The organism is uncultured Polaribacter sp. (assembly GCF_947503855.1).
GTDB lineage: Bacteria > Bacteroidota > Bacteroidia > Flavobacteriales > Flavobacteriaceae > Polaribacter.
Genome location: NZ_CANNFF010000002.1, coordinates 1 through 57,671 on the forward strand (window position 1 = coordinate 1; position 57,671 = coordinate 57,671).

General features: G+C 31.2%; 53 protein-coding genes and 1 riboswitch (1 of these 54 running past the window's edge). Of the genes, 10 read left to right on the forward strand and 43 right to left on the reverse strand.

All coding sequences use genetic code 11. From position 1 onward, the window contains the following. Positions 1–134 precede the first annotated feature (134 nt). Entirely contained in the window at positions 135–950 is an 816-nt protein-coding gene (sul2, locus tag Q0662_RS01415; protein WP_001043260.1) for a sulfonamide-resistant dihydropteroate synthase Sul2, read from the forward strand. A 34-nt stretch (positions 951–984) separates the two neighbouring features. Here the strand turns inward: sul2 and Q0662_RS01420 are convergent, their stop codons facing one another. The 18 genes from Q0662_RS01420 to mnmE form a co-directional block, all read right to left on the reverse strand. Next, the gene (locus Q0662_RS01420; RefSeq protein ID WP_298946408.1) at positions 985–1,335 is read right to left on the reverse strand and encodes a helix-turn-helix domain-containing protein; all 351 of its coding nucleotides are present in this window, start codon (positions 1,333–1,335) and stop codon (positions 985–987) included. 773 nt (positions 1,336–2,108) lie between these two features. Beyond that, positions 2,109–4,064, reverse strand: a complete 1,956-nt coding sequence (locus Q0662_RS01425) for a heavy metal translocating P-type ATPase (protein ID WP_298946411.1) — start codon at positions 4,062–4,064, stop codon at positions 2,109–2,111. An 11-nt stretch (positions 4,065–4,075) separates the two neighbouring features. Next, a complete protein-coding gene (locus tag Q0662_RS01430; RefSeq protein ID WP_084176750.1) occupies positions 4,076–4,282 on the reverse strand; it encodes a GDCCVxC domain-containing (seleno)protein in 207 nt (68 codons plus the stop codon). Continuing rightward, on the reverse strand, positions 4,282–4,875 hold the full coding sequence (gene merTP / locus Q0662_RS01435) for a mercuric transport protein MerTP (RefSeq protein ID WP_036122966.1): 594 nt from the start codon (positions 4,873–4,875) through the stop codon (positions 4,282–4,284). Before merTP ends, Q0662_RS01430 begins: the two co-directional genes overlap by 1 nt. Before the next feature lie 58 nt (positions 4,876–4,933). Beyond that, on the reverse strand, positions 4,934–5,350 hold the full coding sequence (locus tag Q0662_RS01440) for a Fur family transcriptional regulator (RefSeq protein ID WP_278004080.1): 417 nt from the start codon (positions 5,348–5,350) through the stop codon (positions 4,934–4,936). Positions 5,351–5,352: 2 nt separating this feature from the next. Beyond that, complete coding sequence (locus tag Q0662_RS01445; RefSeq protein ID WP_278004079.1) at positions 5,353–6,558, reverse strand: efflux RND transporter periplasmic adaptor subunit; 1,206 nt, start codon at positions 6,556–6,558, stop codon at positions 5,353–5,355. 4 nt (positions 6,559–6,562) lie between these two features. Next, the gene (locus tag Q0662_RS01450; RefSeq protein ID WP_298946431.1) at positions 6,563–10,903 is read right to left on the reverse strand and encodes a CusA/CzcA family heavy metal efflux RND transporter; all 4,341 of its coding nucleotides are present in this window, start codon (positions 10,901–10,903) and stop codon (positions 6,563–6,565) included. A gap of 122 nt (positions 10,904–11,025) precedes the next feature. Continuing rightward, entirely contained in the window at positions 11,026–11,421 is a 396-nt protein-coding gene (locus tag Q0662_RS01455; protein WP_233586820.1) for a hypothetical protein, read from the reverse strand. Between the two features lie 63 nt (positions 11,422–11,484). Beyond that, positions 11,485–13,548 carry a Piwi domain-containing protein gene (locus Q0662_RS01460; protein WP_298946439.1) on the reverse strand — a complete coding sequence of 688 codons (2,064 nt, stop codon included), beginning with the start codon at positions 13,546–13,548 and terminating at the stop codon, positions 11,485–11,487. Between the two features lie 20 nt (positions 13,549–13,568). Beyond that, the gene (locus tag Q0662_RS01465) at positions 13,569–13,862 is read right to left on the reverse strand and encodes a helix-turn-helix transcriptional regulator (RefSeq protein WP_113966042.1); all 294 of its coding nucleotides are present in this window, start codon (positions 13,860–13,862) and stop codon (positions 13,569–13,571) included. Positions 13,863–14,025: 163 nt separating this feature from the next. Continuing rightward, positions 14,026–15,765 carry a DUF3987 domain-containing protein gene (locus Q0662_RS01470; RefSeq protein ID WP_298946449.1) on the reverse strand — a complete coding sequence of 580 codons (1,740 nt, stop codon included), beginning with the start codon at positions 15,763–15,765 and terminating at the stop codon, positions 14,026–14,028. Then, positions 15,762–16,670 carry a BT4734/BF3469 family protein gene (locus Q0662_RS01475; RefSeq protein ID WP_298946454.1) on the reverse strand — a complete coding sequence of 303 codons (909 nt, stop codon included), beginning with the start codon at positions 16,668–16,670 and terminating at the stop codon, positions 15,762–15,764. The genes Q0662_RS01470 and Q0662_RS01475 overlap by 4 nt, the downstream gene beginning before the upstream one ends. Then, a complete protein-coding gene (locus Q0662_RS01480; RefSeq protein ID WP_120202853.1) occupies positions 16,657–16,953 on the reverse strand; it encodes a helix-turn-helix domain-containing protein in 297 nt (98 codons plus the stop codon). Before Q0662_RS01480 ends, Q0662_RS01475 begins: the two co-directional genes overlap by 14 nt. Before the next feature lie 2 nt (positions 16,954–16,955). Then, positions 16,956–17,252, reverse strand: coding sequence for a helix-turn-helix domain-containing protein (locus Q0662_RS01485; protein WP_093026613.1), 297 nt, complete (start codon positions 17,250–17,252; stop codon positions 16,956–16,958). 211 nt (positions 17,253–17,463) lie between these two features. After that, positions 17,464–18,468, reverse strand: a complete 1,005-nt coding sequence (locus Q0662_RS01490) for a DUF6617 family protein (protein WP_298946473.1) — start codon at positions 18,466–18,468, stop codon at positions 17,464–17,466. Further along, positions 18,468–19,562, reverse strand: a complete 1,095-nt coding sequence (locus tag Q0662_RS01495) for a site-specific integrase (protein WP_298946475.1) — start codon at positions 19,560–19,562, stop codon at positions 18,468–18,470. Before Q0662_RS01495 ends, Q0662_RS01490 begins: the two co-directional genes overlap by 1 nt. A 6-nt stretch (positions 19,563–19,568) precedes the next feature. Continuing rightward, entirely contained in the window at positions 19,569–19,988 is a 420-nt protein-coding gene (locus Q0662_RS01500) for a helix-turn-helix domain-containing protein (RefSeq protein WP_223825816.1), read from the reverse strand. Positions 19,989–20,141: 153 nt separating this feature from the next. Continuing rightward, positions 20,142–21,536 (reverse strand): tRNA uridine-5-carboxymethylaminomethyl(34) synthesis GTPase MnmE, encoded by a 1,395-nt coding sequence (mnmE, locus tag Q0662_RS01505; RefSeq protein ID WP_298946482.1) that lies wholly within the window; start codon positions 21,534–21,536, stop codon positions 20,142–20,144. 239 nt (positions 21,537–21,775) lie between these two features. Here mnmE and Q0662_RS01510 point away from each other — a divergent pair, with 239 nt between their 5' ends. Continuing rightward, positions 21,776–22,114, forward strand: coding sequence for a DUF4870 domain-containing protein (locus Q0662_RS01510; RefSeq protein ID WP_298946484.1), 339 nt, complete (start codon positions 21,776–21,778; stop codon positions 22,112–22,114). Between the two features lie 182 nt (positions 22,115–22,296). Here the strand turns inward: Q0662_RS01510 and Q0662_RS01515 are convergent, their stop codons facing one another. From Q0662_RS01515 to Q0662_RS01525, 3 genes are read right to left on the reverse strand one after another with little or no spacing between them, the layout of a single operon-like run. Then, positions 22,297–22,728, reverse strand: coding sequence for a DUF4268 domain-containing protein (locus Q0662_RS01515; RefSeq protein ID WP_298946487.1), 432 nt, complete (start codon positions 22,726–22,728; stop codon positions 22,297–22,299). An 8-nt stretch (positions 22,729–22,736) separates the two neighbouring features. Further along, entirely contained in the window at positions 22,737–22,982 is a 246-nt protein-coding gene (locus Q0662_RS01520) for a hypothetical protein (RefSeq protein WP_298946489.1), read from the reverse strand. Positions 22,983–23,036: 54 nt separating this feature from the next. After that, positions 23,037–23,618: a tRNA-(ms[2]io[6]A)-hydroxylase gene (locus tag Q0662_RS01525; RefSeq protein ID WP_298946491.1), complete on the reverse strand. Its 582-nt coding sequence runs from the start codon at positions 23,616–23,618 to the stop codon at positions 23,037–23,039. A 98-nt stretch (positions 23,619–23,716) separates the two neighbouring features. Here Q0662_RS01525 and Q0662_RS01530 point away from each other — a divergent pair, with 98 nt between their 5' ends. Further along, the gene (locus Q0662_RS01530) at positions 23,717–25,561 is read left to right on the forward strand and encodes a sodium:proton antiporter (protein WP_298946493.1); all 1,845 of its coding nucleotides are present in this window, start codon (positions 23,717–23,719) and stop codon (positions 25,559–25,561) included. A 47-nt stretch (positions 25,562–25,608) separates the two neighbouring features. On the opposite strand, the gene Q0662_RS01535 is transcribed toward Q0662_RS01530, so the two are convergent. Continuing rightward, the gene (locus Q0662_RS01535) at positions 25,609–27,327 is read right to left on the reverse strand and encodes a DNA polymerase III subunit gamma/tau (RefSeq protein ID WP_298946495.1); all 1,719 of its coding nucleotides are present in this window, start codon (positions 27,325–27,327) and stop codon (positions 25,609–25,611) included. Between the two features lie 300 nt (positions 27,328–27,627). On the opposite strand from Q0662_RS01535, the gene msrA reads away from it, so the two are divergent. Beyond that, on the forward strand, positions 27,628–28,284 hold the full coding sequence (msrA, locus tag Q0662_RS01540) for a peptide-methionine (S)-S-oxide reductase MsrA (RefSeq protein ID WP_298946497.1): 657 nt from the start codon (positions 27,628–27,630) through the stop codon (positions 28,282–28,284). 21 nt (positions 28,285–28,305) lie between these two features. Here the strand turns inward: msrA and Q0662_RS01545 are convergent, their stop codons facing one another. Next, a complete protein-coding gene (locus Q0662_RS01545; protein WP_298946499.1) occupies positions 28,306–30,510 on the reverse strand; it encodes a DNA mismatch repair protein MutS in 2,205 nt (734 codons plus the stop codon). Positions 30,511–30,594: 84 nt separating this feature from the next. On the opposite strand from Q0662_RS01545, the gene Q0662_RS01550 reads away from it, so the two are divergent. Beyond that, entirely contained in the window at positions 30,595–31,260 is a 666-nt protein-coding gene (locus tag Q0662_RS01550) for a uracil-DNA glycosylase (protein ID WP_298946500.1), read from the forward strand. A 155-nt stretch (positions 31,261–31,415) separates the two neighbouring features. On the opposite strand, the gene Q0662_RS01555 is transcribed toward Q0662_RS01550, so the two are convergent. The 15 genes from Q0662_RS01555 to lysA all read right to left on the reverse strand — a co-directional run bounded on the left by Q0662_RS01555 (position 31,416) and on the right by lysA (position 45,723). Continuing rightward, complete coding sequence (locus Q0662_RS01555) at positions 31,416–31,556, reverse strand: hypothetical protein (protein ID WP_298946501.1); 141 nt, start codon at positions 31,554–31,556, stop codon at positions 31,416–31,418. Positions 31,557–32,059: 503 nt separating this feature from the next. Then, entirely contained in the window at positions 32,060–32,929 is an 870-nt protein-coding gene (locus Q0662_RS01560; protein ID WP_298946503.1) for a nucleoside phosphorylase, read from the reverse strand. Positions 32,930–32,932: 3 nt separating this feature from the next. After that, positions 32,933–33,877 carry a DUF1835 domain-containing protein gene (locus Q0662_RS01565; protein ID WP_298946505.1) on the reverse strand — a complete coding sequence of 315 codons (945 nt, stop codon included), beginning with the start codon at positions 33,875–33,877 and terminating at the stop codon, positions 32,933–32,935. A 52-nt stretch (positions 33,878–33,929) separates the two neighbouring features. Next, a complete protein-coding gene (locus Q0662_RS01570) occupies positions 33,930–34,253 on the reverse strand; it encodes a translation initiation factor (RefSeq protein ID WP_298946507.1) in 324 nt (107 codons plus the stop codon). A gap of 65 nt (positions 34,254–34,318) precedes the next feature. Continuing rightward, complete coding sequence (locus Q0662_RS01575; RefSeq protein ID WP_298946509.1) at positions 34,319–35,266, reverse strand: 2-oxoglutarate and iron-dependent oxygenase domain-containing protein; 948 nt, start codon at positions 35,264–35,266, stop codon at positions 34,319–34,321. A gap of 65 nt (positions 35,267–35,331) precedes the next feature. Then, positions 35,332–36,054 (reverse strand): DUF6048 family protein, encoded by a 723-nt coding sequence (locus Q0662_RS01580; RefSeq protein ID WP_298946511.1) that lies wholly within the window; start codon positions 36,052–36,054, stop codon positions 35,332–35,334. Continuing rightward, the gene (locus Q0662_RS01585; protein ID WP_298946513.1) at positions 36,035–36,502 is read right to left on the reverse strand and encodes a DUF6452 family protein; all 468 of its coding nucleotides are present in this window, start codon (positions 36,500–36,502) and stop codon (positions 36,035–36,037) included. Before Q0662_RS01585 ends, Q0662_RS01580 begins: the two co-directional genes overlap by 20 nt. Before the next feature lie 36 nt (positions 36,503–36,538). Continuing rightward, positions 36,539–36,832: a 4a-hydroxytetrahydrobiopterin dehydratase gene (locus Q0662_RS01590; protein WP_298946515.1), complete on the reverse strand. Its 294-nt coding sequence runs from the start codon at positions 36,830–36,832 to the stop codon at positions 36,539–36,541. A 17-nt stretch (positions 36,833–36,849) separates the two neighbouring features. Beyond that, positions 36,850–37,152 (reverse strand): type II toxin-antitoxin system RelE/ParE family toxin, encoded by a 303-nt coding sequence (locus Q0662_RS01595; protein WP_298946517.1) that lies wholly within the window; start codon positions 37,150–37,152, stop codon positions 36,850–36,852. 4 nt (positions 37,153–37,156) lie between these two features. Beyond that, positions 37,157–37,378 (reverse strand): type II toxin-antitoxin system ParD family antitoxin, encoded by a 222-nt coding sequence (locus Q0662_RS01600; RefSeq protein WP_298946519.1) that lies wholly within the window; start codon positions 37,376–37,378, stop codon positions 37,157–37,159. An 80-nt stretch (positions 37,379–37,458) separates the two neighbouring features. Further along, on the reverse strand, positions 37,459–38,910 hold the full coding sequence (rlmD, locus tag Q0662_RS01605; protein WP_298946521.1) for a 23S rRNA (uracil(1939)-C(5))-methyltransferase RlmD: 1,452 nt from the start codon (positions 38,908–38,910) through the stop codon (positions 37,459–37,461). Between the two features lie 102 nt (positions 38,911–39,012). After that, on the reverse strand, positions 39,013–41,337 hold the full coding sequence (locus tag Q0662_RS01610) for a type IA DNA topoisomerase (RefSeq protein ID WP_298946523.1): 2,325 nt from the start codon (positions 41,335–41,337) through the stop codon (positions 39,013–39,015). A gap of 252 nt (positions 41,338–41,589) precedes the next feature. Then, positions 41,590–43,713, reverse strand: a complete 2,124-nt coding sequence (locus Q0662_RS01615) for a Tex family protein (protein ID WP_298946525.1) — start codon at positions 43,711–43,713, stop codon at positions 41,590–41,592. 116 nt (positions 43,714–43,829) lie between these two features. Continuing rightward, positions 43,830–44,345 (reverse strand): GNAT family N-acetyltransferase, encoded by a 516-nt coding sequence (locus tag Q0662_RS01620; RefSeq protein WP_298946527.1) that lies wholly within the window; start codon positions 44,343–44,345, stop codon positions 43,830–43,832. A gap of 94 nt (positions 44,346–44,439) precedes the next feature. Continuing rightward, complete coding sequence (lysA, locus tag Q0662_RS01625; protein ID WP_298947022.1) at positions 44,440–45,723, reverse strand: diaminopimelate decarboxylase; 1,284 nt, start codon at positions 45,721–45,723, stop codon at positions 44,440–44,442. Between the two features lie 220 nt (positions 45,724–45,943). Between lysA and Q0662_RS01630 the strand changes: the two genes are divergently transcribed. The 3 genes from Q0662_RS01630 (at position 45,944) to Q0662_RS01640 (ending at position 51,330) form a co-directional block, all read left to right on the forward strand. Then, on the forward strand, positions 45,944–47,797 hold the full coding sequence (locus tag Q0662_RS01630) for a DNA topoisomerase IV subunit B (RefSeq protein ID WP_298946529.1): 1,854 nt from the start codon (positions 45,944–45,946) through the stop codon (positions 47,795–47,797). Between the two features lie 85 nt (positions 47,798–47,882). Then, positions 47,883–48,431, forward strand: coding sequence for an ORF6N domain-containing protein (locus Q0662_RS01635; protein WP_298946531.1), 549 nt, complete (start codon positions 47,883–47,885; stop codon positions 48,429–48,431). A 169-nt stretch (positions 48,432–48,600) separates the two neighbouring features. After that, complete coding sequence (locus Q0662_RS01640) at positions 48,601–51,330, forward strand: DNA gyrase/topoisomerase IV subunit A (RefSeq protein WP_298946532.1); 2,730 nt, start codon at positions 48,601–48,603, stop codon at positions 51,328–51,330. Between the two features lie 23 nt (positions 51,331–51,353). On the opposite strand, the gene Q0662_RS01645 is transcribed toward Q0662_RS01640, so the two are convergent. Both Q0662_RS01645 and Q0662_RS01650 read right to left on the reverse strand, forming a co-directional pair. Next, complete coding sequence (locus Q0662_RS01645) at positions 51,354–52,490, reverse strand: ABC transporter substrate-binding protein (RefSeq protein WP_298946534.1); 1,137 nt, start codon at positions 52,488–52,490, stop codon at positions 51,354–51,356. Positions 52,491–52,706: 216 nt separating this feature from the next. After that, a complete protein-coding gene (locus tag Q0662_RS01650; protein ID WP_298946536.1) occupies positions 52,707–52,910 on the reverse strand; it encodes a hypothetical protein in 204 nt (67 codons plus the stop codon). Between the two features lie 77 nt (positions 52,911–52,987). After that, positions 52,988–53,246: riboswitch (cobalamin riboswitch) on the forward strand. Positions 53,247–53,333: 87 nt separating this feature from the next. Here Q0662_RS01650 and Q0662_RS01655 point away from each other — a divergent pair. Continuing rightward, entirely contained in the window at positions 53,334–55,277 is a 1,944-nt protein-coding gene (locus tag Q0662_RS01655) for a TonB-dependent siderophore receptor (RefSeq protein WP_298946538.1), read from the forward strand. A gap of 98 nt (positions 55,278–55,375) precedes the next feature. On the opposite strand, the gene Q0662_RS01660 is transcribed toward Q0662_RS01655, so the two are convergent. Genes Q0662_RS01660 through Q0662_RS01670 form a run of 3 tightly spaced genes read right to left on the reverse strand, consistent with a single transcriptional unit; the run spans position 55,376 to position 57,225 of the window. After that, positions 55,376–55,888: a hypothetical protein gene (locus Q0662_RS01660; protein WP_298946540.1), complete on the reverse strand. Its 513-nt coding sequence runs from the start codon at positions 55,886–55,888 to the stop codon at positions 55,376–55,378. Between the two features lie 3 nt (positions 55,889–55,891). Next, the gene (locus Q0662_RS01665) at positions 55,892–56,611 is read right to left on the reverse strand and encodes a DUF3307 domain-containing protein (protein WP_298946542.1); all 720 of its coding nucleotides are present in this window, start codon (positions 56,609–56,611) and stop codon (positions 55,892–55,894) included. After that, a complete protein-coding gene (locus Q0662_RS01670; protein WP_298946544.1) occupies positions 56,596–57,225 on the reverse strand; it encodes a SatD family protein in 630 nt (209 codons plus the stop codon). Before Q0662_RS01670 ends, Q0662_RS01665 begins: the two co-directional genes overlap by 16 nt. A gap of 224 nt (positions 57,226–57,449) precedes the next feature. Here Q0662_RS01670 and Q0662_RS01675 point away from each other — a divergent pair, with 224 nt between their 5' ends. Continuing rightward, positions 57,450–57,671 carry the 5' portion of an ATP-dependent helicase gene (locus tag Q0662_RS01675; RefSeq protein WP_298946546.1) on the forward strand. The gene runs 2,100 nt beyond the window's last position, so only the first 222 of its 2,322 coding nucleotides appear in the window; it begins with the start codon at positions 57,450–57,452; the stop codon falls past the right edge of the window.

A 57,671-nucleotide genomic window follows, 5' to 3' on the forward strand; every position in this document is an offset into this window, starting at 1 on the left:
AGACGGTATTTTGGAGACAAACTCTTTGACAGACTAGTAATTGCGAATATAACAGGTGCATAAACGGATAATCAGAATCTTTAAACATCCTAATTAACTACCTGCGGATTTTAGGTATTATTATAGAAGCCCCCATGAATAAATCGCTCATCATTTTCGGCATCGTCAACATAACCTCGGACAGTTTCTCCGATGGAGGCCGGTATCTGGCGCCAGACGCAGCCATTGCGCAGGCGCGTAAGCTGATGGCCGAGGGGGCAGATGTGATCGACCTCGGTCCGGCATCCAGCAATCCCGACGCCGCGCCTGTTTCGTCCGACACAGAAATCGCGCGTATCGCGCCGGTGCTGGACGCGCTCAAGGCAGATGGCATTCCCGTCTCGCTCGACAGTTATCAACCCGCGACGCAAGCCTATGCCTTGTCGCGTGGTGTGGCCTATCTCAATGATATTCGCGGTTTTCCAGACGCTGCGTTCTATCCGCAATTGGCGAAATCATCTGCCAAACTCGTCGTTATGCATTCGGTGCAAGACGGGCAGGCAGATCGGCGCGAGGCACCCGCTGGCGACATCATGGATCACATTGCGGCGTTCTTTGACGCGCGCATCGCGGCGCTGACGGGTGCCGGTATCAAACGCAACCGCCTTGTCCTTGATCCCGGCATGGGGTTTTTTCTGGGGGCTGCTCCCGAAACCTCGCTCTCGGTGCTGGCGCGGTTCGATGAATTGCGGCTGCGCTTCGATTTGCCGGTGCTTCTGTCTGTTTCGCGCAAATCCTTTCTGCGCGCGCTCACAGGCCGTGGTCCGGGGGATGTCGGGGCCGCGACACTCGCTGCAGAGCTTGCCGCCGCCGCAGGTGGAGCTGACTTCATCCGCACACACGAGCCGCGCCCCTTGCGCGACGGGCTGGCGGTATTGGCGGCGCTGAAAGAAACCGCAAGAATTCGTTAACTGCACATTCGGGATATTTCTCTATATTCGCGGTTCAGCAGGCATGTCCCCTTTGAGGGCGACCCGACGACAGGATAATCGACCTTATGGTGCGCAAATATACTAAAAATATTAGGTGTGTTTGCGGAGAATCAGCTTCTTTTTTATAAAAAATTCTGTTGCCCATACGAATTGGATTTAAAATGCCGTGTTTATTCCAGGAATGTATTGTTACTAAACTTATCTTTAAATAATCGGATACTTCTTGTCTTGTTAGGATTTCATCATTTTGTTTTTTAGATAATTCTTTAAGGTAGTTTTCAATTTTAAACATTAGTTTATCTGCTACCGCATCTGCTAATTCATCTATTGTAACCTCTGTGATTTGGATTGTTTTTGTAATCATCTTGTTTTCTTTTTAGTTAATTGATTTCCACTTTTTGGGGCATAAACTCTTAAAAAAATAGGTTACAATACGTATTTGAGCATTGGATGAAGCGGTTGTATGGGTAGCGTTTTAAATAGTTGTTTGATAAAACAGCATTTAAACAAGCTACTTATACAGGATTTATAGGCAATAGCTTTTTGTTTTTTTGAGGTACGAGAAAAAGCAATATGCTATGGCTTATTACTACATTTTATGAACCTATTTTTTTATAACCGCTGACTTGGGTGGTGGGGAAAAGTGGTCTTTTATATTTGTTAACGAAATGAAACAAACAAAGACTTGAGGTAAGGAATACTTGGACTTAACGATGGTTTTGTGCAGCTTGAATGAGATAACGAATATGCTTCATTTTAATCTAAAATTTCAAATGGTTATTGTTTCAATTTAGTTCGGATTTTTATTAAAAGTTCGGATGTGAGCGTGGGAAAAGCGGCTATTTTACATAATGGCGTTATAACTACAGCTTTGGTGATGCGGTGGGTGTAGCGGCTGCTATTATAACTACCCGTTATGTAAACATAGCTTGGGGTGGTTTTTGGTGTGCGCGTTGGGAACAGCTCTTTGCTTTTTTATTGTACCACTTTTTAAAATATACCCGCAAATAAAATAAGCAATGTGCTGTGTGAGGGTTGGCAACCAAAAACTACAAGTGCGGTGGATAGCGGAACAAAACAAAAGACAGAGGATTTTGAGGTACGAAAAAACTGGGTTTTGTTTTGTGGGGACAATTATCAACTCATTCGTTGTAATCTAACTGCATTTAAAATTGCTAATAATGCTACTCCTACATCTGCAAAAACTGCTTCCCACATTGTAGCTAAACCACCTGCTCCTAAAATTAAGACAATGACTTTAACACCAAAAGCTAAAATGATATTCTGCCAAACAATTTTTCGTGTGGAACGACTTATTTTAATGGCTCTAACTACTTTTGAAGGTTGGTCGGTTTGAATGATAACGTCTGCTGTTTCAATAGCTACATCACTACCCAAACCACCCATTGCAATTCCAACGTTACTTGCTGCTAAAACAGGAGCATCGTTTATACCATCCCCTATAAATGCTACTTTATTTTCAGGATTCTTTTTTAATATTTCAACTTCGTTTAACTTATCTTCTGGAAGTAAATCACCTTTTGCATTTTCGATGTTCAACTCTTTAGCGACTTGTTGAGTAATGGAATCTTTGTCACCGGAAAGCATCATAATATTTTTGATACCAACTTTTTGTAATTTGACAATTGTTTCTTTGGCATCTTCTTTTAATTCGTCTGCTATTACCACATAACCAGCAAACTTGTTATCTATTGCAACTAATACAATAGATTCTACAATATTTTCCGTTTCCGCTGGGACTTCTATATTATTAGTAATCATTAATGCTTTATTACCTACTAAAACTGTTTTACTATTTACAATTCCTTTTAATCCTTTACCTGCAATTTCAGAAACGTCTTGAGCTTCAAAATCTTCTCCTTCTGATTTATACTCTAAAATTGCTTTAGCAATTGGATGCGTGGATTGTTCTTCCATCGCCATTAAATATTGCATAAATTCGGTTTCTTTCCAATCAATTGCTTTTACTTCTTTGATTTTAAAAACACCTTTAGTTACGGTTCCTGTTTTGTCCATTACCAAAGTATTTATCTTGGTCATTGCATCTAAAAATGAAGCACCTTTAAATAATATTCCATTTTTTGAAGCTGCTCCCAATCCACCGAAATATCCTAATGGAATTGAAATCACTAACGCACAAGGACAAGATATTACCAAGAATATTAATGCTCTGTATAACCAATCTCTAAATATATAATCATCTACAAAAAAGTAAGGTATAAAAGTAACACCAATAGCCAAGAACACTACAATTGGTGTATAGATACGAGCAAACTGTCTGATGAATAATTCTGTTTTAGACTTACGAGCTGTAGCATTTTGAACCAAGTCTAATATTCTCGCAATAGAACTATCTTCAAACTTGTTGGTTACCTCAACTTCAATAACACTTTCTAAATTGATACTACCTGCGTAAACCTTTGCTTCTTTTTGAATGGAATCTGGTTTGCTTTCTCCTGTTAACGCAGCTGTATTTAAAGATGCTTTTTCGGATAATAAAATGCCATCCAATGGAATTTTTTCACCTACACGAATTTGAATTTTCTCTCCAATATTGACAACTTCAGGCGAAACACTTTTATAATCTCCCTCACGAAATACATTGGCTTCTTTAGGTCTAACATCTAATAATGCTTTTATATTTCCTTTTGCACGATTTACAGCAGCACTTTGAAATAATTCGCCTACTGCATAAAATAGCATAACCGCAACGCCTTCGGGATATTCACCTATTATAAATGCCCCAATAGTTGCTATAGACATTAAAAAGAACTCGGTAAAAACATCGCCTTTTATAAGATTTTTCCATCCTTCTTTTACCACAGGAAAACCAACAGGAATATAGGCTACCACATACCAAAGAATACGAATCCATCCAGAAAAATGAGGAAATGCTTCAAAATAATCTACAGCAATACCAACTATTAACATTACGAAACTGAAAATAGCTGGTAAATAGGTGTTTAAATTTGAAACACTTTTAGGATTGCTATGATTGTGACCATCATCGTGAGAATGTTGTTCTTCTGAATTTGGTTTTAAATCTCTTAAATTGACTTTCTTTTTTTTCATTTAGTTTTGTTTTAGCAACAACTTTTGTTTTGTTGAATTGGTGGACAAGGAACTGTACCATAAGAACAATACACACAACAATCACCTTCGTTTGGTTTTAGTACCGTTTTACAATTCTCGCACTCGTAAAAGAATTGACAAGCATTTGTTGGCATATCTTCTTCTTTTTTATGTCCGCAGTTAGGGCAAGTGATTTCCGATTTTAATATGGTTTTCATTAATTTTCTTTTTTATCAGTTACTTTATAACCTGTTGCGTTAATTGCTTTCTCAATTTCCGCTTCATTTGTTTTAGTTTTATCATACTCAATGATTGCGTTACCATTTTCGTATGATGTTTTTGAGTTTACAATTCCGTTAAGTTTATTTACTTCGTGGTTTACGTGAGCTTCACAACTGGCACAAGTCATTCCACTTATTTTATACTCTGTTGTTTTTATATTTGATTTATCAACGACAACAATTTGTTTCTCTGAATTGGGATAAAACATACTTGAGTAGTATGGGAAAGCCAACAACACTATTGCGAATACTGTTACAACACCTAAAAAGGTTTTTGACTGCATAAATTTTGGTTTTTCATCCGTTTCACATTCACAGTCTATTTCTTTTTCTGGTTTTAGTTTTTGATACCAAGCAAATAGAAGAACTACTATTGTTAGCCCTATTAAGTAAGGTCTAAATGGTTCTATCCAAGAAAAAGTTGAAGCAAATCCACTTGTTCCCGCGATTAGAGCCAAAACTGGGGCTATACAACATAATGAAGCTGTAATTGCTGTAAGCAAACTTGTTATCGCTAATTTACTTTTCATAATTACTTAATTCTTTGATTTCAAAAATGCAATTAAAAACAGTGCAATGGAAGTGCAATTATTGTCCACTACATTTATCACAAATACCTTTTACTACCAAGTTTACATTTTCGGAAATAAAACCTTCAGGAACCTTGATTTGAGGTATTTTGTGGTCTGTTAAACAAACTGTTTCACCACAATTAGTACAATGAAAGTGTAAGTGTAAATCTGTTTTAATATCGCAACTACAACCTTGCTCACACAACGCATATTTGGTGATGCCCGTACCATCGTCTATTTGGTGCACGATGCCTTTTTCTTCAAAAGTCTTTACGGTTCTGTACAAGGTTGTCCTGTCTGCTTTTTCAAAAGCATTTTCAATATCACTTAACGTTACAGCAATTTCTTTTTCTGCAAGAAATTTATAAATAAGCAACCGCATTGCCGTAACGCGAATATCTTTTGAATCTAATAATTGTTCTATTCTTTCCATAATTAATGAGTGTGTTCTGCATCTCCTTTTTTCATTTCTGCTATAAGGTAATAGGCATTATTGTATGCAAACTTGGTATTTACAGGTGTTTCTTGTGAAAAAGCAACTGCTATCCAACCTCCATCTTTCTCTCCAGTTATCACTTCTATAGGCTTAAATGCCCAATTTTCCCCTTCTTTTTCTACTATAAAAACAAAGAATCTATCGCCATCTTTTACAATGGCACTTTCAGGCAATGCCTTTGTTAAAGCATTATCGGTTTGTATTCTTCCTTGAATGTACATACCAGGAATGAGATTACCTGATTTATTTTCTATTTCGGCGTGCACGTGAACCGCTTTAGGGTTGTCTTCAAAGGTTTTGCTTACCGAGTAAATCTCGGCCGTAAGTTCTGCATCTGGTATGGATTGAACACTAAAAGTTACTTTCTGCCCTTGTTTTACTTTATAGACATCTTTTTCAAACACCATTAAATCTGCGTGCACGTGATGTGTGTTTACAATCTCGAACAATTCAGTTTGTGGTTCTACATATTGTCCTGTCTTAACCTCGACTTTTTGCACAAAACCTTCAATGGGGCTTCGCAATGCTATGCGCTGTGCAATTGTTCCATTGCGAACTGATATAGTGTTAACGTTGAGTATTCTTAATTGCGCTTCTAAACCATTAACCATTGCTTTTGATGCTTGATATTCTGCTTCTGCTTTCTGGAAATTAGCACCAGAACCAACACCAGCATCGTATAATTTTTGTTGACGTTCATAATTTTTCTTTGCAAGCTCGCTATTGCTATAAGCGTTTAAATAATCCGTTTGCGCTTGTATGATATTTGGGTGCGATAGATAAGCCACAACTTGACCTTTATTAACCTTATCACCTTCAATCACTTCAATTGAAACGACATTTGCACCAACAACAGTAGTAATAGCTGCTTCGTTTTGTGGTGGTACTTCTAACGTTCCGTTTGCTTCTACATAGCCGCTCATATTACGTAATGCCAACGTATCTATTTTCATTTTTAAAGCATCGAATTGCTGTTGTGATAGCATTACTTCTTCGCTTTCATTATGTTCTTCATTAACTTCTGTTTTTTCTTCCTCATCGTGGGAATGACCATCATTCTCGTTATGATTTTCTTTATTTCCGCAAGCTGAAACAAAAATGGTTAACACCATTACGGTAAGAATTTTATATATTTTATTTTTCATTGTCTTATTGATTAAAATATTGTAATTGAAATGTGCTTTCTAAATAGTTTACTAATGCAGTCTGTGCTTCAAGTTCCGATTGAATTGCTTCTTTTATCAACTGCGTAAATGCAGTATAATCAATTTCGCCTTCTCTATATGCCAGTAATGCACCTGTTTTTTGCTCTTTTGTTAATGGTAAAACTTGGTCTTTGTAAAACTCCCAAGATGTTTTCCATTTCATATAATTTTCTTTAGCCTGAACAAACCTTGATTGTACTTCCTGTTTTTTGAACGCTACATTGGTTTCCGCTATTTCTTTATCAATTCTGGCACTTCTAACTTGTGCTTTGCTAGAACCTGATAAAAACGGAATTGAAATTCCTGCTTGATAGGTGTAAAATCCTGAATTGCCATTTACTTTTTGTAAACCACCTTGAAGATTGAACTTTGGCAAATTATCTGCTTTTGCAGCTTTATATTTGGCTTCTGCTTCATCTACAATGTTCTGCGACATACTGTACAATGGATGACTTTCAATACTGAACGTTTCCATATCACTATCTATCGCTACCTCAAATTCATCTGAAACTGTAAAAATTTCTTCTGATACCAACCATAAATTGAATTGTTGTAAGGCAATAAGATAATTACTATAGGCTTGCGCTTTTTTATTCTGAATTTGAAACGCTTGATTTTTTGCTGCCGAATATTCTAATTTAGAAATAGCTTCGACTTCATAATTTAAAGCTACTGCTTGTTCAAATTTGGAATAAATGGAATCCAGTTCTTTATACAAGTTATAGTTCCGTTTCATTTGATAGCATTTTGACCACGCCTTTTTGACTTCTAATTCCAATTCCAATTCCAATTCGGAAAGTTGAAAGGCTTTTTGTGCTAACTGAATGCGTTGTTCTTGTAACTTCCTTTTTGAACCAATACCAAACACATCAATATTAGATTGACCAATACCTATGGTTGTATAAATACCATTGCCACTATTAACTTCTTCTCCACCTGTAAAAATTTGAGTCGTTCCGAAATCATAGGCAGTCGCTTTTAATTGTTCTTGTTTTGTAATTTCCAACTGCTTTTGCTTCAATAATGGATAATTACTTTTTGCGAGTTTAACAGCTTCCTGTAATGAAATTTCGGGAATTGTATCATTCAACTCTTGTGCATTACTTTGTGGTGAAAAGCCAAATAGTAATAATACAACTGCTGTTGCTGTTACTAACTTTTTATTTGGCTTAAACGTAAAAGATTTGTTTTCTACCCAATGATATAAAATTGGTAAAACAAATAAGGTAAGCAAAGTTGAAGTTAATAATCCACCAATAACTACCGTTGCCAAAGGACGTTGTACTTCTGCACCAGCTGATGATGAAATAGCCATTGGTAGAAAGCCTAATACATCTGTAAAAGCAGTTAGCATAATAGGTCTGATTCTTCGTTTAGTACCTTCAACTATTCTATCCTTTAGATTGGTTACACCTTCTTCTTTTAATTCGTTGAGTCCGCTTATCATTACCAATCCATTTAATACCGCAACACCAAACAACACAATAAAACCAACACCTGCCGAAATACTAAATGGCATATCACGCAACCATAAGGCTACTACACCACCAATAGTTGCCATTGGGATGGCTATATAAATCATTAAGGTTTGAGGTAGTGATTTTAATGCAAAGTATATTAGTATAAATATGAGTAATAAGGCGATAGGAACAACGGTTTGTAATCGGTTACTGGCACGTTCTAAATTTTCAAAAGCACCGCCATAGCGTACAAAATAACCCGATGGTAGTTCCAATTGTGCATCTAATTTGGTTTTAATTTCTTCTACCAACGATTTTACATCACGTCCTCTCACATTGATACCTACATAGGTTCTTCTGTTGGTATTGTCCCTACTTATTTGCATAGGTCCCGCTTTATAAGATATATCAGCTACTTCACGAAGTGGAATTTGTGCACCTGAAGGTAAATTGATGTACAGGTTTTGAACATCTGTTATATCCTTTCGGTTTTGAGAACTTAAACGCACCACTAAATCGAAGCGTTTTTCACCTTCAAAAATCACACCTGCTGTACCACCTGCAAATGCAGATTGTACGGTTTGATTGAGCGTATTTATTTGAAGTCCGTATTGTGCTAATTTATTCCGGTTGTAATTGATGGTCATTTGTGGTAAACCCGTTGTGGCTTCCGCTTTCATATCTCCAATACCTTCAGTACCTGCAATAATTTTAGATATTTCTTCAGCTTTTTGGGATAGTATGTCAATGTCTTCACCATAGAGTTTAATGGCAATATCTTCACGCACACCTTCAAGCAACTCATTAAAACGCATTTCGATAGGTTGAGTAAATTCATAATTAACACCAGGAACGATTTCAACCGCTTCTTTCATTTTCTCAATCAATTCATCTTTTGTCTCTGCTGTTGTCCATTCGCTTTTAGGTTTCAGAATAACAAAAACATCAGCTAAATCCATTGGCATTGGGTCGGTTGGTATTTCAGCAACACCAATACGACTCACAATTTTTTCGACTTCTGGAAATTTGGCTTTTACTATTTGTTCTATTTTGGTCGTAGTTTCAATAGTTTCTGTAAGTGAGCTACCTGGTTTTAATATTGCGTGAAATGCAATATCACCTTCATCGAGTTGCGGGATAAATTCACCACCCATTCTTGAAAACATAAAAACGGTTATCCCAAACAACACAACTGCAATACCAATTACCCATTTACCTTTTCGCAAGGCTCTAACCAATAATGGTTGGTATTTGTCTTCAACCCAATGCACAAATCTATCTCCATAAGATTTTTTATCATTTTTTGGTGCTCTTAACACTAAAGCAGACATCATTGGCACATAGGTTAAACACAGTACCATTGCACCAATCATAGCAAAAATAAAGGTCAATGCCATTGGTTTAAACATCTTTCCTTCAATACCTTGTAAGGCTAAAATGGGTAGAAAAACGATAAGGATAATCAACTGACCGAAAAACGCAGCGTTCATCATCTTTTTTGAAGCATTAGACGCCACTTTATCTCGCTCTTTGGATGTAAGCTGTTTCTTTTTTAGTACTTGTGATGCAATGAGAAATACTGTACTTTCTACAATAATTACAGCGCCATCAACTATAATACCGAAATCTATTGCTCCCAAACTCATTAAGTTTACCCAAACATCGAACACGTTCATTAAAATAAAAGCGAATAATAAGGATAATGGTATTGTTGAAGCAACGATTAAACCACCTCGCCAATTACCCAATAAGAAGATAAGCACAAAAATAACTATCAATGCACCTTCAATAAGATTTGTGGTTACAGTAGAAGTTGTTTCTCCAATTAATTTACTTCGGTCTAATAAGGGTTCAATAATTACACCTTCAGGTAATGACTTTTCAATTTGAGCCATTCGCTCTTTTACATTGGCAATAACATCATTGGAATTTGCACCTTTTAGCATCATCACCAATCCACCTACAACTTCACCTTCACCATCTTGGGTTAATGCACCGTAACGTATGGCAGAACCGAATTGCACAGTTGCAATATCATTAATAGTTACAGGAATATTATTAACGGTTTTTACCGTAATTTTTTTAATGTCTTCTAAACTCCGTACCAAGCCTTCTCCACGAATAAAATTAGCCTGATGGTTCTTTTCAATATATGCACCACCTGTATTTTGATTATTGGCTTCAAGTGCATTAAAGACATCTGTAATGGTCAATCCAATTGCGTTTAAATCGTTTGGGTCAACCGCGACTTCGTATTGTTTAATTTTACCGCCTATGGCGTTAACCTCAACCACACCTTCTACCATTGCCATTTGACGTTGTACAATCCAATCCTGCATTGAGCGTAAATCTGCAATGTCGTATTTGTCTTTATACTCTGGTGCTACTTTTAAGGTGTATTGATAAATTTCCCCTAATCCTGTGGAAATAGGTCCCATAGTAGGTTCTCCAAAACCAGCTGGAATTTGTTCTTTGACTTCGTTTAGTTTTTCGGCTACTAATTGACGAGGTAGATAGGTTCCCATATCATCGTCGAATACGATGGTAACAACCGATAAGCCAAAACGAGAGATTGACCTAATTTCCTGTACATCGGGAAGGTTGCTCATTGCCACCTCAATAGGATAGGTTACAAATTGTTCAATATCTTCTGTACCTAAATTGGGTGCTTGTGTAATAACCTGTACTTGGTTATTGGTAATGTCTGGAACAGCATCTATTGGTACTTTTGTCATACTCCAAATACCTGCTCCAATTATGGTAAGCGTAAGCAAACCAATAATGAATTTGTTATTGATTGAAAAATCAATGATTTTATTAATCATAGTAAAATTTTAATTCAGTTAAACTATTCGAAATAATTCTGATATAAGAAAATAGAATTACACGAAATGAAATGAACCCTTTAGGCTCAAAATTGGATATAGCTATCCATTAAAAAACTGAACTATACTTTAGGTGGCTGGAAAAGTGATTCCAAATATCTGGAAGTGAAGTTTACTTTATGTAAATTATATTGTTTTTTCTCTTCAAACTTTAGTCGATTGGTTAAAGCCAAATTATTGTTAGCAATAATTAAAACTAAAGGGTGACAGCATTGATTATGGGAATGGACTGGTGTATTCTCCTTATCTGGGTTGTGATGATGCTCTTCATTTTTTGCATCGCTGTCAATGTAATCTTCAACTACATAATCAAGGAAAGAGTCTCCATAAACTTTATGGTCTTGATAATGGGTAATAAGGTTTGAAATTTCTTTAATTGGACCACAAAAGTCCATATCTATGCTTATCCCTTGAAAAAAGAATAAAATAGACATTGATATGGAAACAAATATTTTCATATAACTTATACAAATATACAAATTATTGAATGCAATGGTTGTGCAAAGAAAAAAGGCTTCGGATTATAAAAACCATAAGGTTTCTTGACCAAAAGGTGGTATTTCCTTGCTTTCAAAACGAGGTGCTATTTCTGCAACCATTTCAGGATATTTAATTGTTATTGGTACGTTTTGTTGACGTAAGGATTTCCAATATAGCCTACTAAATTGATACACTTGCTCTATTAGCTTTCTAATCATTTTACTATCATTTAAAGCCTCTGGTGTAGGACTTGATATTTTAAGTTTTATTGGAAATGAATAACTTGAATGACTTGGGTATTTTACAGTATTGTTATACCTCAAATTATTAAAGAGTAAATATTTATATTCTCCTTTAGGGCCAATATTTATATATGTGCCACTCATTGGAATTAACTCACCATTCCAATTTTGGTCAAAAGCAATAATATCTTGTGATTTAGTTTTATTAATATTAAGAACAAAAAGAGGACAAGGCAATTGAAGTTTATCCATCATTTCTAAAACAGGTTGTATTTCTTCATCCTTCATATCCTTATAAAAGTGAATCACTATTTTTTCGGGTGACTTATTCGTTGGAACATATTGCCAAATAGCATCACTTAATGCACCCCCTAACTGTTTAACATCAGATTTACTGAAATAATGAAATTCATTAAACCTTCCATTATTTTTAAAACTGAATGCACTTGCTACATATCGAATGTTTTCTTCGGTATTTTTAAATGCACCCACACCAATAACTAATTCATTTTTAGGTTTGACATTTAGTTGCCAAGGTGTACCATGTAATTTTGCTAATAAGGCTAATGAAATGTTTGTTAAATCGTATATGAACTTATGTTGATTTCTTCTAAATCTATCAAACTCTATTACTTGAGATATAATTCTTTTATATAAAAGCTGTTCTTTAACCTTGTAATACACTAACTTTTTTTCAAGATTGGGTTCGTGCTTGTTAAAAGGGCTTAAATAAATAGCAACGTAATTAATGTTAGGGTCTGATTTAAAGTCTTTTATACCTTGTGAAATTTGAGGTAATGGATTTTCTAAATCATCAAATACTATATTGACATCATTATCGAAATGTGCTAAAACACCTGCATAAATGTTTAAACCTTTATACCAACTTGTACCATCTTCCAATAATTTTTGCAATGCTTCTACTTCTTTAGCATAACTTGTATGATGTATAAAGAAGAAATGCACATTATCTAACTGACAAGGATTTAAAGGTTTTAAGTTCTTAAAATCTATTTTGGGATTTCTACCAACACCATTTTGGAACAATAAATCATTACTTTCATCAGTTACTTCACCAATGCGATTTATTTCTACTGGCAGGTAATCATCATTATTTACAGGGATAACTTTCTTAAATTCATCACTTAAAATGAAATGTTGAATAAACTTATCAATTTTGTGTTTATAACCAATATATTTATTGGAATCATCTTTGGGTTCTGGTTTAATTTTAAACGCATTACGTAAATCGTTATTCAAAATGGCAAAAGCCTTTGTGTTATCATCAATAAATTCCTTTTCCTTATGATATTTTAATAACCTCATTTTATATACAACTTTATTAAGATTTGTTGTTGAGGTATGTTTTATAATTTCAGAAATAGGTTTTTTAAACACTTTAGCCATACCATCATAAGAAATAACTAACTCACCATATTCACTAACTTCTTTAATTTGTACTTTGACCGTAAACTTATAATACTGCGCGAAACTTTTATTTTGATATGATCTATTACCTATCCAAATTTGATTATCATTCACAAAGTTTTGACCAACAAGTTTTTTAATGCTATTAAAGAATTTTTTGATACGCCAATTATAATAGTGTTTAATTAAGTTGGTTGGTTGTTCCTTTAGATTGAGTGATAAGGGATGATAGCCTTCTTTTTCGTAAATAAACGATGTGTATATGAAATCAGGGTTTTCTTCTTTTATACCAGGAAACAATTCTTCAATATTGGTTGGAAACTTTGTTTTATAGAGCTTTTGAGCATTACCAATTTTCTCTTTACTTAAATAAAAAGTTATTGGTTTGTCTGGTAAATCAAACGTTATGATATTGAAATAAAGTTCCTGACTCATAATACTTGGGTTTATTAATTCTACTTCTTGCTCAATCTATTAATTTTTTGTTCTACAATTTTGAGGATTTCCGTACTGTTCTTTTCATCTTTTAACATAAAGACAATTTTATCTGCCATCCAGAATTGAAGCAATTCATTTTTATTTTGTTTTAATACTTTGGCTAATGCTTCAGCTTGCTCTTTACGAGCCATACGAGTACCACGTTCAATTTTACTTAAAAGTGCCGTATCAATATTCATTTGAGAAGCAACTTCTCTTAATAATAATTGCTTTTCTTCTCGTATTTCTCTGATGTATTCTCCAAACGTCATTTTGGGGATATTTTGACTTGTCAATATTTGTCTAATGTAAGAAAAAGAAAATAAGAACTAACAAAAAGATATTAACAATTATAAACAGGAAATGAGGAAGTTAAGGATTTGAGGATATAAAGTATTTTTATAAATCCTCGTTTCCTTAAAATCCTCAAAATCCTTATTGTGCTTTTGTGGGATTTGTATAATTGTTATGTGCTTCCCTATGTATTAGACCAGCATCAACAAATTTAGTAATATAGCCTTCTGCTGTTTTATGAGGAATCTTGTTTTTGTCGGCTATATTTAGGTAATCTTGTCTTGAAAATTGATAAGGTAGTGCTTCTAAAAAACGTTCTTTACGATTGGCTCTTTTTACTTCTTTTTGTTCGATAGGTAAATCGTTAAACACCTTACTACTGTGCTTTACTAATACGCTTATCATTTCCAACGCATTTTCGAAATCTATATCCTCACAATACCTTACTTGGTTTACATCACCATCTTCCATAATGCGAAATACAGAAAACAACATTATAATTCTGAATGCTATTAACCCCAAACGTCTAACGGTTGCTATATAGTCATCGGGTTGAAGATTGAGGTATTTGGTTTGAAGCTTCTCAAAAAACACATTAAACTTTTGTTGTTGCTCTATTGATAGCCTTACTTCAATATCAGGATTGTTTTTTAGAGTTTTGTATAACCCAAAAAAATCTTTTCCTAATTGGTCGTAATATTCATCTAAACCATTGGTTGTATCGGTTTGAAAAACGTTCTTCCAAGTAGGTTTGATATTCATATAATAAAACATAAATCTACTGAATAAGCCATTTTCAGCACTTGGAACCAATGCTTGAATCTGTTTTGGTGTACCAGATAACACCGTTGACAAACAAGGTCTTTCAATATCTACATATTCTCTATCGGTTCTACGATAGTAACTAATGGTTTCGTGGTGGAATGCCTTACGAAAACCATCGGAATAATTACCGTAATCACTTTTAAAGGCTTGTGCTAATGTATCTCCTTCTGTTTCAAAAATTAACCCTCTGCCTTCATTATCGGATATTAATTGATATACACCTGTTACACTATTGTTAGCCGGAATAAACAACATTCTTTCAGGTGGTTTACTCGGTTTTTCCATAGTTTCACTTTTACCTTTATTCATATTATAGGTGGCCATTTCAACTTGATGTTGTTGTTTCAGGGTTTTGGATTGTTCGCGTTTTTGTTTGTGAACAGGATTTACCAAATTTTTAATTTGGTTTAATCTTCCTTTACCTGCTGAAGCTGGTGCTGTAACAAATAAATACAAGTTGCTAAACACTTTACGTTGGTCGTACACACCAAACAATTTAGGAAAACAAGCACTAAACGCTGTTAATGCTCCCAACAACAAAATATCACGTTCTTCATTACTGCTTGATGGTTGTACCACTTGTTGCAAAAATGTTGGAATATTGTTGTAAACCGTTGTTGGTATTGTTGGCAACGGTTGTTTTACTTCCTCTGGCTGTTGCAACACTTCAACAACTTGTTGTTGCTGTTTTGGTTTAATACCTGCTTGATGCAAATAGTGGTATAAGGTTGCTATGCTTATACCGTGCCCTTTTGCTTGTAAACACTTGTTATATTGTTCGTCACATTCTTTATGGTCGTAACCTGAATAATTTTTGCTAATTCTATGATAGTAATCACGTCCAGCTTCTCCGTATTCCTCTGAAATAGCAAAACCAATATCACGCCACTTTTCATAAGTATCAGTAATATCGATACTTGATTGTTCTAAAGCGTTGATATATGTTTCAATATCATTTGCAACAACCGTTGTTGGGTTGTTGTTGATTGGTTTTTTAGGTACTTCTTTTTGCTCTGGAACAGCTAACCAATCTTTCGGGTTGAATATTTTTGTCATATCTTTTGATGTCTTTTATGTAGGTATGCCAATGGATCGTGGGATAAAAAACACGCTCTGGAAATGTCTTTACCCGATTGGTCAACCTCAATATTATATGTTTGTTTTATGTAATTGGCCACCGCAATAAAATATTCGCTGTGTGACACTTTTGATATATCGATTCTAATTATCCATTTTAAACCTTCTCCTGAAGGTGATGTAAACAACAATTCGGTATCAAAATATTCATCGTTTAATAATTGTTGTTTTAGTTCTTCAAGATTCTCTAAATGGTCAAAATCGATTGTTAATAATGATGAATGCTCAATTAAACTATCATCATTACGTTTAGAAAACACACCTGAAAATGTTACATAATCAAAATGATTTGCTTTAAATTTCCGTGCTTCTTTAGGGTCTTTAATCGCTCTAAATTGCTCTGTGATACTTTTATACTTATCGCTTGTAATACGCTCAAATATTTGATGTAATCTTACTTTTTCAGTTGGAAACACATTTCTAATTGGTGCTTTATAAAAACTGCTGTAAGCATACCAAGTATCATCGGGTGCATCTAACCAGGATAATTCATCTTCTTTTTTAACTTCAAAATTTAGATGCAGTACCTCATTGATTTTTAGTAACAATTCTTCTTCATTAATGATTTTAAAATGATAGGATGCAAAATCGAATACATCGCCTTTAAAATCGGTTAATTCAGTATCGTAATGCATTGCTTTATTTTCAACAACATTAATTTGTAATGTTGATTTACCACCATTAAAAGGATTGCGGGTTATCCCACAGTCCCTTCCTTTTAAGGAAAGGACTGTTGATTTAGGATAATACTGCCTTAATACATAAGCGTAAATATTTAACCCATAATGCGTTTTCTTTAAGATGCTTTCTTTACTTATTTCCATCGCATTTAAAATTTGGGTTATAATAATTGCTTTGTAATAGTTCCTCTATGTCAGATACTTTGTAATAAAACTTTCCTTGTATCTTACTATATGGAATCGTGCCATTTGAACGGAATGTTTGCAATGTCCGTTGGCTAATATGTAGCGTTTGCATTACGTCCTGATTATCAATCCACGTATCTTTTAAGCGTTCTGCTCTCGTAGCTCTTATTAATTCGATACGTGCCTTTAATTCCTTAATCTCTTGTGAGAGTGCCAAGAGTAAATCGATAATTTCAGTCATAACTAAATCCTTCCTTTTTTGATTAAATAATTAGCTGCCTGTTGCTCGATTTCATCTTGGGAATCCATACGGTTACGCAGTAACCATTGGTCTAACTCCTGACGTTGGAAATAGATTTTTTTACCATTCGGTTTATAGTGTGGAATGGCTCCCGTACTTGTAAGTTTATACAAGTGCGATTGTGATAGTTCTAAATACTGGCAAGTTTCATTGAAATTCAATACTTGCTTTTGCAACGTTTGTTGTTCTACTAACAACTTTTCGATGCGTTCTAAACGTTCAATTATTTTAACGTCCATCTTATTATAAATTTTAATTTAAAAATGGACTTCTGCGCAAAAGTCATCCTTGATTGTCAAGGACATAACAAATATTGAAAAAGGTGTTTGGTATAACAGAAAAGAGAAAAAATGGTATTATTAAACCATTGCAAAACAATGTTTTACACCGTTTTTGGTATTATCTATTTGGTATTAAGTAGAGAAAATACCACTTTTAAAAGGTGAAGTTTTATTTGATTTGGTCAAGCCAAAAATTGGCTTCAACTAATTTTTGATAGGCTCTTTTTTCAGTACCTAAAAATCTACGGTATTCTTTACCTGCATTACTACTTGGCCCATACCTATAAGCAAAGAATTTATAAATGTGTTTAGGCTCTATTTTTTTAGATGGTTTACTGTCAAAAAATATTCTTTCATTAAAATATTTAGTTTCTGTTAACTTAACCATAAAAGCTGCAAGTAATATTTTATTACCTCTATCCTTTATGAAGTTATATTCATCATCTATAATGCCTTTTTCATTTAATAGCTCCTCTAATTTTGCAAATTCTCTTTGTTTAATCTTATTAATAAGTGCGTTATAGGATAAGACATCATTGTTTTCCTTTCTAAAATCACCTTGTATAGCGTTGAAAATTGAACTTTGTTTTACTTGTTTTCTGACCGTTTTTATTTCTGCACCGGAATAGGATTTTACAATTAACTCTTGAGGTGGTTCTTCATTAAAAAATACTTCGTGCAGTTCTTCTATTGTATAAATTTCTGCATCACCCAATTCTGAAAATCGTTCTTGAAGTTCCATAAAAAGCATCATCGCATTTGCTTTTAAAAATGAAATTATATAGGCTTCATCTGATTTGTCATTATTAATAGGCTTTAAATACAAACTTTCATCAAGATCATTTTCAGAAATGTAATTGCTAATCTGGGTTAAATAATTTGTAATTCGGTTAGATTCTTTGTCATAGAGAAAAGACAAATGACCAGGTGTTGAATTTGCTTCAAGGGTGTCATTAATAGCATTAAACTTTTTGATATAATCATTTTCAATTAGTTTAAAGTAATATTTACGCTTGTTTGAATATGCTTTTTTAAAGTCGATTTCATAATTAGGCGTTGTATTGAGGTATTGCTTTTTAAAGCCTTTTAAAAGCTCTTTAAATTGGTTTTCGGTTCTTTTATCATCAGTAACCTTTTCCACATACAGTAAGTCGATAAATAGGTCTTTAGCCATTATAAATCCAATTTAATTTTATTAGCAGCTTCTTTCTTTTTATCATCAATAACTTTTGCATAAATCTGCGTAGTTCTCAATTCCTTATGACCTAATAACTTGGAAACAGTATAAATATCTGTTCCTAAAGTTAATTGTAAAGTTGCATAGGTATGTCGAGCACAATGGAACGTGATATTTTTTGTTATTCCTGCATTAAGCATCCATTGTTGTAACTTTAAATTTGACCAAGCACTATAATGTAAACCTTGAAAAACTTTTTCTTCGGGTTTACCTTTATCTCCTAATAATTCTGCTGCTTGGTCTGAAATAGGTAAAGTTTCAACCCCTTTTGTTTTCTTTTGTCTGAAACGAATATAATATCCCATTTCTTTAGAATGTTGAATTTCTGACCAAATCAGTTTTTCAATATCTGACCAACGTAACCCAGTAAGCGCAGAAAATATAAAAGCACTTTTTAAAAGTGGTAACTCGCATTCTGTATTGACTACTTTTTGTAATTCATCAAGAGTTAAAAATTCTCGTTGAGGTTCACCTTGTTTAAAATACTCAACACCATTTGCTGGGTTTATTCTTAAAATACCATCCTTAACAGCTTGTTTTAATGCAGCGTTGAATTTTCCATAATAAGAATATTTAGAGTTTTGAGATAATTTTTTACCTGCTCTTGCTATTGCATCCTTATCTAAATACTCTTTAAAGCGTACTACGAAATCCTTATCAATATCTTGAAAACTTACGTCTGTTGGACAAAACGTTTTTAGATGTTTTAGCATACTGTTCCAATTACCATAATTACCAGAGCTTGTATTCTTTTTCTCTGCTAATGCTGTTACATAAGTAATAAAACTCCCTTTTAATTTCTCAATATCTTGGAACCCATAAATACCGTTTTGAATTTCAATTTGTCGTTGAGCACAAATAGTTTCCGCTAATTGTTTGGTTTTCTTGTTAACCTCTCTTTCGGTTTTAGTTTTAGGGTTAGGTGTAAGGTATAAACGCAAATATTCGGTTTTACGTTTGCCTTTATGATAGTAATCTAAATACAAACTTATTTTGTCATTCTTCTTGCGTTGTCTTAATGTTACTTTCATAGGATGCTAATTAAAAAGGTTTTCTATTTGCCATCTGGCTACAATACGTTTTCTTCCGAAAGGAACAGCTTTTAAGCGTCCTTGTTGAATCATTCTTTGAATGGTCCATCTACTAACACCAATTAATTGAGAAGCTTCTGTAACACTTAAAAAATCTTTATTGTTTACAGCATTAGGATTCTGAACCTCAACAACTTCATTCTTTTGCTTCATATCAGCATTAAGAGTTGCTTGGATTTTTTCTTTACGCTTTCTGGCCTTATAGGCTTTTTTAGCGCAAGAGTTACCACAATATTGAGTTACTGTTGTTCGTGCTGTAAACGCATTACCGCAATGTTTACAAGTTTTTGGGATGTATAAATTACTGCTCATAAATGGTGCTTTATGTAGCGTTATGGTGCAACGTGGGGCAATATGGTGCATCATTTCGCCATTATTTTTGCCAACAGATTCGGGCAACAAATCCGTATAATGGGCAACATATATGAAACAAATATAGTTAAAAAAGGGCAATTAGGCAACAAAAAAGAATATGTAAACCACTGAAAAACAAGTAAGAACTAATAAAAAGAAGCTTAATTACTTCCCAATACAGAAATTAGAAAAAATATGGCCTAAAATATCTTTATCTACATCATATTCTCCAGTAATATTCCCTAAATGACGTAAACATTCTCTAATATCTATAGAAAATAAATCTGTAGAAATTTCTAAATCTATCCCTTGTTGTACAGAGGTAATTGCTACTAAGGCATTGTTTAAAGCTTCAAAATGTCTAGAATTGGTTACAATAGTTTCGTTATTGCTTAGCGCACCGATATTTACCAAAGATGTTAGTTCGTTTTTCAATTCTTCTATCCCCGTTTTTTGCTTTGCAGATAAAGGAATTAAGTTTTCAATTTCCGATTCTAAAATAGATAAATCATGACAAGATAACGTATCTACTTTATTGGCAATAACCAACAACCTTTTATTTGGGAAACGCTTTTTTATGGTATTAATTTCCTCTAAAAAAGAATCCCTTGAGTGAATGTATTTATTGGCATCAATTAAGAAAATAATCAACTGTGCATTTTCTGCTTTTTCATACGCTTTTTGTATTCCAATACTTTCTACAACATCTACAGTTTCTCTAATACCTGCTGTATCTATAAATCTAAAAGCAACACCTTCTATAATTAATTCATCTTCTATGGCATCTCTAGTAGTACCAGCAATGTCAGACACAATGGCTTTTTCTTCGTTTAAAAGTGCATTTAATAGTGTTGATTTTCCTACATTAGGTTCACCAATAATAGCTACTGGAATTCCGTTTTTCATGGCATTTCCAAACGAAAACGAATCTATCAATCGTTTTAAAACAAAAGTAATTTTTGCTACCAATTCTTTAAATTGAGTTCTGTCTGCAAATTCTACGTCTTCGCCAGAAAAATCGAGTTCTAACTCAATTAAAGCAGCAAAATCTAGTAATTTTTTTCTCAATTCTTTTAACTCATTGGTAATGCCACCTCGCATCTGTTGTATGGCCATTTGGTGGCTTGCAGCAGAGTTTGAAGCAATTACATCTGCAACAGCTTCTGCCTGACTCAAATCCATTTTTCCGTTTAAAAAAGCGCGCATCGTAAACTCCCCATTATCTGCCATTCTACAACCTTTTTGCAAAAATAATTGTATAATTTCTTGCTGTATAAAACTAGATCCATGAAAAGAAATTTCTACAACATTTTCACCTGTATAAGAAGTTGGATTTTTAAAAACAGATACCAAAACTTCATCTAAAACAATATCATTTTTTATAATATGCCCTAAATGTATGCTATGTGTTTTTTGCTTTTTTAAAGATTTATCATTTTTTATCGATTTAAAATTGGCATCAACTATATTAATAGCATTTTCTCCAGAAAGTCTAATTACAGAAATTGCGCCAACTCCTGCAGGAGTCGCCAAAGCAATAATGGTATCATTTTGAATCATATTGCAAAAATACGCAAACATTTTACTACAAAAAACCAAAAAGTTTAGCGCATTTTTAGTAATTAGACTTTTTAGCTAATTACTATCAATTTTATAAGCTAACTATAAACAAGCAAAAATAAATTGAAATTAGTATAAAACTAAAAAAGTATATTTGTTTAAGCAATCTATTAATTTTTTGAAAATATATTTTTGTAACAAATACTAAATTTTTCAGTCAAATAAATAAAGTAACAAACATGAAAGAAGACAAACAACTATTAGTATTAACTCATTTAAGCCAATTATTAGATTTTGTATCAGGAATTGGTGGTTTTATTGTGCAGTTAATTTTATGGCTTATCAAAAAAGACGAAGTTTATGGTATGGATTTTCACGGAAAAGCCATTTTAAACTTTAGAATATCTATGTTTATTTACATATTAATATGTATCCCTTTAATTTTACTTTTAGGTTTAGGTATTTTAGGTTTAATCATTTTAGGGTTTTTATATTTAATCTTACCCATAACAAATGCCATCAAAGCAAGTAATGGAGAAGCACCACATTATCCATTAAGTATTCAGTTTATAAAATAATTTTTGGGCGTTCCCTTTCAGGTCAGGCTTTCCACTATATCTTTTTATGTTTAATGTTTTATAAAAGAATATTTTTTTAAAGGAGAAAGTAGTTGTTATTTATAGAGAAAAAGCAAACATAAAAAGGATGTCGTTTCAATCCTTAACGCAAGCTAGTTTGCCAACAACGTAATTACTTTTAACTAAATGTTTTTTATAATAGCTTCATATTCGTGAAAAAAAAGCTCAAATTTAGGCATGGTTGCTAAAAAAAACTCATAACAATCTCTCCAAGTATTTTTGTTGTGGATGCTAAATTTACGTTCAAAAGGTACATAAATTCTTCTTATGATTTTACCATTATCAAGTTCATAACAATCATTAAAAATAACTTCTGGTAATGTTGCCTCTAAAAGAGTTTTTAAAGAAAGTAATTGGTCATAATACAACATGTTTGTTAACTCATCAGGATTTTCTAAATCCAAACAAACCATGGCTCTTTTTCTGTCAGCAACAAATTTAAAAGCCAAACCTTTTACTTTGGTATTGTACAACAACCATTTTCTTGGAAACGATTTTCCAAAACTAGTCCAAAATTCTTTTCTAAGTTTTGCAGCTTCGTCTTTACTAAACATAATATAAATTACTTAAAAAGAATTTGGAAAGAAATTATTATAGCTCCAATCCAATAAAAATATTGAGCAAGTTTAATAATTTTCAATTCTTTATTTATAACAAATTTTATAGGTTGTTTATTAATATTCTTTAAATTATATTTTTTATGAAAACCTGTAATTTTTTTCAGTATCTGAGTAACAATATATTTATTCCAAAAATAAATAAAAATTAGAATCATTAGTATATTTCCAGTTTTTCCTAAAAAAATCATATTTCAATTTTAGAAGTTCTAGTTTCTTCCCTTTGGGAAGATTAAGATGGGCTTTTACCCATGAATTTTAGCCACATGTCCACGTTCACGCATCATTTCTGCTTCAAAAGCCAACAAAGCATTCCATTTTTGGTCTACAATTTCTCTATCTTGATATTGTCTTGCAAACTGTAAAAAAGTAGTATAATGTCCAGCTTCAGAAATCATTAAATTTTTGTAGAATTTTTGCAGTTCTTCATCTTCCATGTTTTCAGAAAACACTTTAAAACGCTCACAACTTCTGGCTTCAATTAAAGCAGCAATTAATAAACGTTGCACCAAAGCTTGGGTTCTATCTTTGGTTTTAGGAAAAAACTTCTGTAATCTTATGGCATAATCGTTTTTTTGCTCCCTGCCTAAAACCATTCCTCTTTTAATCATCAGCAAGTGTACCATTTTAAAATGTTGCATTTCCTCTATGGCAATGTTGCTCATTTCCTTAACTAATTCAGTTTCTTCAGAGTAATTTATAATAATAGAAACAGCATTAGAAGCTGCTTTTTGCTCTAAAAAAGCATGATCTGTTAATATTTGTTCTAAGTTTACTTTGGCAATTTCTGCCCAAGAAGTTTCAGTTTCAAACTGTAATCCTAACATAATATATAAGTTTCTGATGCAAAAATAAACAATATTTCATGTAAAGAAACTTGCCACAACTATGTTTTTTCATAAATTAGACTTTTTAAAAAATTAACATGTTAGAATTAGCAGGAATTATAATTTTAGGAATATTGGCACAATGGGTGGCTTGGAAATTTAAAATACCAGCCATCTTACCATTAATACTAATAGGTTTGTTGGTAGGCCCAATAGCAGCAGCATATTTAAGTGAAGATGGCTCTAAATGGATAGAACCCATTTGGAATGGAGAAAAAGGTTTATTTCCTGGAGAAGGTTTGTATTATTTTGTTTCATTAGCCATTAGTATCATCCTTTTTGAAGGAGGTTTAACCCTAAAAAGAAGCGAAATTAAAAATGTAGGTCCTGTAATAACCAAATTAATTACCGTGGGTGCTGCAATTACCTTTTTTGGGGCGGGTATTTTAGCACACTATATATTTCATTTAAGTTGGGATTTATCCTTTCTTTTTGCAGGTTTAATTATAGTAACTGGGCCAACAGTAATTACACCTATTTTAAGAAATATTCCTCTTAAAAAAGATATTTCTACTGTTTTAAAATGGGAAGGTATTTTAATAGACCCAATTGGTGCACTTGTTGCAGTATTGGTTTTTGAATTTATTAGTGTTGGTGGGGGTGGTGGTTTTACCAAAACTGCCTTAATTGAGTTTGGTAAAATATTACTTTTCGGAACAACTTTTGGGTTTACGTTTGCACACGCTTTAGCTTTTGCAGTCAATAAAAGGTTAATTCCACACTATTTATTAAATGTGGTTTCTCTTTCTGCGGTTTTATTGGTTTTTGTTGAGTCTGAGCTTTTTGCGCATGAATCTGGCCTTTTAGCAGTTGTAGTTATGGGGATGGTTTTAGGAAATGGAAAATTAAATAACATTAAAGAGCTATTGTATTTTAAAGAATCGCTTAGTGTTTTATTAATTTCGATTCTTTTTATTTTACTTTCAGCAAACATTAATATAGAAGATTTAATGCTTTTATATACCTGGAAAACAGCCTCTTTATTTGCCATAGTTGTTTTTGTATTAAGACCTTTAGCAGTTTTTGTAAGTACTTTTAAATCAAAATTAAAACTTAATGAAAAGCTATTTATAAGTTGGGTAGGTCCTAGAGGTATTGTTGCCGCAGGAATTGCATCACTTTTTGGTAGTAAATTGATAAAACAAGGAGTAGAGGGAGCAGAATATATTACACCTTTGGTTTTTATGATTGTTTTAGGAACCGTTTTGTTAAATGCAACAACAGCAAGAGTTTTTGCAAAATTAGTAGGGGTTTTCTTAAAAAAATCGGATGCAATTTTGTTCGTAGGAGCTTCAAACCCTGCAAGATTAATTGCTAGTTTTCTAAAAGCTAAAGGCAAAAGAATTATTTTAATAGATTCTAACAAAAATTTTGTGCAACAAGCTTTAGATGATGATTTAGAAGCATTTAAAGTAGATGTCTATGATGATGAATTAACTGATAATATAGAGTTAAATGATGTTGGATATTTAATTGCTTTAACAGGAAGTGACATGGTAAATAAACATGCAATAAATAAGTTTTCTCCAGTATTTGGTGAGCATGGTTCTTATAAATTAGCATCTTCTCAAGAAATTATTGAAGCAACAGTTACTGAGAGAAAAAACTTTTTTACACCAAATGACGATTATATAAATTTGAGTGAAGCTTACAGAGAAAATCCGAATATAACAGAAGTAAAAATAGCCAATAAAGAGGAATATGATAAGGTTTTAGAAATGCTATCTGAAGAAGAAAAAGCAGTGGCGCTATTCATAGAAAAAGGTACAGGAATTTATTTAATTCCTGAGTTTGAAGAAACAGAAGCTATCAAAGAAAACTTAGTTTTATCTTATTTAGGTAAAAAAATGAATTTTCAAAAAAATAAAAAAAGTAAAATTTAAAAAGCAGTTTATTAAGTGTACTAAATGCACTCATAAATGTAAAAATGTTACAGATCTAACATAAAAGTTTTACGTAACTTTTCTAACATAGGATTTTTTTCTAAAAGTTTGCTGTATTTTTCTTGTGGAGTATAAGCAAACTTTTTTTCTACAGTTTCATTAAGCTCTAAGGCAATATCAATTCCGTAATTATTTAATTTTTCTCTTAAAAAATTTAATAATTTAGGTCTTCCTTTTTTAAATTGATCTTGCATTAATTTGTTGGGTACAGTGTACACAATTTTAAATTTACCATCTAATTTTGGTGCATCTGCAGCAATAATAGAAGCCATGCTTCTTTCACCTTTTTTGTTTAAAACATTAATGTATTCTTGCCAAAAAAGTTGTAATTCTTTTTCTGTAAAAACATCTTTTGGGTGGTTGTCAAAATTTTCTTCAACAACTTTTTTCTTACTTTCTTTCTTTTGATGTATGCTTTTTAAAGATAAAGAAGAGGTGCGTTTTCTTGCAAAATTTAAAACAGGTTTTACAGGTTCTGTAGATGCTGATATATGGTCAGTTTTTACTTGCTCTTTAACCTGTGTTAGCTCTTTTTTTACAATTGTTTCTGTTTTTAAAACAGATTTATTTACTTGTTTTTTTATAGGCGAAAGAGCTTGAAAAAATGTAGCAGGTATTATGTAGTTAGCTGACTTTTTTTTTTCTCCATCAAAAGTGATAGAGGCAATCTGCATTAAAGTTAATTCTACCAATAATCGCTGATTTTTACTTGCTTTGTAATTTAAATCGCAATCATTTGCTTTATTAATGGCTTGCATTAAAAAGGGAATACCAGCTTTTTCTGCTTGCTTTAAATATTTCTTTTTAGCGGCGTCACCAACTTCCAATAAAGCAACGGTAGCTTTGTCTTTAGCAACTAATAAATCTCTAAAATGACTAGCCAATCCATTAATAAAATGATGTCCTTCAAAGCCTTTTGCTAAAACTATGTTAAACGTATTTAGAACATCAGGTATTTTATTCTCTAATAATAAATCTGTCATTTTAAAATACGTATCGTAATCTAAAACATTCAAATTTTGGGTTACAGCCTCTCTAGTTAAATTTTTACCAGAAAAACTAACTACTCTGTCAAAAATAGACAAAGCATCTCTCATAGCGCCATCAGCCTTTTGGGCTATAATGTGTAAAGCATCATCTTCAGCTGTAATTTCCTCTTTCTCGCAAATGGTTTTTAAGTAATTTTTGGCGTCTAAAACACCAATTCTCTTAAAATCAAAAATTTGACAACGAGATAAAATTGTAGGAATTATTTTGTGCTTTTCTGTAGTTGCTAATATAAAAATAGCGTGTGCAGGTGGCTCTTCTAAGGTTTTTAAAAATGCGTTAAATGCAGACTGAGAAAGCATATGAACCTCATCAATAATATATACTTTGTATTTACCAGTTTGTGGTGGTATACGTACCTGGTCTGTTAAACTTCTAATATCATCAACAGAGTTGTTAGAAGCTGCATCCAACTCAAAAATATTAAAAGCAAAATCTTCATCTTTAGATAATGCTGCCTCTTGTTGATTGATTTTTTTTGCCAATATTCTAGCACAAGAAGTTTTACCCACACCTCTAGGTCCTGTAAACAATAAAGCTTGTGCTAAATGATTGTTTTTTATAGCATTGTCTAACGTATTTGTAATGGCTTGTTGGCCAACAACATCCTCAAAATTTTTAGGACGATATTTACGTGCAGATACTATAAAGTGTTCCATGTATATTTTTAAGTGTTTAAATTCGAGTAAATTAAAGTTGTTTTCTTTAATTTTTAAGTAAAAAGAAAAATTATTTTCTCATTTATTCAACAAAAATAACCATATGAACCCTTTTAAGCAAAAAGGTTTCTTAACAAAATGCTAAAGTTGTAAACAACTGTAAAATATGCCGTAAATTTGAAATTTAAATTGTAGATTAAAACATTATTTATTTAGAGATAAAAGTTTCTAGAATTTTGCGCCAAGCGCGATGCAATGTTTTTAGCGCAATTTTTACTAATAATCATAAAAAAAAAATAAATGAAATATATAAAATTTAGTGTAATAACTAGTTTGTTAGTTTTAGTTGTTGCATGTTTTAGTTCTGCTAATAAAAAAGAAAAAACACCTTTACAAGCCATGTATTTACCACAAGACGAATATAAAACTGCTTATTTTGCAAGTGGATGTTTTTGGTGTGTAGAAGCTATTTTTGAAAGTGTAGAAGGAGTAGAAGAGGCTATTTCTGGTTATGCAGGTGGTAATACCTTAAACCCAACATATGAAAAAATTGGAACAGGAAAAACAGGACATGCAGAAAGTGTTGCGGTGTATTATAACCCCAAAAAAGTAAGTTTTAATACTTTGGTTACTGTGTTTTTTGGTTCTCATAACCCGACAACTGTCAATGGGCAACATCCAGATTATGGAACGCAGTATAGATCTATAGCGTTTTATCAAAATGCCAACGAAAAAAAGACCATCGAAACGCAAATTGCAAAACTTAATAAAGAAGTTTATAATGGTAAAATTGTTACAGAGGTTAAGAAACTAGATAAGTTTTACAAGGCAGAAGCATATCATCAAGATTTTGAAAAAAGAAACCCAAATCAAAGTTATGTTAGGGCAGTTTCTATACCAAGGTTGAATAAATTTAAAAAGAAGTTTCCACAATTATTAAAAAAAGAAGCACATTAAGTGCTTCTTTTTTTTTGCTGTTTATTTGGCTTTTTCTACCAATTCTATTTTATTTACAGATGTTTTTGTTGTAAAAACACCATAATTTATAGTAACATTTTTTTTGTCTATTTTGTCTATTGTACCAACAGAATTTGAATCTATAATTCTAACGCTGTCATTTAACTTAAAAACGTAAGCTGCTTTTTGTTCTGCTTTTTTTACAGCTTCTTTTTTCTTTTCTTTTCTAACCTCTACAACTTTTTCTAAAACCTCTTTTTCTACTTTTTTAATTACTTGCTGCATTTGTTTTTCAACAATTTTTGCTTTTTGCTTTTGCGATTTTGTTTTTGGTTTTACAGGGGTCTTCTTAGCATGCTTTACTTTTTCGTCTGCAACCCATTTATTAAAATTAGTGTTTAGCTCTTTTTTATTATTGGTTTGAAAGTACTTGTTTAATAGCTCATTTATCTTTCTACCTAAAGAAAGCATTTTTTGATTATTGTCATACAATTCTTGAAAACCTGCTAGTTTTGCCTGTATTTTACCTTCTTTTTCTTGTAAACTGTCTAAATGTTTCTGTCCTTTAGATTTTTGTTTTTCTAAATTATCTGAGTTTTTTTGTAGTCGACTTCTTTCTTTTTGCAGTTTAGAAATTGTTTTGTCTAAACGAACTTTTTCGGTTTCTACACGCTTTTTTGCTTTATTTATTAAGCTAAAAGGAATTCCGTTTTTTTGCGCAACTTCAAAAGTAAAAGAACTACCTGCTTGCCCAATAAATAGTTTGTATAAAGGCTCTAAAGAGCGCTCATCAAATTGCATATTGGCATTGGTAACATTTTCCAATTCGTTAGCCAATACTTTTAGGTTAGAATAATGTGTAGTAATTACACCATAAGCATGTTTGTTGTAAAACTCTTCTAAGAAAATTTCTGCTAATGCTCCACCCAATTCTGGGTCAGAACCTGTACCAAATTCGTCTATTAAAAATAAGGTGTTTTCGTTACATTTTCGCAAAAAATAACGCATATTTTTTAAACGATAGCTATAAGTACTTAATTGATTTTCAATAGATTGATTATCTCCAATATCTGTTAGAATAGTATCGAAAATATACGTTTGGCTACGTTCTGCAACCGGAATTAACAAACCACTTTGTAGCATTAATTGTAACAAGCCAATGGTTTTTAAGGTGATAGATTTACCACCAGCATTGGGTCCCGAAATAACAATTATTTGCTGTTCTTTATTTAATTCTAATGTTTGCGCAACAGTCTTTATATTTTGTTGATTGTTTTTTCGCCATAAAATGGGATGTACTGCATCTTTAAAAAATACTCGTTTTTCTTTGGTTATTTTAGGTAAAATAGCATGAATTTCTTTTGCATATTTTGCTTTTGCACCTACTGTGTCTGTTCTAACTAGATAATTAACATAGTCTTCTAACAACTCGGTAAAAGGTCTAATTGTAGCCGCCAAAGCTCTAAGTATTTTAATTACTTCTTGCTTTTCTTCGTAAACTAAATTCTGATATTCTCTACTGTAAGATAAAGTAGCTTGTGGCGCTATGTAAACAATATTACCCGATTTTGAAGAGCCTAATAAACTACCAGCAATTTTTCTTCTATGCATTGCTGCTACTGCTAAAACCCTTTGGTTATCTACAATTGTTTCTTTAATGTCATCTAAATAACCTGCAGCAATGGCTTTAGATAACGCACTAGAAAAACTTGCACCAATTTTACCACGAACGTTATTAATATCTCTTCGAAGTTGTTTTAAAGTAGATGAGGCATTATTTTTTACCTCGCCAGAAATGTCTATAATTTTTTTAATTTCATCATCTACATACGTAGTGAATTCTATTTTTTGAGTAAGCTCATAAAATGTTGGAAATTGTACTTTAAATTTTTTAAAAAATTTAATATGCTCGTTTACGGTTAAAGAAGTGGCTGCAATTTTTAAAAAAGCATCAGTTTCTATAAAGCTATTTTCTATTTTTAAGCGTTTTACACTTTCTTTAATATTATCAAAACCATGATTGGGGATTCTATTTTCGCTTTCAAAAGAAGATACATATTCATTTACCAAATGCAACTCTATAAACAATTGTTTTCTGCTAGTAAATGGTAAAATTTCTAGAACATTTTCTTTACCCAAACCAGATATACAATGTTCTTTAACATGTTGTAAAACAGATTTAAATTCTAAATCTTGTAATGTTTTCTCTGAAATATTAGTCCTCAAATTTGTAATTTTGATAATCTATTAAATAAAATAATTATATAAACTTTATTGGGTTTAAAATTGAAGTAACAAAAATAACAAACAATGCAGGTAAAAATAGATGATAGCTGGAAAAATATTTTACAAAATGAGTTTGAGAAGCCTTATTTTAAAGATTTAACTTCTTTTGTGAAAAATGAGTATGAAAATTACCAATGTTACCCAAAAGAGAAAGACATTTTTGCAGCTTTTGATTTTTGTACATTCGATAATTTAAAGGTGGTAATTATTGGGCAAGATCCTTATCATGGCCCAAATCAAGCTAATGGCTTATGTTTTTCTGTAAAAGATGGCATTACTCATCCACCATCTTTGATTAATATTTTTAAAGAAATAACTGCAGATTTAGGTAAAGAATATCCACAAAGTGCGAATTTAGAAAAATGGGCAAAACAAGGTGTTTTATTGCTAAATGCTACTTTAACAGTAAGGGAGCATGAAGCTGGAAGCCATCAAAAACAAGGTTGGGAAAGGTTTACGGACGAAGTTATTAAACAGATTTCTAAAGAAAAAGAAAGTGTTATTTTTTTACTTTGGGGTGGTTTTGCTAAGAAAAAAACAAAATTAATAGACAAAACAAAACATCATATTTTAGAATCTGGACATCCAAGTCCTTTAAGTGCAAACAGGGGTTATTGGTTTGGTAACCAACATTTTTCTAAGGCGAATGCTATATTAACTGATCTAGAAAAACAACAAGTAGCCTGGTAAGCTATGCGTTGATAGATTTATGGAGCTTGGATTAAACTATTTGTTTGAGCTCTTTTGATAAACGAATTAAGGGAGCAGAGGAAGTAAAAAATCTTCAAAAAAAACTACTATATGAAGCGTGTTTATTGAATTTGAAACTAAGAAACAAACTGATCTTATAGTAAATCTGCTTGGTTTAATGTTGTTTGATTGGTTGGTAAAAAATCTGCTAAACCACAAGATTTAGACATGCTTCTACAAGAAGAAAAACAAATTAAACCTATAATGCAAATTGCAATAAAAACTATTTTTTTCATTTTTTAAATTTTTTTAAAGGCTAAATGTACATATTTTTTATGAAATCACCTGAATTTTATTGCTTCGTATAACGTTTAAACAAATTATTTTATTTTGAATTCGGGTATTTTTTTTTTTGATGGGTTTGCTATCATTTTACTCGGTTATTTTTAGCCATTTTTGAATATCTTCTAGTTGCTGTTCGTATCTTTTTGCTAAAATCTTATCGATATTTTTAAATGATGATTTCAAAGATTCATGAACGCTCCCTAAATTCAAGGTTTTTTTTGAAAGATTTGTATAATTTTTGATGGATTGCCAGCACCCATATCTTTAATGATTTCTTAAGTTAAAACAATAATAGCTATTTTTTTAGCACGTAAAGCTTTACACATTTGTATTATATCATTTGGATAATCTTTCTAGCAAAGTTTCATGTTTTTTTAGTGTATTGTTTTTTTCTTTTAAATATCAAGAATAATTAAAGTGTTTTGCCACTCCTATCTATTTTGAGGATTGTCTTTTACTCAGTTAATTTATTTAAGCTGTAAATAATTAAATCTTCTACAACTTTTCCAGGTTTTTTGCTAAAAGTACCATTTGCTCTGTTAGCAATAATGGCGTTTATTGAACAAGAATTATGACCTAACAATTTAGACAAACCGTAAATGGCAGAAGTTTCCATTTCTAAATTGGTAATTCTATGCGAATTGAATTGAAAAGAATCAATTTTATGGTTTAAGTTATCGTCTTGTAAAGCAAGTCTTAAAACTCTGCCTTGAGGTCCGTAAAAACCACCAGCAGTAGCTGTTATCCCTGTAAAAGTATGATCTGAGCTTAATTTTTTTTCTAATATTTTACTATTTTTTATAATAATGGGAGCTGCTTTTTTAGTACTCCAGTTGGTATGTTTTACGAAGGCATTTTCTATATCTGTATTACAAATACTTTCTATTTGGTATGAATGCAACAGGCCATTTAAATCTAAACCAAAAGAGCTTATTAAAAAACTATCTACAGGAATATCTACCTGTAAAGATCCAGAAGTACCAATTCTAACAATATTTAATTGGCTTAAATTTTCTTTAGGTTTTCTTGTATATAAATCAATATTTACAAGCGCATCTAACTCATTCATTACAATATCAATATTATCTGGTCCAATACCAGTAGATATTACAGAGAAACGTTTGTTTTTATAAGTGCCAGTCGTAGTTTTAAATTCTCTTTTTTGTGTTGTAAACTCAATAGCATCAAAATGTTTTGTTATTTTATCTACCCGATCTTGATCGCCAACAAAAATAATATCTTTAGCAATGTTTTCTGGTTTTAAATTCAAATGATAAACGCTACCATCTGCATTTAAAATAAGTTCAGATTGTTTTATTTGCATATTTTAAGAGGTAATTTGTAATAGTTTTTGATTGTTTTTACTAAATAAAAAACTAAATTTTTTAGCTCCTCCAAGATAAGAATTTTCGTTTCGTAATTGCCTATAAAAACTGGTTTCGTTTTCTAAAACTTTTTTGCCTGTTTTGGTTAATTTTACAGGGTTATAAGATGCAAATAATGGGTTTAGTTGCGTTATGGTTTTTTGGTATTGTAAGTCTCCAAAGCCAAATAATTCTTGCTCTTTAAGTAAACTACCCAATAGTTTGTTTTTAGTTGTTAATTTGTTTTTTGTAGCAGTTTGTAGTACAAAGTTTTCTACATTATTTAATCCATTTTCTACAGAAGGAAACCTTTGCAAATGTGTTTTTAAAGCATTTTCTAAATATACAAATGTATTTGTTGTTTTAATATTTGTAATAGTTTCTAGCCTTAGAGGACTGACCGAACAATATAGTTGCCAAATGTAATCTGCGTATTCAATATCATTTTGTGATAAATTAATTCTTTTTTTATAATGCTGATGTATTTCAGATTCAGAAAGCTCACATAAACCTTTTAATTTTGTTGACTTTTTTACTTTTCCGCTACAGACCAAAGAAATATGATAGTCTTTTCTGTGTTGTTTTAACCAACTAATAACCGCTAACATATTAATTTGACAAAACAAATCGTACTCAAACCAAAGTACAATTTCTTTGGTTTCTTTTTTGTTACAAAGCCTTCTGTATTCTTTTATGGTATAGTCTATAAATTTTTGTTTACTAACTTTGTAAGTATTTTTAAAAAAGCTATACCTCGTTTTCCAAAAAACATCACTACCAACATTTGTAGTGGTTTTGCCTTCGCATAGCATTTCTCTCCAAGTGATAAAATCTCCAGTAAATTTAAGTTTTTTTAGATAGTTTGTGGTACTGTCTCCATTTGTTATGTGTAAAATTAAAGCGCCCATAATAAATTGACAATAAATTTAATTACTTTTAATTGTGTTGATTTTTATGTTGTTAACCTCCAACACGTTTTACTTTAAAGCCTTTATCCTTTAACATATTCATGATTTTATCTCTAAAATCTCCCTGAATGATAATTTTATCATCTTTAAAACTACCTCCTACAGAGAGTTTGGTTTTAATTTCTTTTGCCAAAATTTTAAAGTCTGCTGTTGCACCAGTATACCCCTCTAAAATGGTAATTGGTTTTCCTTTTCGCTTTTCGTATTTACAAATTATAGGTTCATCTTGTAACCAAATATTCGATTTTTCTATGGTTGGTTCAGGTGTTTCCTTATGTTCTGGAAATAGGTTTTTTAATTGATCTTTTAAATCCATTTGTTAGTGTTTGGTTGTAAGTTTTGGTTTGTAGTTTTTGTTTTGTAAAAACCAAAAACCACCAACTATTTCTTCAATCCTAATTCTTTTAAACGTTGGTCTAAAAATTTACCTGCAGTAATATCTTCAAACTGTTTTGGGTTTTCTGTATCTACACAGTTTTCTAATACATCTAATTTCATTTCACTTACTGGATGCATAAAAAACGGAATGGAATATCTTGAGGTACCCCACATTTCTTTAGGAGGATTTACCACTCTATGAATGGTAGACTTTAGTTTGTTATTACTATGTCGTGATAACATATCTCCAACATTAATCATCAATTCATCTGGTTCAGCCATAGCATCTATCCAATCGCCTTTGTGGTTTTGCACTTGCAAACCTTTTCCTTGAGCGCCCATTAATAGCGTAATCAAGTTAATGTCTCCATGGGCTGCAGCTCTTTCTGCACCTTTTGGTTCTGTCTTTATAGGTGGATAATGAATAGGTCTTAAAATACTGTTTCCGTTTTTGATGTGTTTATCAAAATATGTTTCTTCTAAACCTAAATGCAATGCTAAAGATCGCAGCACATATTTTGCTGTTTTTTCTAACATTTTATAGGTTTTTTTACCAACCTCATTAAATTTTGGAAGTTCTTCTACAATTACATTTTCTGGGTATTCTGCAGCTTTTTTAGGATCGTCTTTTACATATTGACCAAAATGCCAAAACTCTTTTAAATCTGCTTCTTTTTTGCCTTTTGCAGATTCTTTTCCAAAAGAAACATATCCTCTTTGTCCTCCAATACCAGGTATTTCGTATTTTTCTTTTGTTGCTAAGGGTAAGTCAAAAAAGTTTTTGATTTCTGTATATAAATCTTTTACTAATGTATCGTTTAAGAAATGACCTTTTAAAGCTACAAAACCAATGTTTTCGTAGGCGTGACCAATTTCGTTTATAAATTTTTGTTTTCTTGTTGCATCGTCAGACAAAAAGTCTGCTAGATTTACACTTGGTATTTTATTCATTATGATATTTTTAAGGTAGAAACCTACGCTAAAGTTACTAAAAAAAGAGGAATTATAATGGTAGTTTATTTTTTTGTAAATGGAATTAGGTAACTTACAGTATAATTAAAGCCAAAACCTGTATTACTTTCAAAAATTCTATTGAAACCAGGAGCGTATAAGGTTTTAAAGTTTTCGGGTTCTTTAACGCTCATTAAAATCTTATAAGAAAGGCTAAAGCTTACAAATAAATTTTTTAGTGTTTCTGCTTTTATGCCTACCATAAATTCAGACCAATGTGCATTTAAATTTTTTGCTGTTACTGGATTTGTTACTGGCTCTGCAAGAAAATAATTGCCATTATCTGCATCTGAAACATTGGGTGTATAACTGTTTAAAGTTTGATCAAATAAGGCAAAACCATATCTATATCCTACAAAAACTTCGTTGTTCATATCTAACCAATTTTTGTAGGCATTGTAGTTAATGCCCAAACGGATATAGTTTCCTTTTGCTGTAGAGTTAGAAACCATAAATTCTGATGATGTTTCTTCTTCGTAACCTAATTCTGCTGCAATGTATAAGTTTTTTTTAATTCTGTAATCGCCAACAATTTCAAAACCACTATAAACACCATCAAGCGAAGCTTTGATAGGTTTGCTAATGTCTACACCTAAACGAATACCAGCATTGGTTTTGTAAATTAGGGTATCTTTTTCTTTGGTAATGAGACTATCTTTAGGTTGCTCTTGCGCATAATTTTCAGCAAAAACAAATACCATAAAAAGGCTAATGAAATACTTGTACATGTGCTGTGGTTTGATCGTTTAAATTAAGTAAAGTTTTGGGTGTAAAATCTGTAAACCAAGTATTTGTTGGTGATGAAAATTCTAAATTTGTATACACAATTTTGTAACCACAAGAGCGTGAAACATATTCTTCTTGAATATCATAATTAATAGAAAACTGATTTACAACACCATCTTTAGAAAAGTTATATACAGTTTCTAAAGCGTTCGGGTTTAGTGGGATTACAATGCTGTCTGTACTAACACCATTATATCTAGCAATTGTATCGCTATTTGCTTCTGAATTAATTACTAAGTTTTGCACTCTTTTTGTTGTTTCTCTATTGGTATCGTCATAAAAACGAATAATTAATCTTGGTGTAACAGGGTTTTGAGTACAAAAATCATCTTTTTCGCAAGCGGAAAAAAGTGCTACAGATACTAGTAAAATTAGAATTGTTTGTTTCACGAGTCAAATATAGGTATTAGAATGTTTTCTAGAAGATTATTCCTCTTCAACTTCTACAATTTTATTGATGGCTTCTGCTAATTTAAAATCCAGTTCTGTAACTCCATCAGCATCATGTGTGGTTAATGTAATGTCTAATGTGTTGTAAACGTTTGTCCATTCTGGGTGATGATTTAAAGCCTCACATTCAAAAGCAATTCTGTTCATTGCAGACATACAGTCTTTAAAATTATCAAACTCAAAATCGGTATGAATGGCATCATCATAAAAATCCCATTCTTGTAATTTTTCTATTCTTTTTTCTATTTCTTGATTTGTTAGTTTTTTCATTTTCTGCGTTTTATATATTATTTTAAATGTTTGGGCATATCTCTGCTTTCATGTAAAACTCTAATAATTAATAGTTTGTTTTCAATAATTTTATAAAAAATAATGTGTTTTTGAAAAGCGATACTAAATATACCCTCTTTAATTTCTTTTCTTGTTCTACCTAAGTTTGGTTGATTACATAATTGAAAAAATAAATCTTCAATGTTTGATAGATATACAATTGCTTGATTTCGGCTATGACTTTTTTCTGTATAATCAAAAATATCTTCTAAATCTGCATCTGCTTCTTTGGTTAATTCATAATTTTTAAGAATAACCATATTACTATTCTTGTTTCGATTCTAAAATATCTTTTACAGAACGCTTACTAATTCCACTTTCTAGTCCTTTTTCTATTTCTGCTCTTAAATCTTTTATAATTTTATTTCTATATATGGTATGCAATCTTAAAGCATCTCTAATTACTTCACTATTATTTTGATACTCGCCAGATTCAACTTGAGTAGTAATATATTCCTCCTGTTGTTTTGTAAAACTAATATTCATAATTATTTATTTTGATATCATAAAAGTATAAATATTATCTATATTTAGCAAATATGGATAAATTGTTAAATAAAGTCTATCTACTTCTCAAACAAAACTACAGTTTCTATATGGCTTGTATGCGGAAATTGATCTACCAAACTTATTTTTTTCATTTGATAACCAGCTGCTGCTAACAATTCTGTATCTCTTGCTTGTGTGGCTGGGTTACAAGAAACATATACCATTCTGTCTGCATTTAAGTTGATAATTTTTTGCAGTGTTTTTGGTGCAATACCAGCTCTTGCAGGATCTAATATGATTGTTTTTATTTTATTTTGATATTCTGGATGTGCTATTAAAAATTTACCAACATCTGCTGCAAAAAACTTTAAGCCTTCTATATTATTTCTTTTAGCGTTCTTTTTTGCATCTGCTATGGCTGATGCTACAATATCTACACCCACAATTTTTGCATTATCGCTTTTAGAAGCTACAATTTGACCAATGGTTCCTGTTCCACAAAATAAATCCATAACCACAGTATTGTCTACTTTGGTTTTATCCTCTAAAACATATTCCACTACTTTAGAATATAATCTTTCTGCACATTTTGGGTTGGTTTGAAAAAAGCTTTTCATGCTAATTTCAAAATTTAAACCCAACAATTCTTCTACAATTTTATCTTTACCATATACCAACTCTAAACTACCCGAAGTAGCAATGGTTCTGTCTCCAGTTTCATCGTTAATAGTATGCAATAAACCTGCTAAACGATCTCCTAAAATATCTTTTAGAAACGCAGCAAATTTGTTTAAATCGAATTTATCTAAATCATCAGAAGTTGTTACTAAATTACATAACAACTCGTCTGTTTTAAAAGATTTTCTAACCACAAAATACCTAAAAAAACCTTCTCTTTTTGGTCCATGCCAAGGCTGTAAACCTGTTTCTTTACAATACTTACGAATGTTTTTAAGATTGTCTTCTAACTGCTTGTCAAACAAACCAGAATCTTTTTCTAAATTATCGCCCATCCACCAAACACCACGTCTTTTAAAACCTAGTGTAAACTCGTCTTTATCTGTTTTTTCAATTCTGTCGTAACCAATAGCAGAAAAACCATATTCCATTTTATTTCTGTAATGAAACACGTTTGGCGAGGTTACAAACTCATCAAAAAGGTCTTCTATATTAGTAACTTTACCAATTTTTTTAAAAAGAGAAAGTGTGCTTTCTTTTTTGTATTGATGTTGTAAATTGATAGGTAATTGAATGTAAGGTGCCCCAGGAATATCTTGATAAGGAACTTCAACTTCATCTCTAGAAGGTTCTAAAACATCAATTAACTTAGCTTCTGCGTATTTTTTGCTAGATTTTTTTATTTGTGCCTTTACCAATTGACCCGGTAAAGTATTGGGTACAAAAATGACAAAACTGCCTTCTTCAGAGTGTATTCTGGCAATACCTTTTCCTCCAAAAGCATAATCTTCTATGGTAAGTTCTAAAACCTGGTTTCTTTTTACAAATTTATTTCGTTCTCTACGTGGCATTTTCTGTATTTAGTGGATTGCAAAATTAGCAAAACTTATTGATTGAAGTAGGAATTGAAATGTATTTATAGAAAAACATTTTTATTTAAAAAAAGAGGTATTTTATTTAGAAATAATTTCTAAAACCAAGGCTTTGGTTAGTGGTTTTCCGTTGGCAATTTTTTTGATATTTTCAAAGGTAAAAACAAAATCGCATCCTTTTTTATAATCTGAACATCCATAAGCTGTTTTTCCTTTTAGAATGGTTCCTTTTTTACATTTTGGACAAGTTATTTTACTTTGAAGCGATTTGTCTGCATCAGGAGTGAGAGTTTTTTTTGGTTCAAACTTTACATTAAAATCATCATCAAAACGAAGTAAACCTTCTGCCTTAGTATCATTTACCGAAAACCCTTTTAAATTGGTAGTACAACCTTTGTCTATTAATCTAATAATCTGGTTTTCAGAAATTTTTTTATCGTAAAATTGAAACGGAATTTTTAAATCGCAATTGTTTTTATATTGAGAGCAACCATAAGCTGTAGAGCCTTTTAATAACTGCCCTTTTTTGCATTTTGGACAAGTTTTACCTACTACTTGTTTTTTTGTTTTTTTGTTTTTTCTACTTTGTGGAGATTTCTCTTGGGTATTTTGGCTGACACTATTAGAGGAAATTCGTTTTTTAGTCGTGTTAGAACGTACTTCATAAACCAGTTCGTCAACCATTTTTTTCATGTTATTGATAAACGTTCCTGCATTAAAATCTCCACGTTCAATTTCTTTAAGACGTTTTTCCCAACGCCCAGTTAATTCAGCAGATTTTAGTAATTCATTATCAATAATATTTATCAGATCGATTCCTGTTTGCGTAGGTAAAACCAGTTTTTTCTTACGTTCTATATATTTTCTTCTAAATAAAGTTTCAATAATACTTGCTCTTGTTGATGGTCTTCCGATTCCATTTTCTTTCATCAGCTCACGCATTTCATCATCATCTACTTGTTTACCAGCAGTTTCCATAGCTCTTAACAAACTTGCTTCTGTAAAGTTTCTTGGTGGCTTGGTTTCTTTTTCTAAAAAAGAAGGTTCATGAGAGCCTTTTTCACCTTTGGTAAAACTAGGTAAGGTAGTTTGTATATTTAGCTCTTTTTTCGCCTTGCTTTCTTCAGTTTCAAAAACGATTCTCCAGCCTTTAGTTAAAATTTCTTTACCTGTAGTTTTAAAAGGAACTTCTGCAGCTTTGCCTAAAACAGAAGTGTTAGAAACATCTGAATCTGGATAAAAAACAGCAATAAAACGTTTGGTAATAATATCGTAAACTTGTTGTTGATTGTATTGCAAATTCCCTTGAATTCCCGTAGGAATAATGGCATGGTGATCTGTTACTTTTTTATCATCAAAAACACGTTTAGACTTTTTTATTTTCTGTCCTAAAAGAGCTTGTGTAAGCTTACTATAATTGGTTAATTTCGATAAAATTCCATGTACTTTCGGATAGACATCATTAGGTAAAAAAGTGGTATCTACTCTCGGGTAGGTTACAACTTTCATTTCATATAACTTCTGGACTATTTTTAAGGTTTCATCTGCAGAAAAACCAAACTTATTGTTACAATATACTTGTAAACCTGTTAAATCGAATAGTTTAGGTGCGTATTCTTTTCCTTTTTTCTTTTTTACAGAAACAATTTCAAATTCAGATTGCGCAACTTTATCAGCTAAAACTTGTCCGTCTTCTTGTTTTAAAAAACGACCGTCTTCATAATTAAAAAGTGTGTTTCTATAAGTTGTTTGTAGCTCCCAATAAGGTTGTGGTTTAAAATTTTGAATTTCGAAATAACGATTTACCAACATAGCTAGGGTAGGAGTTTGCACTCTACCTACAGACAAAACTTGTTTGTAACCACCAAATTTAACAGTATATAAACGTGTTGCATTTAAGCCCAATAACCAATCTCCAATAGCTCTAGAATAGCCAGCGTAATATAAATTATCGTAATTTTCTGCAGGTTTTAAATTGTTAAATCCGTCTTTAATGGCTTCTTCTGTTAATGATGAAATCCATAAACGTTTTACTTTTCCTTTATAATTACATTGATTGATTACCCAACGTTGAATGAGTTCTCCTTCTGTTCCAGCATCCCCACAATTAATAATTACTTCTGCTTTTTCAAATAATCCTTTTACAATATCAAATTGTTTTCTAATTCCAGAATCGCCTGTAACTTTGGTATCAAAACGTTCTGGTAACATGGGTAAATTATTCAAATCCCAACTTTTCCAATGAGGTTTGTAATCTTTAGGCTCTAAAAGTGTACATAAATGCCCAAAGGTATAGGTTACAGCATAGCCATTACCTTCGTAAAAACCATCACGTTTTGTGTTGGCTCCTAGAATATTAGCAATCTCTCTTGCTACACTTGGTTTTTCGGCGATACAGACTTTCAATATTTTAGATAATTAAAGAGTCGAAAGTAATAAAATTAACGGTATTAATAAATAAAAAATGATTCCTAATTTTTTAGCAATAATTGCGTCTTCAAATTTCTTGATGTAACCGTACTTTATAAAACGTTCAAGTTCAGTGTCATTATAATCTTTAACATGAAGTAAATCTGACCCAAAACTAAAAGGTAGTAAAAGATATCTTAAAGATAAACTTTCCATTTTTCTTTTACATGTATTTTTTTTGATTCAATTTTACTTTACCAATGCTAATTGAATTCGTTTTCTAACTACATCTAACTCTAAAACTTTTACCACAATTTGTTGTTGTAAACTTACAATAGTATTTACATCTTTTACAAACGAATCTGATAAATTAGAAACGTGAATTAAGCCACTTTCTTTAATACCAATATCTACAAAACAGCCGAAATTGGTAATATTATTAACGATTCCTGGTAAGAGTTGTCCAATTCTTAAATCATCAATGGTTTTGATATTTTTGTCAAAAGAAAATACTTTGGCTTTTGCTCTTGGGTCTAAACCTGGTTTTTCTAACTCGCTAATAATGTCTTTTAAAGTTGGTAAACCAATAGTTTCTGAAGTATAATTATTTACATTTATTTGTTTAAGAATTTCTTTGTTCCCAATAATATCTTTCACATTCGTTTTTAAGTCTTTCGCAATTTTATCAACCAAAAAATAACTTTCAGGATGTACACCAGAATCATCTAAAGGATTCTTTGCATTTTTAACTCTTAAAAAACCTGCAGCTTGCTCAAAGGCTTTTCCTCCTATACGTGGTACTTTTTTAATCTCATTTCTAGAAGAAAAAGAACCGTTTTCATTTCTGTAATTTACGATATTAGTGGCTAATTTGGGTCCAATTCCAGAAACATAACTTAGTAAAGATTCGCTTGCAGTATTAATGTTTACCCCCACTATATTTACGCAACTTTCTACAACCGTATCTAGAGATTTTTTTAGTTTGGTTTGGTCTACATCATGCTGATATTGCCCAACTCCAATCGATTTTGCATCAATTTTAACCAGTTCTGCTAAAGGATCTTGTAAACGTCTACCAATAGAAACGGCACCACGAACTGTTACATCGTAATTTGGAAACTCATCTCTAGCAATTTTAGAGGCAGAATATATGGACGCTCCAGCTTCACTCACCACAAATACATCAATTGCATTTTTAAACTGAATTTTTTTAATCAATTGTTCTGTTTCTCTAGAGGCTGTTCCATTTCCAATAGCAATAGCTTCAATTTTATGCGCTTCTGCCAAAGAACTAATTTTTTTAATCGCATCTAAAGATTGGTTTTGAGGTGCATGTGGAAATACGGTTTCATTATGTTTTAATTCTCCTTGTTCATTTAAGCATACAATTTTACAGCCAGATCTAAAACCAGGATCTATTGCCAACACTCGTTTTTCTCCTAAAGGAGCTCCTAACAATAATTGTTGTAAGTTTTTCGCAAAAACGGCTATGGCACTTTGATCAGCTTTTTCTTTGGCAATTGATAAAGCTTCATTGGATAAAGAGGGAAATAACAAACGTTTAAAAGCATCTTGAATTGCCCATTGAATGTGAGTAGCACATTCGTTGTTTGTACGAATAATTCTACTTTCCATTTTTTGAAGCGTTCTTTCTGTATCAATTTCTATTTTTATACGAATAAACCCCTCTTTTTCGGCTCTTAAAATGGCTAATAATCTGTGCGACGGAATCCGGTTTAAAGATTCACTCCAATCAAAATAATCTTTAAATTTTTGTGCTTTTTCATTATCTATTTCCTTTTTTATTACTTTGGATGAAATAGTAGCGAAGCGTTCTAGTTGATAACGAATATTATTTCTAATATCTGTACGTTCGTTAATCCATTCTGCAATTATAAAACGTGCGCCTTCTAGAGCATCTTCAATTGTATCAACTTCGTTGGAAATGTATTTAGAGGCTGTATATTCTAAATCATTTACACGTTGACTCATAATCATTTTTGCTAACGGCTCTAAACCTTGCAAACGCGCAGATTCTGCTTTTGTTTTTCTCTTTTTCTTATAAGGTAAATAAATATCTTCTAAGGTAATACTGTCTTTTGTACTTTTTACTTTCTGAGTTAATTGAGCAGTTAACACCTTTTGCTCTTCTAAAGCTTTTAAAATGGCAATTTTTCTTTTTTCTAAGGCTTCAAAAGTTTCTTTAATTTTTACAATTTCTCCAATTTGAACTTCATCTAAATTTCCAGTCATTTCCTTTCTATATCTAGAAATAAAGGGAATAGTTGCATCTTCATTTAACAATGAAAGTGTATTGGAAACCGATTTTTCTGCTAAGTTGGTTTGTTGTATTACGTATTGGAGTAGTTGCATTTATTTCTAAATATTTATCAAATTTAAACTGTCTCCTTGAGCGTAGTCAAAAAGATTATAGTTTTTAAAAATTTTATTAGTTCTCGTCTGCACTGAAAAGACAAGAATTAGGTTTTTTAAGAAATTACTTTCTCAAAAGCCAAACGTTTGGCACCATAAGAAGTGTAAATAATGCCACAATATTGGTAACCCAATTTTTTAATTAAAGATTGCATTCCGATATTTTCTTCATGTGTATCAATCTTTAAACTTTTTATTTTTTTTTCTAATAAATGCAAGTGAAATTCATGAAACATAAAAGTAGCCAAACCATATTTTCTAAATTCTTTTTTAATGGCCATTCTATGAACTACGCCATATTCTTCACCTTCACTTACAATCCAATTACCATCTATAATTTTTTTGTATGTGGGCTCTTTTCTTGTGGTAAACATAGAAGTTGCCATAACCTGATTTTCATCATTTACAACCACATAACTTTCGCCTTTTTCAATATCATTTTCAACTTGGGCTGCATTTGGATAGCCATTTTGCCATTGATCTATCTTTTGTGATGCTAAATACACTTTTGCATCATCAATAATTGTTAGAATATTTGGAATATCTTCTGTTTTAGAAAGCCTAATTTTCATTATCATAAATTTAGACCCCACAGGCTTTTGTACTGAATTGATAACAGTATCTAAACCTGTGGGGTCTGTAAAAATAATTTATTTTTAGAAAAAGTTAAAGAGTAACTGCTTCTTTTTTAGTTTTTTTTAACTGAGCAAATTCGACAACTTCTTGATTGTGTAAAATATCTTGAATCGTTTGTCTTTTTCTAATCAAGTAGTCTTTTCCTTGATGAACCATAACTTCTGCGGGTAAATAACGCGAATTGTAATTAGAAGCCATAGAATAACAATAGGCACCAGCATTATGGAAACACAAGACATCCTCTTCTGAAATTTCTGCAATCCTTCTGTTAGAACCAAAGGTGTCTGTTTCGCAAATATACCCCACAACAGAGTAGTATCTATCTCTTCCTTTCGGGTTAGAAATATTGGTTATATGATGGTAAGAATTGTACATCATGGGTCTTACCAAATGATTAAATCCAGAATCTACATGCGCAAAAACGGTAGAAGTGGTTTGTTTTACAACATTTACTTTTGCTAAAAATACACCAGCTTCAGACACTAAAAATTTTCCAGGTTCAAACATTAATGTAATGTCTTTGCCATATTCTTTACAAAACTCGTTAAAACGTTCTGATAATTGTACGCCTAATTGCTCTATATCTGTAGAAATATCTCCTTCTTTATAAGGCACTTTAAAACCGCTTCCAAAATCGATAAAATCGATATTTTTAAATTGTTTAGCCACATCAAATAAAATTTCTGATGCACGTAAAAAAGTATCAATATCTAAAATATCAGATCCTGTGTGCATATGAATTCCGTTAATATTCATACCTGTATTTTCTACCACACGTTTAATATGTGGAACTTGATGAATAGAAATCCCAAATTTAGAATCGATATGACCCACAGAAATTTTAGAATTTCCACCAGCCATAATGTGTGGATTGATACGCACACAAACAGGAATTTCTGGGTGTTTTTGACCAAATAATTCTAAGATAGATAAATTATCAATATTAATTTGAACGCCTAATTTTGCAACTTCTTCAATTTCTTGTAAAGAAACTCCATTGGGTGTATAAATAATATTTTTTGGATCTATACCTGTAGTTAAACCCAATTGCACCTCTTGATGAGAAACTGTATCTAAACCAGCACCTAAATTTTTAAAGAATTTTAAAATATTTATGTTTGATAATGCTTTAACGGCATAATTTAATTTTAAATTTTTAACATCACTAAAAGCGTTTGTTAACCTATTATATTGCGATTCAATTTTATCTGTATCGTAAACATATAAGGGACTTCCGTATTTATTTGCTAATTCTAAAAGTTGCGAGTTTTCCACGATATTTTGTTGTTTATTTTTGTCAAAAGTAGTTAAAATGTTTAGTTCTAAATCATTTGTTTAAAAATATAACATATTGTTTTTTATTGTGAATTTTGTAAAAGTAATAGACTATATATTTTAGGTAATATGTAAAATAACAAACGGTTTTTTTTTCGTTGAAATCCTGTTGATAACTAATTGTTTTTGTTATTTTATTTTTTGTTGTGAAACCCTATTTTTACAAGTACTTCAAACCTAAAAGTTGTAAACGTTTTTTATGAGTCAGGAAACAAAATATACAGAAGATAATATTAGATCTTTAGATTGGAAAGAGCATATTAGAATGCGTCCAGGAATGTACATTGGTAAGTTAGGAGATGGTTCTTCTGCAGACGATGGTATTTATATTTTGGTAAAAGAGGTTTTAGATAACTCTATTGACGAGTATGTGATGGGGGCAGGTAAAACCATAGAAATTTCTATACAAGGTAGCAAAGTTACAGTTCGCGATTATGGTCGTGGTATTCCGCTAGGAAAAGTAGTAGACGTAGTTTCTAAAATGAATACTGGTGGTAAATACGACTCTAAAGCCTTTAAAAAATCTGTAGGTTTAAATGGGGTGGGTACCAAAGCTGTAAATGCACTTTCGTCTTATTTTAGGGTAGAGTCTACACGTGAAGGTAAATCTGCTTCTGCAGAATTTAGCCAAGGTAATTTAGGAGAGCAAGAGTTTTTAGAAGAAACCTCTCGAAGAAAAGGTACCAAAGTTCAGTTTATCCCAGATGAAACCATTTTTAAAAACTACAAATTTAGAAAAGAATATGTTTCTAAAATGTTGAAGAATTATGTGTATTTAAATCCTGGTTTAACCATTATTTTTAATGGAGAAAAATACTTTTCTGAAAACGGATTAAAAGATTTATTAGAAGATAATAACAACAAAGATGATATGTTGTATCCAATAATTCACTTAAAAGGAGATGATATTGAAGTTGCAATTACTCACAGTAAAACACAGTATTCAGAAGAATATCACTCTTTTGTAAACGGACAACATACTACACAAGGGGGTACACACCAATCTGCATTTAGAGAGGCTATTGTTAAAACGATTCGCGATTTTTTTGGTAAAAACTTCGAAGCCTCAGATGTGCGTAAATCAATCATTTCTGCCATAGCAATAAAGGTAATGGAACCTGTTTTTGAAAGTCAAACTAAAACCAAATTAGGTTCTACAGAAATGGGTGGAGATTTACCAACAGTTAGAACGTATATCAATGATTTTGTTAAAACACACTTAGACAACTACTTACATAAAAACACAGAGGTTGCAGACAAATTACAAAAGAAAATTTTACAAGCAGAAAAAGAGCGTAAAGAACTTTCTGGAATTCGAAAATTAGCAAGAGATAGAGCTAAAAAAGCCAGCTTACACAACAAAAAACTACGAGATTGTAGAATCCATTTAGGGGATACCAAAAAAGAAGCACATTTAGAAACTACTTTGTTTATTACAGAAGGTGATTCTGCTTCTGGGTCAATTACAAAATCAAGAAATGTAAACACACAAGCTGTGTTTAGTTTAAAGGGAAAGCCTTTAAATTCTTATGGATTGAGTAAAAAAATAGTGTACGAAAATGAGGAATTTAATTTATTGCAGGCTGCATTAAATATAGAAGATGGTTTAGAAGATTTGCGTTACAACAACATTGTAATTGCAACAGATGCAGATGTTGATGGTATGCATATTCGGTTATTATTAATTACATTTTTCTTACAGTTTTTTCCAGAATTGATTAAAGAAGGGCATTTATATATTTTAGAAACACCTTTATTTAGAGTGCGTAACAAAAAGCATACGTTTTATTGTTATTCGGATGATGAAAAAAGAGAAGCTATAGAAAAGTTAAGAGGCAAGCCAGAAATTACTCGATTTAAAGGTTTGGGTGAAATTTCTCCAAACGAATTTGTCCATTTTATTGGTGATGATATTCGTTTAGACCCAGTAATGTTAGATAAAGAAATGTCTATAGAGCAAATGTTAGAGTTTTATATGGGTAAAAACACTCCTGATAGACAAAAATTTATCATTAATAATTTAAAAGTTGAATTAGATTATGTAGAAGATTAGATTCAGACCTCACAGGTTTTTAAAACCTGTAAGTTCTTTAGGATAAAATTAGAGTTCGCAATTTGCAACCTCAAGTTTACTAAAAATGAAAGAAGAAGAAAAATTAATAATTCCAAATGAAATAATATCTAATAAAATCTATTTGATTCGTAATCAAAAAGTAATGTTAGATAGAGATTTGGCAGAATTATATCAAGTAGAAACTAAAGTTTTAAAACAAGCAGTAAAAAGAAATATAAATCGTTTTCCAGATGATTTTATGTTTGAGTTGACAAAAATTGAATTTGAAAATTGGAGGTCACAATTTGTGACCTCCAATTCTGATAAAATGGGTTTACGTTATGCACCAATGGCATTTACAGAACAAGGAGTGGCAATGTTGTCAAGTGTGCTGAGAAGTGATAGAGCAATTGCTGTAAATATTAAAATTATTAGAATATTTACAAAAATGAGAGATTTGTTGAGTGATAATTTAAGTTTACGATTAGAAATTGAAGACATAAAAAAGAAACTAACGAATCACGATAAAAATATAGAATTGGTATTTTCTTATTTAGATGAATTAATTGAGAAAAAGGAAAGTCCGCCAAAGAGAAATCAAATAGGTTATATCAAAAATAAAGTTAATAAGTAAACTTGCGTTAGGGATTGAAGTGGAAATCCTTTTTATTGTCAGTTCGAGTTTTTTTGTGAAGTATGAAAAAAAAAGTATCGAGAACAAAATAAAAAGATTGTAACGTAAAGCCCGACCTTTAGGAAACGCCAAAATAAAAAAAACACAATTAAACGATTTAACGTTTTTTATGAGTGAAGAAATAAACGAAAACGAACACGAAGAAGAATTAACAAATCAAGGAGAAAATTCTCAAGAGGAAACTATTACTAAAGTTACAGGAATGTACAAAGAGTGGTTTTTAGACTACGCTTCGTATGTAATTTTAGAAAGAGCAGTTCCGTCTTTAGAAGATGGTTTAAAGCCTGTACAGCGAAGAATTATGCATTCTATGAAAGATTTGGATGATGGACGTTACAACAAAGTAGCTAATATTGTTGGGCATACCATGCAGTATCATCCTCATGGAGATGCTTCTATTGCAGATGCAATGGTGCAAATGGGGCAGAAAGAATTGCTAATAGACATGCAAGGAAACTGGGGTAATATCTTAACAGGAGATAGAGCTGCAGCATCAAGATATATAGAAGCGCGTTTGTCTAAATTTGCTTTAGATGTGGTGTTTAATCCAAAAACCACAGAGTGGAAATTGTCTTACGATGGTCGTAGAAAAGAACCTATAGATTTACCCGTAAAATTCCCATTATTACTAGCACAAGGTGCAGAAGGAATCGCAGTAGGTTTATCAACTAAAATATTACCACACAATTTTGTAGAATTAATAGATGCATCTATAAAATATTTAAAAGGCAGAAGTTTTAAAATTGTACCTGATTTTTTAACAGGTGGAATTGCAGATTTTACCAATTATAATGATGGAAAACGTGGAGGAAAAGTACGTATTCGTGCAAAAATTTCTCAGCTAGATAAAAAAACGTTGGTTATTAATGAAATTCCGTTTTCTACCACAACACAATCTTTAATAGACAGTATTTTAAAAGCCAATGATAAAGGTAAAATTAAAATAAAAAAGATTGAAGACAATACTGCAGCAGAGGTAGAAATTTTGGTGCATTTACCACCCAATGTTTCGCCAGATAAAAGTATAGATGCATTATATGCATTTACAAATTGTGAAACTTCTATTTCGCCTTTATGTTGTACTATTGAAGATAATAAACCTGTTTTTTTAGGAGTTTCTGAGCTTTTAAAACACTCAACAGACTTAACAGTTGAGTTGTTAAAACGTGAACTAGAAATTCAGTTAAATGAATTGGAAGAGCAATGGCATTTCTCTTCTTTAGAACGTATTTTTATAGAAAATAGAATTTATAGAGATATTGAAGAAGAAGAAACTTGGGAAGGTGTAATTGCTGCCATTGACAAAGGTTTACAACCACATATAAAGCATTTAAAACGTCCTATTACAGAAGAAGATATTGTACGTTTAACAGAAATTAGAATTAAAAAAATATCAAAATTTGATATTGACAAAGCCAAGCAATTTATAGAAAGTTTAGAAGACAAAATTGCAGCAGTTAAAAATAATTTAGCCAATTTAATTGAGTTTGCTATTGATTACTTTAAAAACTTAAAAGAAAAATATGGCAAAGGCAAAGAACGCAAAACAGAAATTAGAATTTTTGATGATATTGTAGCTTCAAAAGTAGCCATGAACAATGCAAAACTCTATGTAAATAGAGCAGAAGGGTTTATTGGTACTTCTTTAAAAAGAGACGAATTTATTACAGATTGTTCAGATATTGATGACATTATTATTTTTAGAAAAGATGGTCAAATGATGGTGACAAAAGTAGACTCTAAAACCTTTGTTGGTAAAGATATTATACATGTGGCTGTCTTTAAAAAGAAAGACAAACGTACTGTTTATAATATGATGTACAGAGATGGTTTAAAAGGACCTTCTTACATGAAACGTTTTAATGTAACATCTGTAACTAGAGACAAAGAATACGATTTAACCAATGGTAAAAAAGGCTCTGTTGTACATTATTTTACAGCAAATCCAAATGGTGAAGCAGAAGTTGTAACTATTAATTTACGTTCTGTTGGTAGTGTTAAAAAATTAAAATGGGATGTCGATTTTGCTGATTTAACAGTAAAAGGACGTGGAGTTCGAGGAAATACAATTACCAAATATGCCATTAAAAAAGTAGAATTTAAAGAAGCTGGAGTATCCACTTTAAAACCACGTAAAATTTGGTTTGATGACGCTGTACAGCGTTTAAATGTGGATCATAGAGGCGAATTGTTGGGTGAGTTTAGAGCAGATGATAAATTATTAATTATCACACAAAGTGGAAAGGCAAAAGCAGTAAAACCAGATTTGGCAATGCATTTTGAAGATGATATGATTGTATTAGAAAAATGGAAACCTCAAAAACCGATTTCTGCTATTTATTATGATGGTGAAAAAGAACGTTATTATGTAAAACGTTTTTTAATAGAAAACCCAGAAAAAGAAGAAGAGTTTATTTCTGATCATCCAAAATCTCAGTTAGAAATTGTAGCAACCGATTATAGACCTGTTGCAGAAATACAATTTTCTAAACGTAGTTTAGATAATGAAGAAGTTAATTTTGAGGAGTTTATAACTGTAAAAGGTATTAAAGCTTTAGGAAACCAGTTAACTACAGATAAAATTAAAAATGTAAACCTTCTAGAACCTTTAGCTTACAAAGAAGAAAATGAGGTTGATTATAAAGAAACAGAAGTGATTGATGAAGAGGTTGCAGAGAATAAACTTCCCATAGAAATTGAAGAGGTTGCCACTAAAAAAGCTATTTTAGAAGAACTATCTGCAGAAGAAAAAGCACGTATTGCCTTGCAAAAATCAATTACCAAAAAGAAAGCAGCAGAAAAAAAGAGAGATGATGAAAATCAACAGAAGTTATTTTAAGATAAAATAAGAGATGTTTACAATTAATTCATCTTTTCAAAGAAAGTTAATTTGTAATTTGGTAACAAATCAGGATTTGTAATTTTAATAATATCTTTTAAAACAAAATCGGGTCTTGTAGGTGCTAATTCATAATAAATAACACCCCCTGTAATTCCTTTTTTGGTGGTCGGTGTATAAATTTTATCATTTTTAAAAGCATTAAATTTAGCGTACAAAGAATTATTATTTACCAGTTGTTTTTGGGTAGAAAAATAACCTGGAGCTATCCAAAAATCAGCATTTTGTGCCTTGTCAAAAACGCTTTCAAAACTTAGTGATAAACTTCCTTTTCCTTCTGTTTTTTTCCATAAATAATCAACATTTGCATCTTTTAAAAAGGTAGCCACAAAACTGTTTCCAGCAGGTAAATTCCAAATATCTTTACTCATAATGGCACCCGATAAAATGGTTGGTTTTTTAGTTGCTTTTAGAGCAATTTTTTTAGCTTCTAAATAATTAGTTTCAATTACGTTAAAAATACTATCAGCTTGTTGCTCCTTATCAAACAAAACTCCAAAAAATTTAATCCATTCAGCTCTACCTAAAGGTGTTTCTTCCAACCAATCTCCATTATAAATAACTTTAATGCCTGCTTTTTTTAAGGTTGATAAACTTTTATCTGCAGAAGCAACACTATAGCCAACCACTAACTCTGGCTGTAAATGCAATAATATCTCTGTATTTAAAGAAGATTCTTTGCCAATTTCTACAATGTTACCTTTATCTATTAAAGCTCTTGTTTTTTCGGATGAAATATATGTAGCATTTGGAAAACCAATAATAGCATTTTCTTCATCTAATAATTCAATCATTGGAATATGTGTTGTGGAAGTCGTCACAAAGTGTTTTACAGGAACTTCAATAGTTTTGTTATTTTTATTAGCAATAGTATTCTTTCTTCTTTGAATGATACTATACTCAAAAACTTCTTTAGAATTTTGATATGCAGCTTTAATTATTAATTTTTTTACGCCATTTTCTTCAATAATATCAAAACCTTCTGCATACTTAATACTACTTTTTTGCCTGGAATTTGTATCTTTTTTTATCACTTCTTTTTTACAAGAAAAGAATATGAAAAGCAACATTAAAAAGAAACTTATGTTGTTTTTTTTCATTTAGAATATGTTTGGTTTTCTTGTTTTTGAACTCTTATAAAAATCATTCTTCTGTTTAATTTTTGTAAGTTCGGTAAAATGTGGTTCTCTTTTTCTCATTTTTTTCCTGTGCCTTTGCTAACAACTATGTTTTTTAAAACATTTTTTGATGCTTACTTGCAAATTCTTTTATGCTTCTAAAGAAAAATGCTTGTGATTTGATGCAAATAACTTTTTTTAAAAAAGAGCTTTAGCCATTTCAAAAGTCTCAACAGTATCAATATTTACAGCCATATTTGGTGTTTCTTTACCAACAAGGTCACTATGTAAAAAAGTAAATTCTCTTTCTATATTTACTTGCGAACGCGATTTTAATGTAGAGCGTTTTGGACGAATCATTATATTTTTAAAACCTAGTTTTAGGTCGTTTTCTATCCTCATAATTGTATAAAAATATTAGAGTTTAAAGATATAAATTTTAAGAAAGATTATGTTAGATTATTTATAAGAATACATATATATTTGTTACGATTTTTGGTTTTAATGTAGTAATCTACTGCATTAAATTAAAAGGGAATCTGGTTAAAATCCAGAACTGTACCCGCAACTGTAAGTTAAAACTGAATGTTGTTTGTTAAAAACAAATAGATTTCAGTACCTCTTTAGAGGATATTGTTAACACTATTGCCACTGTTTAAAATGATTGAGTTCAGAAAAATGGGAAGGCTAGCAACATAAAAACAAGTCAGGAGACCTGCCAATAGTCAACAGTAAAAAAACTTTCGGGATAAAAGTTTATGTACTATAATATATTTCTGTGCACGAAATTTACCTGATTTAATGTAAATCAAATTTATTAAAAAAATGAAAAAACAATTACTAATTGTTAGTGTATTGGTATGTAATCTTGTCAATACAAATCTTTTTGCACAAAAAAAACTGCAAAAAGAACGTGTAGAAACTCTAAAAGAAATTGTAGTTACAGCAACTAAGTTTACTTTAAAAAAAGAAAATACAGGTAAAGTAATTCATAAAATTACACAAAAAGAACTACAGCAAAATGCAGGTAAATCTGTTATAGAAATTCTTAACACCATTGCTGGCATAGATGTTAGAGGTGTAAATACCAACCCAACAGAACCTAGAAGCATCAATATTAGAGGTGGTAGAAGCAGGCAGGTTTTGGTATTAATTGATGGTGTTCCAGTAACAGATCAATCTGCTATTAATCAAGAATTTGATTTGCGTTTATTAGCCGTAAACCAAATAGAAAGTATAGAGATTTTAAAAGGAGCCTCGTCAACTTTATATGGTTCTGGAGCCGCAACTGCTGTAATTAATATCGTCTTAAAAAAAGCTTCTAAAAACAATATATCTGGTTCTTTTGAAACTAGTTTAGGAACCAATAATACGGCAAATACATCAAAAAGTACTTTATCAGATAGAAATCAAAATATTAACATAAATGGTAGTGTTGGTAAATTTAATTTTTTAGCATCTTTTAGTTTAACAGGTGTAAATGGCATGTCATCTGCTGTAAGTAAAACCAATGCTATTTTTGAAGACGATGCCTTTTATTCTAAAAACACACTTCTTAAGTTAGGGTATCACATTCATAAAAATTTAAAAATAGAAACTTTTTTAAATTTTGATGATTTTAAATACGATTTTGATGCAAGTTTTTTTTTAGATAACCCTGTAAATAATGGCGATAACCAACAGTTTAGGTTTGGTGTAAAACCTACGTTTACATACAAAAATGGTCAATTGTATTTGTTAGCTTCTGTAAATACTGTAGATAGAAACTTCGATCAGTTTAATGCTTTTGCAGGTACTTTAGATTTTTATAATTTTAAAGGTAGAAGTGTACATTTAGATTTGGTAAATAAATACGAATTCTCTAAAAGTTTACAACTTATTGCAGGTATTAATTACCAAGAACATAGCAATAATACAACAACACCATTTGCAATAATAAATAAGAAAGTAGCTAATTTTAATACGCTAGACCCTTACGCAAGTGTCGTCTTTATTACCGATTTTGGAGCTAGTTTTAATGCAGGTTTACGTTACAATATGCATCATGTTTATGGGAATCAATTAGTGTATGATGGTAATATAGCGTACACTGTTTTAAAAAGTGAAAACACCAATATAAAATTATTAACCTCTTACAGTACAGCATTTATAGCACCTAGTTTGTATCAATTGTTCGATGGTTTTGCAGGTAATATTGATTTAAAACCAGAAACTAATGAAACTTTTGAAGCTGGTTTTGATATGAATTATCAAGATTGGCTGCAGTTAAATGCTGTTTATTTTAAAAGAGAAGAAAATGATGCCATAATTTTTGATACTACTACTTTTAAATATGCAAATGGATCTACAAATGCGAATGGACTAGAAGTTAGCACTAAAGTTGTACCAACAGCTTTCTTATCTGTAAACGCCTCTTATACTTTTATTAATAAAGATGAATTTGAAGATTTTGATGATTATATACCTGCTAATAAATTAGTGGTAGGGTTAGATGTAACTCCTTTTAAAAACGCATTTTTAAATTTTAGTTACAGAAATGTCGGTAAAAGAACTTTTTTTGATAGATATGGCTCTTTTGGAAATGCAGATGAAGATGTAATTTTAAAAAAGTATCAAGTTTTAGATGTTATGGCAAATTATAAAATATTGCATGGTACAGTTACTTTTTTTACCGCTTTTACAAATTTATTAAATGAAGATTATAATGATGTTTTAGGCTATTCTACAAGAGGTAGAAATTACAAAGTGGGCATTAGGCTGCAATTTTAATTCAGCAGAAAATACACTTAAAAAGAAAAATAATATCCCGTTTTATTAGAATTCTCATAAATAGAAAAGCCTTCTCTTAAAGAAAGAAGGCTTTTTAGTTATAATAATTTTCTCACTTCTTTTTTTATAAACACTATAGCAGTTTCTGTTGGTGGTGAAGATTTAGAATAGTCAATCAACACGTTTTCTCTTAAATCCTTAGCAGAGGATGCATTTTCTGCAACCTTTTTTAATTTATTTATAACCGCATTTTTTGCTGCATAAATGGCTGTCCAAGTTTCATCAGAAATGTAAATTTGCTGTACTAAATTGTGTTCAAATTCTTGATTGATGTTTGCAATTAGCAATTCTAAATAATCTTTTGTATTGGTAGAAATTGGCTGAATTCGCATGAGCATTTTTACAGGGTTTATACGCTCACAAAACAACATTAAACGCTCATAAGCTTGTAGTTTTATTGGTAAAGATTCTTTTTTTTGTTGTGCGAACAAAGCTAATTTTTTTTCTTTTACAGTATTATTTAAAAAACCGTTAAACATATAATAAGCTACAAAACCCGTTATTGCAGCTGGTAAAATATAAGCGAAACTTTCTAAAATTTTATCTTCCATAATTTATATTAATGTTGCTAAATATCGGTATAAGACTCCTATTAAAATGGCAAAACCAAAACTTAATAAAGTACCAATTAAAATGTATTCTGTTAGTTTTCTATCTTTAGAAGAGCTTAAATCTCCAAATCTAAAAACCGATTTTGCTGCTAGTAAAAAACCAATGGCTTCCCAATGATTGGTAATTACAAAAACAAACACAAATAAACGTTCTAAAATACCAATATAACGTCCTGATTTTGCTAAAGAATCGTCGTTTTCTTTCTTGCTTTCAGGATTCCATTGTGTAATAATTATTTTTATTATGATAGATGATACACTAACCAATAAAACAATAGAAATTAATAGTAGTAGTGTTTTTTCATTGATGATTTTATCTAAAGAAATTATAAACGGATGATAATAATTTGTAATAATTACTAAAACTAAAATATGAGCAATTTGGTCTATAAAAAATAAAGTACGATTTATTTTGTTCTTCTGAAGGTAGAGTTTTAAAAGGTCAATCAAATAATGAGAACCAACAATTACAAATACGCCTAACCAGTATTTTTGAATATCAAAACCGATAAAAATAAATAACAACAAGAAATGTATACCAATACGTACGTATAGCTCTACAGATTTTATCTTCTTCTTTTCTTTCTCTTTTACCCATTTATAGGGTTGAAATGTAAAATCTCCTAAAAAATGTGCTAGTAAAATTTTTAAAAAGAATACCATCCATTTATTTTTTTATGTGTTACCATATTATGATATATTTTTTCTAATCTTAGAATTTCATCAAGCCCAGCCCTTTTTCTTCTTTCACTTGCGCTACTTTCTGAAATATTTAACTCTTTAGCTATTGTTTTTTGGAGAGTTTCTTTTTTGTTTAAGTATTTTACAGCAAATTCCGCAGAGTTTGTTGTCCAATTATCCATAGTTAATAACGCTAAAGCAAGTGTACTATTCATTATTTCATTAAATTGTTCATCATCAGTTAAAATAGCTAAATTTTGTTTTTTTATTATAGAGTCAAATGCTTTTCCGCTTAAAATAAAAGCTTCTCCATTTCCTTCAGTTATATTTTTATAGTTATTGTTTTTTTTACCAATACCAATAGCGATTCGAACATCTAAATTTTTTATTTGTTTTAAAATAGCTTTTAATTTTATTGCAAAAAACAATCCATTTTCTGCTTCTTCTATCTCAATTTGAAAACTATCTCCCCTAAATATTTCCCAAGTTTTCGGAGTTTTTCCAATACTATTAAAGGCAGATTTTAGCATAGGTAACCACTTATCTGAATCAACTTTTCTTGAGTTGATAATATCTCCTGTAAGAATACTTGTCATTTATTTTTTTTTGTAAATATAACTTTTTGCTCATAAATATTCAAATAATTCGGGTTTTAAAACGAATACTTGTAAATTCGGGTTTTAAGACGAACTTGGTAAAGTTCGGATATTAAGTCGAATTTACTGATGATAATTTGTGAATAAAAACTAAAAATCTTCTTTAAAAAAACGATAAGTTTGGTTAATTTCACACTTTAAAATACTTCATAAAAAATATTTCTTTGAGTAATTATTTAGATTCTTTAAACGAAGCACAAAAAATGGCAGTCTTGCAAAAAGACGGCCCCATGATAATTATTGCGGGTGCAGGTTCTGGTAAAACAAGGGTTTTAACTTATAGAATAGCCCATTTAATGCAACAAGGAGTAGATTCGTTTAACATTTTATCGCTTACGTTTACCAACAAAGCTGCAAGAGAAATGAAAGAAAGAATTGCAGGTGTT

Excerpts from the sequence above, each read along its gene's own strand:
- Q0662_RS01450 (WP_298946431.1), bottom strand. The coding sequence starts at position 10,903 with ATGATTAATAAAATCATTGATTTTTCAATCAATAACAAATTCATTATT.
- Q0662_RS01425 (WP_298946411.1), bottom strand. The coding sequence starts at position 4,064 with ATGAAAAAAAAGAAAGTCAATTTAAGAGATTTAAAACCAAATTCAGAA.
- Q0662_RS01475 (WP_298946454.1), bottom strand. The coding sequence starts at position 16,670 with ATGGAAATAAGTAAAGAAAGCATCTTAAAGAAAACGCATTATGGGTTA.
- Q0662_RS01510 (WP_298946484.1), top strand. The coding sequence starts at position 21,776 with ATGAAAGAAGACAAACAACTATTAGTATTAACTCATTTAAGCCAATTA.
- Q0662_RS01645 (WP_298946534.1), bottom strand. The coding sequence starts at position 52,490 with ATGAAAAAAAACAACATAAGTTTCTTTTTAATGTTGCTTTTCATATTC.
- rlmD (WP_298946521.1), bottom strand. The coding sequence starts at position 38,910 with ATGCCACGTAGAGAACGAAATAAATTTGTAAAAAGAAACCAGGTTTTA.
- Q0662_RS01570 (WP_298946507.1), bottom strand. The coding sequence starts at position 34,253 with ATGGATTTAAAAGATCAATTAAAAAACCTATTTCCAGAACATAAGGAA.
- Q0662_RS01580 (WP_298946511.1), bottom strand. The coding sequence starts at position 36,054 with ATGTACAAGTATTTCATTAGCCTTTTTATGGTATTTGTTTTTGCTGAA.
- Q0662_RS01560 (WP_298946503.1), bottom strand. The coding sequence starts at position 32,929 with ATGCAAATAAAACAATCTGAACTTATTTTAAATGCAGATGGTAGCGTT.
- Q0662_RS01470 (WP_298946449.1), bottom strand. The coding sequence starts at position 15,765 with ATGACAAAAATATTCAACCCGAAAGATTGGTTAGCTGTTCCAGAGCAA.
- Q0662_RS01615 (WP_298946525.1), bottom strand. The coding sequence starts at position 43,713 with ATGCAACTACTCCAATACGTAATACAACAAACCAACTTAGCAGAAAAA.
- sul2 (WP_001043260.1), top strand. The coding sequence starts at position 135 with ATGAATAAATCGCTCATCATTTTCGGCATCGTCAACATAACCTCGGAC.
- Q0662_RS01480 (WP_120202853.1), bottom strand. The coding sequence starts at position 16,953 with ATGACTGAAATTATCGATTTACTCTTGGCACTCTCACAAGAGATTAAG.
- Q0662_RS01420 (WP_298946408.1), bottom strand. The coding sequence starts at position 1,335 with ATGATTACAAAAACAATCCAAATCACAGAGGTTACAATAGATGAATTA.
- Q0662_RS01640 (WP_298946532.1), top strand. The coding sequence starts at position 48,601 with ATGAGTGAAGAAATAAACGAAAACGAACACGAAGAAGAATTAACAAAT.
- Q0662_RS01650 (WP_298946536.1), bottom strand. The coding sequence starts at position 52,910 with ATGAGGATAGAAAACGACCTAAAACTAGGTTTTAAAAATATAATGATT.
- Q0662_RS01465 (WP_113966042.1), bottom strand. The coding sequence starts at position 13,862 with ATGACGTTTGGAGAATACATCAGAGAAATACGAGAAGAAAAGCAATTA.
- Q0662_RS01660 (WP_298946540.1), bottom strand. The coding sequence starts at position 55,888 with ATGGAAGATAAAATTTTAGAAAGTTTCGCTTATATTTTACCAGCTGCA.
- Q0662_RS01575 (WP_298946509.1), bottom strand. The coding sequence starts at position 35,266 with ATGAATAAAATACCAAGTGTAAATCTAGCAGACTTTTTGTCTGACGAT.
- Q0662_RS01630 (WP_298946529.1), top strand. The coding sequence starts at position 45,944 with ATGAGTCAGGAAACAAAATATACAGAAGATAATATTAGATCTTTAGAT.
- Q0662_RS01590 (WP_298946515.1), bottom strand. The coding sequence starts at position 36,832 with ATGAAAAAACTAACAAATCAAGAAATAGAAAAAAGAATAGAAAAATTA.
- Q0662_RS01530 (WP_298946493.1), top strand. The coding sequence starts at position 23,717 with ATGTTAGAATTAGCAGGAATTATAATTTTAGGAATATTGGCACAATGG.
- msrA (WP_298946497.1), top strand. The coding sequence starts at position 27,628 with ATGAAATATATAAAATTTAGTGTAATAACTAGTTTGTTAGTTTTAGTT.
- Q0662_RS01440 (WP_278004080.1), bottom strand. The coding sequence starts at position 5,350 with ATGGAAAGAATAGAACAATTATTAGATTCAAAAGATATTCGCGTTACG.
- Q0662_RS01655 (WP_298946538.1), top strand. The coding sequence starts at position 53,334 with ATGAAAAAACAATTACTAATTGTTAGTGTATTGGTATGTAATCTTGTC.
- Q0662_RS01445 (WP_278004079.1), bottom strand. The coding sequence starts at position 6,558 with ATGAAAAATAAAATATATAAAATTCTTACCGTAATGGTGTTAACCATT.
- Q0662_RS01490 (WP_298946473.1), bottom strand. The coding sequence starts at position 18,468 with ATGGCTAAAGACCTATTTATCGACTTACTGTATGTGGAAAAGGTTACT.
- Q0662_RS01670 (WP_298946544.1), bottom strand. The coding sequence starts at position 57,225 with ATGACAAGTATTCTTACAGGAGATATTATCAACTCAAGAAAAGTTGAT.
- Q0662_RS01525 (WP_298946491.1), bottom strand. The coding sequence starts at position 23,618 with ATGTTAGGATTACAGTTTGAAACTGAAACTTCTTGGGCAGAAATTGCC.
- Q0662_RS01635 (WP_298946531.1), top strand. The coding sequence starts at position 47,883 with ATGAAAGAAGAAGAAAAATTAATAATTCCAAATGAAATAATATCTAAT.
- Q0662_RS01620 (WP_298946527.1), bottom strand. The coding sequence starts at position 44,345 with ATGAAAATTAGGCTTTCTAAAACAGAAGATATTCCAAATATTCTAACA.
- Q0662_RS01495 (WP_298946475.1), bottom strand. The coding sequence starts at position 19,562 with ATGAAAGTAACATTAAGACAACGCAAGAAGAATGACAAAATAAGTTTG.
- Q0662_RS01455 (WP_233586820.1), bottom strand. The coding sequence starts at position 11,421 with ATGAAAATATTTGTTTCCATATCAATGTCTATTTTATTCTTTTTTCAA.
- merTP (WP_036122966.1), bottom strand. The coding sequence starts at position 4,875 with ATGAAAAGTAAATTAGCGATAACAAGTTTGCTTACAGCAATTACAGCT.
- mnmE (WP_298946482.1), bottom strand. The coding sequence starts at position 21,536 with ATGATTCAAAATGATACCATTATTGCTTTGGCGACTCCTGCAGGAGTT.
- Q0662_RS01535 (WP_298946495.1), bottom strand. The coding sequence starts at position 27,327 with ATGGAACACTTTATAGTATCTGCACGTAAATATCGTCCTAAAAATTTT.
- Q0662_RS01460 (WP_298946439.1), bottom strand. The coding sequence starts at position 13,548 with ATGAGTCAGGAACTTTATTTCAATATCATAACGTTTGATTTACCAGAC.
- Q0662_RS01595 (WP_298946517.1), bottom strand. The coding sequence starts at position 37,152 with ATGGTTATTCTTAAAAATTATGAATTAACCAAAGAAGCAGATGCAGAT.
- Q0662_RS01430 (WP_084176750.1), bottom strand. The coding sequence starts at position 4,282 with ATGAAAACCATATTAAAATCGGAAATCACTTGCCCTAACTGCGGACAT.
- Q0662_RS01565 (WP_298946505.1), bottom strand. The coding sequence starts at position 33,877 with ATGGGCGCTTTAATTTTACACATAACAAATGGAGACAGTACCACAAAC.
- Q0662_RS01665 (WP_298946542.1), bottom strand. The coding sequence starts at position 56,611 with ATGGTATTCTTTTTAAAAATTTTACTAGCACATTTTTTAGGAGATTTT.
- Q0662_RS01520 (WP_298946489.1), bottom strand. The coding sequence starts at position 22,982 with ATGATTTTTTTAGGAAAAACTGGAAATATACTAATGATTCTAATTTTT.
- Q0662_RS01550 (WP_298946500.1), top strand. The coding sequence starts at position 30,595 with ATGCAGGTAAAAATAGATGATAGCTGGAAAAATATTTTACAAAATGAG.
- Q0662_RS01555 (WP_298946501.1), bottom strand. The coding sequence starts at position 31,556 with ATGAAAAAAATAGTTTTTATTGCAATTTGCATTATAGGTTTAATTTGT.
- Q0662_RS01485 (WP_093026613.1), bottom strand. The coding sequence starts at position 17,252 with ATGGACGTTAAAATAATTGAACGTTTAGAACGCATCGAAAAGTTGTTA.
- Q0662_RS01500 (WP_223825816.1), bottom strand. The coding sequence starts at position 19,988 with ATGATGCACCATATTGCCCCACGTTGCACCATAACGCTACATAAAGCA.
- Q0662_RS01600 (WP_298946519.1), bottom strand. The coding sequence starts at position 37,378 with ATGAATATTAGTTTTACAAAACAACAGGAGGAATATATTACTACTCAA.
- Q0662_RS01515 (WP_298946487.1), bottom strand. The coding sequence starts at position 22,728 with ATGTTTAGTAAAGACGAAGCTGCAAAACTTAGAAAAGAATTTTGGACT.